General features: G+C 44.1%; 35 protein-coding genes (1 of these 35 only partly in view). 24 read left to right on the top strand and 11 right to left on the bottom strand.

Annotated elements, in window-relative coordinates:
* The 4 genes from ACHUFW_RS06235 to ACHUFW_RS06220 form a co-directional block, all read left to right on the top strand.
* The coding region (locus ACHUFW_RS06235) for a hypothetical protein (protein WP_394201496.1) at positions 1-1,077 on the top strand (1,077 nt) is incomplete at its 5' end.
* Positions 1,064-1,297, top strand: coding sequence for a flagellar biosynthetic protein FliQ (locus ACHUFW_RS06230; RefSeq protein ID WP_394201494.1), 234 nt, complete (start codon positions 1,064-1,066; stop codon positions 1,295-1,297). The genes ACHUFW_RS06235 and ACHUFW_RS06230, both read left to right, overlap by 14 nt.
* A gap of 116 nt (positions 1,298-1,413) precedes the next feature.
* Positions 1,414-1,788: a hypothetical protein gene (locus ACHUFW_RS06225; protein WP_394201493.1), complete on the top strand. Its 375-nt coding sequence runs from the start codon at positions 1,414-1,416 to the stop codon at positions 1,786-1,788.
* A gap of 227 nt (positions 1,789-2,015) precedes the next feature.
* A complete protein-coding gene (locus ACHUFW_RS06220; RefSeq protein WP_394201491.1) occupies positions 2,016-2,840 on the top strand; it encodes a hypothetical protein in 825 nt (274 codons plus the stop codon).
* A 420-nt stretch (positions 2,841-3,260) separates the two neighbouring features.
* Here the strand turns inward: ACHUFW_RS06220 and ACHUFW_RS06215 are convergent, their stop codons facing one another.
* Positions 3,261-3,479 carry a hypothetical protein gene (locus ACHUFW_RS06215; protein ID WP_394201490.1) on the bottom strand — a complete coding sequence of 73 codons (219 nt, stop codon included), beginning with the start codon at positions 3,477-3,479 and terminating at the stop codon, positions 3,261-3,263.
* 933 nt (positions 3,480-4,412) lie between these two features.
* Here ACHUFW_RS06215 and ACHUFW_RS06210 point away from each other — a divergent pair.
* From ACHUFW_RS06210 to ACHUFW_RS06190, 5 genes are all read left to right on the top strand, one after another.
* Entirely contained in the window at positions 4,413-4,886 is a 474-nt protein-coding gene (locus ACHUFW_RS06210; protein ID WP_394201488.1) for a hypothetical protein, read from the top strand.
* 209 nt (positions 4,887-5,095) lie between these two features.
* The gene (locus ACHUFW_RS06205) at positions 5,096-5,869 is read left to right on the top strand and encodes a hypothetical protein (protein WP_394201487.1); all 774 of its coding nucleotides are present in this window, start codon (positions 5,096-5,098) and stop codon (positions 5,867-5,869) included.
* A gap of 204 nt (positions 5,870-6,073) precedes the next feature.
* Positions 6,074-6,826, top strand: a complete 753-nt coding sequence (locus tag ACHUFW_RS06200) for a lipase family protein (RefSeq protein WP_394201485.1) — start codon at positions 6,074-6,076, stop codon at positions 6,824-6,826.
* A 737-nt stretch (positions 6,827-7,563) separates the two neighbouring features.
* The gene (locus ACHUFW_RS06195; protein WP_394201484.1) at positions 7,564-10,536 is read left to right on the top strand and encodes a TonB-dependent receptor; all 2,973 of its coding nucleotides are present in this window, start codon (positions 7,564-7,566) and stop codon (positions 10,534-10,536) included.
* Positions 10,537-10,633: 97 nt separating this feature from the next.
* Positions 10,634-14,965 carry an alpha-1,6-glucosidase domain-containing protein gene (locus tag ACHUFW_RS06190; RefSeq protein WP_394201482.1) on the top strand — a complete coding sequence of 1,444 codons (4,332 nt, stop codon included), beginning with the start codon at positions 10,634-10,636 and terminating at the stop codon, positions 14,963-14,965.
* Between the two features lie 114 nt (positions 14,966-15,079).
* On the opposite strand, the gene ACHUFW_RS06185 is transcribed toward ACHUFW_RS06190, so the two are convergent.
* The gene (locus ACHUFW_RS06185; protein WP_394201480.1) at positions 15,080-15,538 is read right to left on the bottom strand and encodes a hypothetical protein; all 459 of its coding nucleotides are present in this window, start codon (positions 15,536-15,538) and stop codon (positions 15,080-15,082) included.
* Between the two features lie 496 nt (positions 15,539-16,034).
* On the opposite strand from ACHUFW_RS06185, the gene ACHUFW_RS06180 reads away from it, so the two are divergent.
* From ACHUFW_RS06180 to ACHUFW_RS06155, 6 genes are all read left to right on the top strand, one after another.
* Entirely contained in the window at positions 16,035-18,866 is a 2,832-nt protein-coding gene (locus ACHUFW_RS06180; RefSeq protein ID WP_394201479.1) for a hypothetical protein, read from the top strand.
* An 85-nt stretch (positions 18,867-18,951) separates the two neighbouring features.
* On the top strand, positions 18,952-21,624 hold the full coding sequence (locus tag ACHUFW_RS06175) for a TonB-dependent receptor domain-containing protein (protein ID WP_394201478.1): 2,673 nt from the start codon (positions 18,952-18,954) through the stop codon (positions 21,622-21,624).
* A gap of 333 nt (positions 21,625-21,957) precedes the next feature.
* Positions 21,958-22,095: a hypothetical protein gene (locus ACHUFW_RS06170; protein WP_394201477.1), complete on the top strand. Its 138-nt coding sequence runs from the start codon at positions 21,958-21,960 to the stop codon at positions 22,093-22,095.
* Complete coding sequence (locus tag ACHUFW_RS06165; protein ID WP_394201475.1) at positions 22,085-24,403, top strand: M4 family metallopeptidase; 2,319 nt, start codon at positions 22,085-22,087, stop codon at positions 24,401-24,403. The genes ACHUFW_RS06170 and ACHUFW_RS06165 overlap by 11 nt, the downstream gene beginning before the upstream one ends.
* 365 nt (positions 24,404-24,768) lie before the next feature.
* Positions 24,769-25,695, top strand: coding sequence for a penicillin-insensitive murein endopeptidase (gene mepA / locus ACHUFW_RS06160; RefSeq protein ID WP_394201473.1), 927 nt, complete (start codon positions 24,769-24,771; stop codon positions 25,693-25,695).
* A gap of 109 nt (positions 25,696-25,804) precedes the next feature.
* The gene (locus tag ACHUFW_RS06155) at positions 25,805-26,719 is read left to right on the top strand and encodes an aspartyl protease family protein (protein ID WP_394201471.1); all 915 of its coding nucleotides are present in this window, start codon (positions 25,805-25,807) and stop codon (positions 26,717-26,719) included.
* A 127-nt stretch (positions 26,720-26,846) separates the two neighbouring features.
* Here the strand turns inward: ACHUFW_RS06155 and ACHUFW_RS06150 are convergent, their stop codons facing one another.
* The 4 genes from ACHUFW_RS06150 to ACHUFW_RS06135 form a co-directional block, all read right to left on the bottom strand.
* The gene (locus tag ACHUFW_RS06150; RefSeq protein WP_394201470.1) at positions 26,847-29,417 is read right to left on the bottom strand and encodes a family 20 glycosylhydrolase; all 2,571 of its coding nucleotides are present in this window, start codon (positions 29,415-29,417) and stop codon (positions 26,847-26,849) included.
* 43 nt (positions 29,418-29,460) lie between these two features.
* A complete protein-coding gene (locus tag ACHUFW_RS06145; protein ID WP_394201468.1) occupies positions 29,461-30,339 on the bottom strand; it encodes an ROK family protein in 879 nt (292 codons plus the stop codon).
* A gap of 36 nt (positions 30,340-30,375) precedes the next feature.
* A complete protein-coding gene (locus ACHUFW_RS06140) occupies positions 30,376-31,638 on the bottom strand; it encodes an MFS transporter (protein WP_394201467.1) in 1,263 nt (420 codons plus the stop codon).
* Between the two features lie 334 nt (positions 31,639-31,972).
* Positions 31,973-33,247: a carbohydrate-binding protein gene (locus ACHUFW_RS06135; protein WP_394201465.1), complete on the bottom strand. Its 1,275-nt coding sequence runs from the start codon at positions 33,245-33,247 to the stop codon at positions 31,973-31,975.
* A 491-nt stretch (positions 33,248-33,738) separates the two neighbouring features.
* Between ACHUFW_RS06135 and ACHUFW_RS06130 the strand changes: the two genes are divergently transcribed.
* Complete coding sequence (locus ACHUFW_RS06130) at positions 33,739-34,611, top strand: AraC family transcriptional regulator (protein ID WP_394201463.1); 873 nt, start codon at positions 33,739-33,741, stop codon at positions 34,609-34,611.
* A gap of 21 nt (positions 34,612-34,632) precedes the next feature.
* On the opposite strand, the gene ACHUFW_RS06125 is transcribed toward ACHUFW_RS06130, so the two are convergent.
* Complete coding sequence (locus tag ACHUFW_RS06125) at positions 34,633-36,906, bottom strand: aminotransferase class V-fold PLP-dependent enzyme (RefSeq protein WP_394201461.1); 2,274 nt, start codon at positions 36,904-36,906, stop codon at positions 34,633-34,635.
* A gap of 344 nt (positions 36,907-37,250) precedes the next feature.
* Between ACHUFW_RS06125 and ACHUFW_RS06120 the strand changes: the two genes are divergently transcribed.
* The 5 genes from ACHUFW_RS06120 (at position 37,251) to ACHUFW_RS06100 (ending at position 41,686) form a co-directional block, all read left to right on the top strand.
* The gene (locus tag ACHUFW_RS06120) at positions 37,251-38,096 is read left to right on the top strand and encodes a DUF4437 domain-containing protein (protein ID WP_394201460.1); all 846 of its coding nucleotides are present in this window, start codon (positions 37,251-37,253) and stop codon (positions 38,094-38,096) included.
* A gap of 258 nt (positions 38,097-38,354) precedes the next feature.
* Positions 38,355-39,413: a patatin-like phospholipase family protein gene (locus tag ACHUFW_RS06115; RefSeq protein WP_394201459.1), complete on the top strand. Its 1,059-nt coding sequence runs from the start codon at positions 38,355-38,357 to the stop codon at positions 39,411-39,413.
* A gap of 172 nt (positions 39,414-39,585) precedes the next feature.
* Positions 39,586-40,161 (top strand): LON peptidase substrate-binding domain-containing protein, encoded by a 576-nt coding sequence (locus ACHUFW_RS06110; protein ID WP_394201718.1) that lies wholly within the window; start codon positions 39,586-39,588, stop codon positions 40,159-40,161.
* A 62-nt stretch (positions 40,162-40,223) separates the two neighbouring features.
* Positions 40,224-41,147: a pseudouridine synthase gene (locus ACHUFW_RS06105; protein ID WP_394201457.1), complete on the top strand. Its 924-nt coding sequence runs from the start codon at positions 40,224-40,226 to the stop codon at positions 41,145-41,147.
* 104 nt (positions 41,148-41,251) lie between these two features.
* On the top strand, positions 41,252-41,686 hold the full coding sequence (locus ACHUFW_RS06100; protein WP_394201456.1) for a hypothetical protein: 435 nt from the start codon (positions 41,252-41,254) through the stop codon (positions 41,684-41,686).
* 71 nt (positions 41,687-41,757) lie between these two features.
* On the opposite strand, the gene ACHUFW_RS06095 is transcribed toward ACHUFW_RS06100, so the two are convergent.
* The 3 genes from ACHUFW_RS06095 to ACHUFW_RS06085 all read right to left on the bottom strand — a co-directional run bounded on the left by ACHUFW_RS06095 (position 41,758) and on the right by ACHUFW_RS06085 (position 44,850).
* Positions 41,758-43,662 (bottom strand): alkaline phosphatase D family protein, encoded by a 1,905-nt coding sequence (locus tag ACHUFW_RS06095; protein WP_394201454.1) that lies wholly within the window; start codon positions 43,660-43,662, stop codon positions 41,758-41,760.
* A gap of 128 nt (positions 43,663-43,790) precedes the next feature.
* The gene (locus ACHUFW_RS06090) at positions 43,791-44,420 is read right to left on the bottom strand and encodes an HAD family hydrolase (RefSeq protein WP_394201453.1); all 630 of its coding nucleotides are present in this window, start codon (positions 44,418-44,420) and stop codon (positions 43,791-43,793) included.
* Positions 44,410-44,850, bottom strand: a complete 441-nt coding sequence (locus ACHUFW_RS06085) for an Lrp/AsnC family transcriptional regulator (protein WP_394201451.1) — start codon at positions 44,848-44,850, stop codon at positions 44,410-44,412. The genes ACHUFW_RS06090 and ACHUFW_RS06085 overlap by 11 nt, the downstream gene beginning before the upstream one ends.
* Positions 44,851-44,960: 110 nt before the next feature.
* On the opposite strand from ACHUFW_RS06085, the gene ACHUFW_RS06080 reads away from it, so the two are divergent.
* Positions 44,961-45,545, top strand: coding sequence for a LysE family translocator (locus ACHUFW_RS06080; protein WP_394201449.1), 585 nt, complete (start codon positions 44,961-44,963; stop codon positions 45,543-45,545).
* A 47-nt stretch (positions 45,546-45,592) separates the two neighbouring features.
* On the opposite strand, the gene ACHUFW_RS06075 is transcribed toward ACHUFW_RS06080, so the two are convergent.
* Positions 45,593-47,590 carry a methyl-accepting chemotaxis protein gene (locus ACHUFW_RS06075; RefSeq protein ID WP_394201448.1) on the bottom strand — a complete coding sequence of 666 codons (1,998 nt, stop codon included), beginning with the start codon at positions 47,588-47,590 and terminating at the stop codon, positions 45,593-45,595.
* 364 nt (positions 47,591-47,954) lie between these two features.
* On the opposite strand from ACHUFW_RS06075, the gene ACHUFW_RS06070 reads away from it, so the two are divergent.
* Positions 47,955-48,887 carry a dTDP-4-dehydrorhamnose reductase family protein gene (locus ACHUFW_RS06070; RefSeq protein WP_394201447.1) on the top strand — a complete coding sequence of 311 codons (933 nt, stop codon included), beginning with the start codon at positions 47,955-47,957 and terminating at the stop codon, positions 48,885-48,887.
* Between the two features lie 4 nt (positions 48,888-48,891).
* Positions 48,892-49,058: the beginning of an ATP-binding protein gene (locus tag ACHUFW_RS06065; RefSeq protein WP_394201446.1), read on the top strand. Its footprint extends 1,078 nt past the window's final position; 167 of the gene's 1,245 nt are visible here — the first part of the coding sequence; the start codon lies at positions 48,892-48,894; its stop codon lies beyond the right edge, outside the window.

Below are 49,058 nucleotides of genomic sequence, written 5' to 3'. Positions count from 1 at the left end.
AATACTGCTTTTGTTGCTCTAGATAAAGATAAGGATTTTAGCGCTAAGGTGGCTAATGGTCCTGTCAATTCTCATTCAGAGTTACCTTCTAGTCATCACTCTTCCGCTCGCTTCGATAAAGATAACGGCTTACCCCGTGGCGAAATTAAGCAACAGGTAACGGTTAAAGCTGATTCGGCAGGTGCTAATACTGCTTTTGTTGCTCTAGATAAAGATAAGGATTTTAGCGCTAAGGTGGCTAATGGTCCTGTCAATTCTCATTCGGAGTTACCTTCTAGTCATCACTCTTCTGCTCGCTTCGATAAAGATAACGGCTTAACCCGTGGCGAAATTAAGCAACAGGTAACGGTTAAAGCTGATTCGGCAGGTGCTAATACTGCTTTTGTTGCTCTAGATAAAGATAAGGATTTTAGCGCTAAGGTGGCTAATGGTCCTGTCAATTCTCATTCAGAGTTACCTTCTAGTCATCACTCTTCGGCTCGCTTCGATAAAGATAACGGCTTAACCCGTGGCGAAATTAAGCAACAGGTGACACTTAATGCAGGCTTAGTTAGTCATAGCGCTAATGGTCACCTTGGCAAAGAGGAGCTGAACGTCAAAGTGACTAAAGGGGCTGTTAAGTTTCATTCAGAATCGTCTATTGGTAATAGCGCATCGTTTCATCTCGGTCAGTATGGTGACTTGCATAAAGAATTGGTGAAGGAGCAGCCGAAATCAAACATTAATTCAGCTATTGGAGGTGAACCTCTAAACTATCTTTCTCATCAAATATGTACTTCTAATGTTAATGCATTTGAAAAAACTGAAAATGGTTTTAACTATTTAAGTCAATCTACAGATGTAAGTATTACTACTAATAGAGAACCAGAGTTGCAAGCAGTTACTCAAGCCAGCCTAGGGATTAATCATATTTCAGATATTTCTAATCGTACATCAACTTGTTATCTATTAGGCAATTATATCCATGTCAATACTTATCGTGTGTATTTTCGAGACAAGTGTTATACGTTTGAATTTCGGTACAGCGGCCGCAATGAATTAATTCGATTTGTTGAGAGGAAATATGACGGTTATTGATTTGGCAGCTGAATGCTTATCTATATTGAACGAGGCGATTATCATATTCTCCTTATCCTTTGTATTTACGGGGGTGATTATTGGTTTGCTGCAAACAGTATTCAGTGTGCAGGACCCTGGGCTTCCTATGGCAGCGAAGCTGCTAGTCTTTATCGTGTTGCTCACGCAAATAGGGCCGGGAATTTATGAACAGTTTCACCTCTTGTTTTATCAGTTGTGATTTACAAGGATATTAAGTATAAAATTATTAAAATGTCATGTTATTACTGGTGTTAGTAGTTAGTGACTATTATTTTTCTTGGTAATGTCTATATGAAGATATGAGGAATATATTGTATGAAACAATTAAGAGAGCTTATTTATAAGACTCTGGTGGATAAGTTTGATATAGCACCTAGCTTAATGTCTAGAATAGAAGGGAATGATCCGTTAGTTATTCAGCTGAAAGGTGGTGTGGAAATCTATGTTAATTTACAGGAAGGTGTTGTTCAGCTACTCGTTGAAATTCCAGTGTTAGACAGACGGATTGTGAGGAATAAAGCCGCTCAAATATTTGATAGCCTAATTGCTGATGAGGGGATTTTTCTAAATATTCAAAAGGATAAATTGTTTTTGGTTTGTGAATTCTCTGTAGAATCTTGCGATGCTGAGAGGGTATTGGCAGATAAGTTATTGACTTTAAATAGTGTTGTAACAGCTGCTAGAAGTTGATTGTAGTTTACCGCTATTTATTGGGAGTTTTTTTAGTCGTATCCTCTTTGTAAATAGGTAGGTGATAGAATTATTATTTAACAAGTCAAAGTATTCCTGATTATTTAAATATTATTAACGCGCGGGGTTCGCTAGAGATTTTATCAATGTGAATCACAACCAGTAACTGGTGATGTAGCTTGGTATGGATCTTTCAGTGATGAAATTGTTGGGGGGGGAGTAAATGTATGATAAACAATGAAGAGCTACTAAAAAAATTTAATAAAGTAACTATCATAGGTAATGGGCCTGGTGATATTATTTTGCCTAATCAAGGGACAGTAATTACATTCAATGAGACACGTATAAGTTCAAAAGATGTAGGTGGCAGAGATATAATAAATATTTCAAACGGAGAGGTTGCCTGTTCCAATGAGCCTTTTACAGTTTCTGGAAAATTCATTGACACTCAAGATTTGGAAGTTTTCACTAAGGCTCTGGTTGAAACAGCGAACCTATTGAAACAACAATTATCTTGTTGGCCGTCAACAGGATTGGTTACACTATTTACGTTAGAGAAAATATCAAAAGATATTGGCGTAAAGCGAATGACGTTATTACCAAGCTTAAAGAGAAGGCCTCAAATGCGGTCAAGCGAGTATTTACCTTGTATGGTGCACAATTGGTTAGGTGAGCGTCGCTTGGCGATGACATTGAAAGATAAAGTGTCCTGGCCTGAGTTTGTTATCCCTGAGAACAATTTTTTTACGCTAGAAGCAGAAAAGTGGAATTTTGGGTGTCCGTTTACGATGCTTATTAAGTTTAATGAAGTTTATTTAGATAAGTCAATGAAGGCGATAGGTGTGATGAGATGGTTGGCATTCTGCCCAGTTTTACACTGGTTGAAGCATGTTACTCAAAGTAAGCTTTTATCTTGTGAAAAGTTGTTTTTTAATGAGGAACCAGATAAAGATTCTTTTTGGTACCTGATTGATAATGAAGCTTCAACATATTTGGATCCCATTAGAGCACACTTAGCATATTGCCAGTATGTTAAGAGTGAAAATCAATAAATATTGCGTGATAATAGCTGGTTAGCTTAAAAGTCAATTAAATCCGTGGGCAGGAAAAGATTTAAATTCCTCCCCTTAAAACAATTAAGAAGCGTATAATAGGTTAAGTATCACTTTGTAGAGTTCATACCTATCAACGCTTCTATTGCTCACTTGCTTGAGGAGCCTTTTGAACTGTCTAGATGTTAGTCCATTTATCGGCTCTGTGGCATTAACTGTATACGTCACCCATGTGCATTTTGTTTTTCTATCGTAATATAATGCGGTTACTTTTTCGTTGTCCTTCATTTGATTCTTAATCATTAAATTAACCTTAACCAATAAATTAATTAGGCAGCGAGTTAAATTGACATTCTTCCTCATAAGTCATCGTTGTTTTTCTAAATGATGATGTTCATTTGAAATCATTTTCGTATCTTATTACTTGATGGCCAACAGAGGACAAGAGTTGTAGTTATTGAGTTGATATTTACACCGCTTGGCATTTTGTTCTGCTTTCAAGAGATCATATTTAGTGTTGATCACATCAACACTGTCATATGGCTGATTTTCCGATAAGTTATTAAAGTGTTTCCTATGTTTAGAGGCTATCGGGCAAAAACTGTAAATATATTCCTGATCTAATGTTACTTCTGCCATGGTTAAAATGTCCTTGTTTAATAATTTATGAGAAAATTAAAATTAGGTGTTAATAATTGTTCAAATTTTGCTTTTTGTTAAGTGAAAAATAAGGATTAATTCAACTGTTCTATGGTGAATGGTTTTCTTTATGTGTGCGGTAAGGGATTTAAGGCTAGCGTTTTGCTGGGGAATTGTTACTGCGACTGATTTTATGTGGTCTTCCGTTTGTTCGCTTTGGCACCTTGACGCTTTTTTGTTTGTGATCAGTTTATTGTTTGAATCTACTAATTGCCTGATTTATTATAGGTTGTAGTAAGGGGAGGGGATTAGTTCAGCTTGGCTATAGATATAATCATGGCTGTGTTTTAGTGCGCAAGTATAATCTGGTTTTATATTTTTTCTTCTTTATCTATTTTTCACCTAGTTCTTTTTGTTGTTAATATACTTCGTTTTCAATCTTTTTCTTTCTCTTTCCAGTTTTGACACTCCGTAGGTGCTTCCATTCTACATTGCTCTGTCCCACCGCTATCTTATGGTCTCCTAGTTGGAATTGTTTTTCATAAATATTCAGTTTTTTAGTGTGTTATTTAAGGCCTTCAACATATAGTGTCTCATTTATTGTTTTATTATTGATGGTTGATTGAAATGTATGTTTTGGATGGATTGCGCTTTGTTATTGTTGCTATTTTATTTGCTTGTTCTTTATCTTTTGTCGCAATTTTTTTTGTTGATTGTTTTGTGAATTTTTTTTGGGGTTAAGTCTAGACTGAGTTTAATTGATCTTTGAGCCTCAAAGTGTCGTGTGGTTATGTTTATTTTGTATCGTTGATGAAAAGTGGTGATAGCATAAGATATAAGGTAGTTGTTTTTGTGGGGATGTAAGTTAGATGTTTTTAATTTTATATTGTTTAATTTGGTGTTTTTGTTTTATATTTTTTGTGGGAGAAATATATGATAACAGTCAGTGATATATCAACTATTAGCTCAGAAGTGATTTCTATATCGGCAAAGGCTAAGGAGTATTTAGAAGGGGCTCCATTCATCTTGGATATTTGTAATCTTGATGTTGATTATGTATCTATAGATTCCTATGTTTTGGATGATATAAGTAAAGCAGAAAAATCAATACTTCCAGATGTGTTTATTAAAAAGGGTGATACACAACAAGCTATATTTAAAACAAATTTGATACAGACGTCCAATGTGGATTTTTTATTTGAAGTCACCAAAAATGGTATATATAAGGTTCTGCTTGGATATCAGTGGAAGAAGGCTGGCGAAGCTAGCGTTCTTGTATCTATTGAGCATAAGGGCAAAACAAAGTCAGTGTCTGGAAATTTATTTAAGAAGATTAAGGTGTCACATGAGGACTTGAACGTAACTGTGATGTGTAACGGACCGAGAATGCAAATAGTATTTAATTAATGTCGTAAAGGTCGTCGTTGAATAAAAGCGTTTCGAACTATTGCACCTATTTTGAAACCGGAGGAGTGTGTCATTCTGATATATACGTAGAAGCTATTGATATCGAAGACAGAACATTCCTGAAGCTAAGGCGTAAATTAAATTTTAATGGAAAATGTGTTTAATGAACAATGCCGTCGTAAAGTAGCAACAATTAGAGTGAGGAAGATATGGGAAAGTCAAAGTCTATCGCGCAAATGGAGTCTAGAGAGGACGAATATAGAGCCTACTTAGCCAAACTAGAAAAGCAATTAGAGGACAAAACAGAACAAGTACAACATATGTTGCAACAAAGCATGCATGATTATTATGAGAGTAATAACTATTCCTATTCAGAGTTTCTTTCAGGTAAGAACGCAGATTTTATGCAGGAAAGCGAATGGTCATTAAGTAATCTTAAGAGAATTATTGATGCAATATCCAAAGCTATTTTTGGTGAGTCAAATTTGCCTAGTGGCGTCACAATCGCAAAATCTGAAGAAGTAGGAAAAGCGATATCTGAAATGGAAAACATGGAAGTCTACATCGCTGGGAAGTGTTTTGAGGTGTTAAGTGGAATTGTTGAGAGCTTTGGATCAAGTAGTAGCGTGTCTTATACATCAAGCTTTAAACATGAACCGTTAGGTAATGGGTTACACCTTTTTGCGTCTGTTGCTTGCGATTCTTATAAATCTAAAAGTTTCTTTGATAACGAGAGTGTTTATCAATATCTATATGTATATAACGTTAGGTATTCAGTCGATGAAGCACAAAAGGAATCTCAGATAGCCTTGACAGAGCTGTATGAAGATCAGATTTCGACGTTTAAAGGTAAGGTCGAAGACCTACTGAAGCAATTGTCGGATGATAAGATAACTCCTGAACAGTATGAGTCTACATCACACATATATGACTTGTTGATTAGTGAGTCGGAAAAGAAACTGGAAGAGCTTAAAAACAAGTAGTATTTACGCTGAAGAGCTCTATGCTGAGCTCTTTAGTTTATTCTTAACATTTATTATGTTCCAAGAGGCTATAGGGAATATTGGTAAAGGCTAATCTAGAGCTAACATTAATTAGTTTCATAAAGAATTAATCGGGTCTCAGTAATGCTTTTTTGCCCGTTGTGTTTAGGTCGCAGGATAACTTCATTGCAAGGAGGTTTGCAAATGCAATTTTTCAACGGCTTTGATGTCAATAGAGCATTGACATTAGCTCAGTTGAGTAACGAGGCGTATATTCAATATGAAAATTATACAAAGGGTATTAAGTGGGCAGGCCCTAAAGGATATAAATTTGAAATCTCATGTCACGCAGCATATGAAGGCAATAATATTCCTATTGGGTTTATCGCATCTAAAGAAGATGATGTTTATATTAGCTGGCGTGGAACGTCAACCGCTAAGGAATGGATCGAGGACGGAAAGTTTGAACAAATAGTTTGTCCTTATTTACCAGACAATGTAAAAGTTCATTTGGGGTTTAATCAATTATATACAACAACGGCTTTAACGCAGTCTCCACGAGAAGTTGTTATTGATTATCTTAGCAAAAGGCAGATAAAGGGATCAATTTACGTTACAGGACACAGTTTAGGTGCAGCATTAGCTACTTTGAATGCTTTAGATATCCATACAAATACAAGTTGCAAAAACGTAAAGCTGTACAGTTTTGCCAGCCCACGAGTAGGTGAGCCGCGATTTGCATCTTTTTATAATCGGAGAGTTACAGATTCTTGGAGGGTTGTGAACGCAAATGATGAAGTTCCATGCTTACCTTTAAAGTCGGCGTTAGAAGAGCATTATATGCATGTTAATAGTGAAGTAGACATTAAGTTTGGCCGTAATTATATTTGGGATTGGGCTGGCGCTCATTCATTGGAAAATTATATAAATCAACTAAAAGTGTTAAAGTATTGTTAGTGTCGAGAGCGAGTACCGTTTTGTGGTGTGCTTTACGCTAAAACGAAGCAAGTAGTAAGATCATTCAGGCTTAAATCCACTTAGCTTTGAGTGGGGAAAGCAGAAATAGTGTTAACATACAGTCATCAGCTATTGATACTCAGTACTTTTTTTGGCAATGTCTGCCAATTCCTTGGAGTAATCAATTCGCACAGCGTTCACCAAGTGTCTCTAGCACGGCCTACACAGAAACAATACAACGAAGTTTTTAACGAAAAATATGTGGAGCTTAATAAGCTCTTACTTAAGCCCTTTAAGCTTTCTTTTTTTGACAGTTGCAGATCAATAAATAAAGCCACCACAGATTGAGCATTTGACAAGGAAATTTCGTGCATTTTCTAGCGCACTAAAGCTGCGATTCAAACTATCTGGTATCTCTTCTGAACTTCGTTGAATTGACGATGAAACATCTATTGTTATCAGCCTTCAGCGGTGTTTAGTATTGAAGTTTCACATTTTGCTTACACTTTTGTCAGATCATTAATTCAATCTAAAGTTAAATAAAAACATGTTCTTGAGTGAGAGGTATTTAAGGAGTCTGGTTGCAGTTATGTTATGAATACGTATGCATTAAGTTGTGCTTAAAAAACAACCTTGGCTAGTATGGCTGATAAATTATAAGCCTGATGTCATGTTAATTTGAGCCGTTTAAGTGCGCATTGGGTAATGCAAGTCGCAAGACCAAGGGGATTAAACCAATGTCACACTTTAAACCAAGTGTTCTCACATTAGCGCTAGCGGCGGCTGGGTTAGGCGGGGTGATTTACCCGATTAACCTTATGGCAGCTGAAACCACACCACAGGCGGTAGCGACCAGTGAACCCAAAGCGGCCACGGCAGACAATGCCAATGTTGATGGCAGCGAGAAAAACAATGCCAGTCAGCAAGCCGATGAACAGATAGGCGAAGAGGAGATTGAGCGGATTGCGGTCACGGGTTATAGCCGTAGCTTAATAGACTCACTGAATCAAAAACGTTACGGCGATACCGTATCTGAGCAACTGAGTGCCGATGATTTAGGGGCATTGCCGGATGTGTCGATGGCCGATGCACTGACACGTTTGCCGGGTATTTCAGCGGTGCGAACCGGTGGACAAGCCGCTGAAATTAATATTCGTGGTATGTCAGGTGGCTTTGTTTTTTCTACCTTAAATGGCCGTGAGCAGGTTTCTACCAGTGGTAGTCGTAGCATTGAGTTTGATCAGTATCCTTCTGAGTTGATCACCTCTGCAGCTGTGTATAAGTCGCCCAAAGCATCGTTAATTGAGGGCGGGGTGGCCGGTACGGTAGAGCTGGCAACAGCGAGCCCGTTAGCGATTGATAAACAGCACAGTTTTATTGCCAATGCCCGCGGTATGTATAACGACCGTGCCGATGAAGTGTATGGCGCCCAAGACTACGGCCATCGTTTAAGCTTTTCTTATCAAGGTAAATATCTAGATGACACTTTAGGGGTGGCGTTGGGTTATGCGCGCCTTGAGCAACCGAGTGTTGCCACCCAATTTATTGGTTTGGCCTATAACGGCAATAAAGATGTTGATGGCTTAGCGAATGATACCAACGGCCCAGAAGATAATCCGGCAAATGAGTACATCAGCGAAGGGTTTGAGATCCAACATTTAGGCGGTGTGGAAACCCGTAATGGTTATATGGGCGCGTTGGAATGGGCACCATCAGACACCTTTACTTTAAAAGCCGACGCGTTTATTTCACGATTTGACAGTGAAGCATTTGCTCGTGGTTACCGAGTAAAATTAGGCGGGCCGTCGGCGGCAGTGGCCAATCCAGTGCTTGATGGTAATGCTGTAATTGGCGGTAACTTTAATCGCACCTCGCAAAGCTTTACACGAGTTGAGATTGTTAATGATGACAACCAAGACTTTGATGAAGTCAACAGCTTTGGTGTCAATGCTACTTGGCAAGCAACAGAGCGCTTGAGTGTGTCTGCCGATATCTCCTACTCGTCAGCTAAAAGTGATTTCCGCAATGGTTTATTGTGGGCCAATGTTGCTGAAGATGCCTCTGCAGCAACGCCTGTGTTTGATAAAAATGTTGCGATTAACTATCAACTTAACGGGTTAGATTTACCTAACGTAGGCTTTAATCAGGCGGCAGCATTTTCAGACATCGACAAAGTCATGGTCAGTAAATACGGTATCTATCCGTTTGTGAACGAAGATGAAGTCAATGCCTATCGCTTAGATTTTAAATACGACTTAGACAATGACTATATTGCGTCGATTGAGGTGGGGGCGCGCTATTCTGATCGCACTTATTCTAACGACCGCTCTGTATTTGAATACGGTAATGATGGCGATTTTTCGACAACTGAGCCACCACTGCGCCTAACCGACGATATGACAACTGTGGTGGGCTGGGAAGGCGACTTTAACTATTTCCCGGACTACCTCGCTATTGATTTGGATAAAGCGTTGGCGGCTTGGTTCCCTGAAGGTGTGCCACAACCGGTGCAAACTTGGGGTAATGCTGATGGTGTTAGTGATCCAAAAGGCTACACCAGCAATTACTCTTGGTCGGTACTGCAAAGTGGTGAGGTGTACGAAAAGGTATTAGCCGCTTACGTGATGGTGAATATCGATGCGGAGATCGGCAGAATTCCGGTCACAGGTAACTTTGGTATTCGCGCCGTTGAAACCGATCAGTCTGCGACTTTGCTTGAGAATGTGGGCGGCGACCCAGAACTGGGTTCGCAAAATATCATTGATGAAGTGGGCATTATTAATAACTTGTATGCGCTGACAGTTAAAGGCGTGAAATACACTGATTATTTGCCATCGCTTAACTTAAACTTCTTAGTTTCTGACCAATCTCAGGTGCGTTTTGCCGCGGCTAAAGTGATGTCGCGTCCACCGATTAACCGATTGGCGGGTGACGCCAGTGCATCGGTTAATGATGATGGTGAAATTAATGGTTCAAGTACTAACAACCCGTTTTTACGTCCGTTTTACGCTAATCAATATGATATCTCTTACGAGTATTACTTAGATGATGGCGCCATCGTTGCGGCGCTATTTTACAAAGACATTGATTCTTTCATCGATACCGTAGCACTGGAGAACTTTGACTTTAAAGGCAATGGCTTTAACGTACCTGATTACATCATCGATCCAGTAAGTGGTGAGCAGATCGAAACCACCAACGGCACCTACACCACCGCAGTGAATAACTCCGAAGGTGGCTATATTCGTGGTCTCGAACTGGCTTATACCCAAGTGTTTACTAGCCTACCAGAACTATGGTCAGGTCTTGGCTTGAACCTCAGTTATTCCTATACCGAAAGTGAGGTGGAGTCGAAGACCGATCTGGGTGGTGAGACGGTGACTCAGTCGCTACCGGGTCTGTCAAATAACGTTGCTAGCGCCACACTATTTTACTCCTACGAAGGCTTCGAAACCCGGGTAAGTGCCCGTTATCGCGACGAGTTTGTCTCTGAGCAAGTGGCGATTAACGAGCAGGTGGTTAACTTTGCTGCTGAAACCGTGATTGATTATCAAGCCTCTTATCAAATCACCGATGCGCTGGGCGTGTTGTTCCAAGTTAATAACCTCACTGATGAGCCCACTAGAAGTTACTTCGGCACCGAAAGTAAGACCGGTACTTTGCAGTACTTTGGGCGTGAATTCTATCTGGGTATGACACTGGCATTGTGATCAACAAGCTATCAGCGTCTGGCGGACACAGCACTGCATATAAGTACAAAGCTGCGTTCGCCGTTGAACTAAATTAATCAATTAGGAGACATCACTCATGATGAGGATCTCTAACTCGCTTTCTTTATTGGCACTGGCGGTCAGTGCTGCAACCTTAAGCGGTTGCGGCGGTGATTCGTCAGAGCCCGGTGAAGTGCTATTAACCTGTAATGTACCTATGGTGCCTAATGCGGCAGGCACAAGCTGTGTCGCCCCAGAGCCTATTAGCTGTCCAGCTCCCACGGTACCTGATGAAAATAATGAGCAATGTATTGTTGGTGCCGACCCCACGTTACCTGATCCGGTGTTTACTCCCGGAGATAACCAAGCGGTGCTGTATTACAACCGTCCTAAAGATGCGACCAATAGCCCCAATGATCCGGTCTACGATGGTTATAAGCTACATACTTGGAACAATGATGAATGTGATGCTTATGCGGCCCCATTTGATGCCACAGACTGGGCCAATGGCCATCAGTTTGATGGTATCGATCCTAACTATGGTGCTTATTGGATTGTTGAGCTAAAAGACGGTTATAACGAATGCGCTAACTTCATCGTACATATCGGTACTGAAGGGTCAGGCAAAGCCATGGGCGATGTCGACTTGAAAATGCCATTGATGCAAGACGATGAAACTTTTGTGCGAATGAACTTTACTTTGCATGGTGAGCCGTCAGTGTTTGAGTACCCTATTTTAAGTCTAGGGGTGCAACCTTTATCCATTAGTGGCATGAGTGCCCACTGGTTAGATGCTGACACATTACTTTGGAATCAAGATGATAGCGAACTTGGCATGGTTAAGCTGCACTATAGCCAAGAAGGCAATTTGGCCGTTGAAGCTGAGCCTGATCGCATTGTTAATAGTCAAACTGTGGATCTGAGCCCGGTAGAGTTAAGTGATGCGCAAAAAGCGCGGGTACCTCATCTAGCTGACTGGCCAGCATATAGCACTAATTTAACTGATGATGAAGCCAAGGCCATTGCCAAAGCGCAATTAGTGGTTGCCGGATACAACGGTGAAGATATTCCTGTTGCCGCCACCTATGTGCAGCATGCCAAAGTGCTCGATGCGTTATACACCCAAGGTGATAATGATGCTGATGAAGCTGTGCTTGGGGTTGTCTATCAAGACGACGGGGTTAGCGTCTCGACCTGGGCGCCTACCGCCAAATCAGTAATGCTTAATATCTACAACAGTGATAAGAGCTTAAATCGCGCTGAAGCCATGAGCTTCGATAGTGCTACCGGCATTTGGTCTTATCGCGGCGATATGAGCCTCGACAGACTGTTCTATCGCTTTGAAGTCAGTGTTTATCATCCTGTTAGCAAGCAGATAGAAACCATTGAATCAACCGATCCTTACTCACTCAATGTGTCCACTAATGGCCGCTACAGCCAGTTTGTTAACCTTGCTGATGCCGACTTAAAGCCAGAGGATTGGGACGGTCATGAAGTCGCGACCATCGCTAACCCTGAAGATGCGGTGATATACGAAGGCCATGTGCGCGATTTTAGTGTTCGTGATCAAAGCACTTCGGCGGCAAACCGAGGTAAGTATTTAGCGTTTACCGAGACAGATTCTGCGCCGGTTATGCACCTTCAACGTCTAGCCGACAATGGCTTAACCCATTTCCATGTGTTGCCTGTGACCGATATCGCCACCATCAATGAAGATCCGAGTGAGCGGATTGAGATGACCGATACCTTAGGGATGTTGTGTGACAAAATTGAAGATAGTGCAGATGCCTGTGCGACCCAAGATAAGTCCGCCACCATTGAAAGTATTCTAGCCGATGCGCTACCAGGCTCGGCTGATGCACAAGCCATTGTGGAAGCAATGCGTGGTTATGACGGCTTTAACTGGGGTTATGATCCGCATCATTTTATTGCACCAGAAGGCAGTTATGCTAGCACGGCTGAAGGTACCGCTCGGGTATTAGAGTTACGTGCAATGAATAAAGCGCTGCATGATATGGGACTAAGAGTGGTGCTTGATGTGGTGTATAACCATACCAGTTCGTCTGGACTGTGGGACAACTCAGTGCTGGATAAAATGGTGCCGGGTTACTATCACAGATACAACGAAGAAAGTGGCGATATTGAACGCTCTACCTGCTGTGAAAACACCGCTACTGAGCATCGCATGATGGATAAGTTTGTCAGTGACTCTATGGTGATACTCGCCAAAGAGTACGGCTTTGACGGCTTCCGTTTTGATGTCATGGGGCATATGCCAAAACAGAGCATCTTAAATGCGCGTGATGCGGTACAAGCGGTAGATCCTGACAACTACTTCTATGGTGAAGGTTGGAACTTCGGCGAAGTGGCTGACAACCGTTTATTTGAACAAGCCACTCAAGCCAATATGGCGGGCAGTGAAGTCGGTACCTTTAACGATAGAATTCGCGAAAGTGTCCGTAGCGGTAATATTTTCAAAACCGAGGCCAGCGATGAAGCATTGCGTGACCAAGATACTTTAAGGTTATCAATGGCGGGCAATGTGAAGAACTTTGTTTTAAAAGACTTTAACGGCAACTCTGCCAAAGGCAGTAGTTTCAGCTGGAATAGTCAGCCAACGGCTTATGCGGTCGATCCCGCTGATAGCATCAACTATGTGTCTAAGCACGACAATGAAACCCTATGGGACAACCTGCAATACAAAAATCCAGTAGGCATGAGTTTAGATGAGCGTGTAAGGGTACAAAACCTTGCTGCGACCATTCCGCTGCTTAGCCAAGGTATTCCATTTTTACAAATGGGCGGCGACCTACTGCGCTCTAAATCAATGGACCGCAACAGTTATGATTCAGGTGACTGGTTTAACTGGGTCGACTTTACTTTGCAGTCGAACAACTGGAATGTGGGTCTGCCTCGCGAGCAAGATAATGGTGAAAAGTGGCACACCATAGTCGGTATTTCTGCTAACCCTAATGCCGCGGCTTCGATGAGCGAAATTGAGATGGCATCAAGAGTATTCAATGAGTTCTTGAGTATTCGTCGTGATAGCCCACTGCTGCGCTTAACCAATGAGATGGATATTATCGAGCGAGTTGGTTTTCACAATGTGGGTAAGCGTCAAACTCAGGGCGTTATCGTGATGAGTATTGATGATGGTGAGCAGTTAGCTGACATTGATATGACCTTAGACGCCATGGTGGTGATGGTTAACGCCAGCGCTGAAACCGTCAGCCATACTGTGCCCACCGCGGCAGGGTTTGAGTTACATCCAACACTAAGCGCTTCGGTGGACGCCATTGTTTCAGGCGCCAGCTTTAGCGTAGGTGAAGATGAAGGCACCTTTATTGTGCCAGCCTACACCACGGCGGTATTTGTGAAGCCTCAAGGGGTTGAACGTGGTTATGGCTTGGATGCGAATGCCACTGTGGGTGCACCTGATGTGGTGCCATTTGGTAGCACTGAAGTGTTTGTTCGTGGTGGCATGAATGGCTGGGGTGAAACCGATATGCTGACCTATGTCGGTGATGGCGAGTACCGTATAGCCATTACCTTAGCGGCCGGTGACTATGAGTTTAAGATTGCCTCAAGTGATTGGAGCACCGTTGATTTTGGTGGCCTGTCAGCTGCAGAAGCTCAAGTAGAAGAGGGAGTGGCAGAGCCGCTATCACGATCGGGGGCTAACTTGCACTTCACCGCAGCATTCGACGCCACTTATGTGTTCTCATTTGATGCGTCAGATAAAGAAGCGCCGGTATTGACGGTATTTAATGAAGAGCCATTTGTCGGTACTGAGGTGTTCTTGCGCGGTGGCATGAATGGTTGGGGCACCGATGATATGCTGACCTATATGGGCGGTGGTATTTATCGTGCCGACATTAGCTTAAGTGCCGGCTCGCAGGAATTTAAGATTGCCTCAAGCGACTGGTCTACCGTCGATTATGGCTCAGGCGAAGCAGATGGTGTGGTGACATTGATGCAAGAGAAGTTACTTGCTGTTAGTGGTGCCAACATGACGTTTGAAGCGCCAACAGATGCTACTTACGCGTTTATCTTTGATGCCTCTAATCGCAATGAACCGATATTGACGATTTATGAAGCGGATATGTTTGCCGGGCAGACAGTGTATATTCGTGGCGGCATGAATGGTTGGGGCGAAGTGGATGCACTTAGCTATCAAGGGATGTCGGTTTACAGTGTTGATATTGAGCTCAGTGCTGGTGACAACCAGTTTAAAGTGGCAACAGGTGACTGGAGTACCGTCGACTTAGGTGCCGCCGCTGAGCAGGAAAATGTCAGTATAGGTGTGGCGCAAACCTTAGCGGTAAAAGGCGCAAATATGCACCTTGACGTGGCAGAAGCCGGTAGCTATCGCTTTACTGTAACCGGTCCAGATCCTAAAGCTCCGACGTTAACAGTTACTAAAAACTAAGCCATTAGCTTGTGTTTATAGGAGTTTATAAAACCCAGCTTCGGCTGGGTTTTATTCGTCTAGCCAGCTATTTTTTGCGTGTTGCTGAGGGAGGTTATTGTCATACTAGTGTCATTAATGACTGATCTTGATGACATTGTTGGCAAACAAACGTTTTTGCTGATCATCGGCATAGGAGCGGTAGCTAAATTGATATAGCGGCTGCTTACCATTGGCGATGTCGATGGTGAGTTTGGCATCTTTGCCCTTAAGGGTGATTTTACCTTTCATATTATTGCTGTCACATAGATCCAATTTAGGTGAGCGTACAGTAAACACTTCCTCCTGCTCTCCAAAAGTGGTGATTTCCACGGTGTAGCAATCGATCATGTGCAAGTTAAGCTGACCAAATTCACTGACAAAGCCATTGGGCTCATCAGAGCTAAAGCTATTGTGCAGTGTGCTTTGCTCATGCGCACTCACTGAAAATGCTGAAAGTAAATATTGCTCGCCAGGTGCGCACATCAAAGCTTGCGCTGTAGAGAGGGGCGATAATGTGGCAATGGCTGCCAGTAAAAGAGTCGGTTTATTCATTATATATCCTTATATTTAAAACGATTTTACTCAGGAGGCGAGATGGTAGCCTAGTGGTTACAGCTAAGGCCATTACTGACGCAACGATTCCTACTTTTGGCGGGCAAAAAAGCTGATAAATGCTGCTTTTAGGTAATCATTCAGGCTGTCACCTAGGTTGGGGCATATATAGCGCTTAATATGCTGGTTAGGCTTAAACGAGACAGCAAATCGTCCTCAACGAGCAGGGCACTGAATGGCTGATAACAGTCAAATTTAGCTGTTTTTATTGCGTTGATAGCTGATTTTTCTTGGACTGTTATGAAACTTTTGTTAATCAATTGCTGATTTTTTTACTTGCTGATCACCTTGCAATCCTTTGCTCAATAAGGGTTTATTATTTTTGACATGTTAATGAAATGTATCTGACATGTTTGCGCAGTCTTTTTGTCATTTTTGATCGTTAGGTTTTGCAGCCTAATTACTCAATCGCTTTAATCCGTCAGCGGAGATGACAATGGACCTGAAAAATATTTTTAAACTTGGTGCGCTTTCTACGGCATTGGCCTTAGCTGGGTGTGGTGGAGATATCAACATCAACACGGGCAATGAAGAAACCCAAACGCCTACCAATCCAACTAACCCAACTACACCGACTCAAAGTGACCAAGAAGCGGCTTACAGCGGATTTGCTGAGCGCAACACTAGCTTGTCTGTCGATGGCAAGGAAGTGTGGACATTGAAAGGTTCATTACTGCCGTCAAGCGCGGCATCAACTATGGGTAGCGGTGATACCGGTGGTCAAGATGCTGACAAGATTGTGTTGGGTAACGACGTAGTCTGGGAGCTAGAAGGTGCTGTTGTTGCTGGTGGCGACAAAGAAAACAGCGTTGAACTTGAAGTTCGTGCTGGTACTAAAATTATCGGTGGTAGCGACTCTTACTTAGTTATCAGCCGTGACTCTATGATTCATGCTGAAGGTTCGCAAACTCAACCTATCGTATTTACTTCAAAAGAAAGTGCGATTGGCCAAGCTGGTGAAGCGGGTCAATGGGGCGGATTAGTGTTGCTTGGTAACGCGCCGGTTAATACTTGTCCTGACTTATCAGCCTGTGATGCCGCATTTGAAGTGGGTAGCCACAACTATGGTGGTGATGACGCTGAAGATAGCTCAGGTGTGCTCAAATATGTGCGTGTTGAGTTTGGTGGCTTCAAGATTAACGATACCCAAGAAATGAACGGTATCTCATTTGGCGCTGTGGGTAGTGGTACTGTGGTTGACCATATTCAAGTGCATTTAAACAACGATGACGGCGTTGAGTTTTGGGGGGGGAATGTTTCCATTTCTAACGTTGTTCTCACCGAGAACTTTGATGATTCTCTCGATTGGACAAACGGCTGGCAAGGGACTGCCCAGCACGTTTATATTCGCCAAGCTGACAATGGCTCTAACCGTGGTATTGAAGCTGATAGTAACAGCGATGCCAATGCTTCACCTCAGTCTATGCCTGTTTTGGCTAACTTCACCATTGAAGTGGCTGACGGTGAAAATGCGGGTGGTGATGATGCCGAAGGTATCTTGTTCCGTAAGGGCACCGGCGCCCATGCCTACAACATGCTGGTTAAAGGTGGCGTAGATTCAGGAGAGTGTTTAGAAATCAACGACGATAACACGGTTATCAGTGCTCAAGATGCAGCGTTGACCATGAAAAACAGCTTGATTGATTGTGTTGAGCCTTTTAAAGATGCCAAGCCTGATGCGGAAGAAGGTCGTACTTTGGCATTGGATGTTGAAGCTTGGTTCTTAGGTCAAGATGGCAACCTAGCAGGTGCATCAGATCTTAACGGTTATATGCCAAATGCATCGTCAGTAGCACTAACCGGTGGTGCTGCAGATTTGAGCAACATGGACTCGCGTCTTGTTGATGCTCAGTACATCGGTGCTTTTGATGGTAGCAACGATTGGACAACGGGTTGGACGACGGCTATCCATAGCGATAGCACACCGCCTGTAACAAGCCTGCCAACACTGACCTCTTGCCCAGTTGGGACTAGTGCTGAAACTGTCGTGGCTGGTATCTATAAAAATGCAGATATCAATCTTGTATGTACCTTAGAAGGTAACGTGACATCAAATATCACACTGCTTGCTGGTGAGAACGTGATGTACAAAATCGATGGCGGCGCTGTGGTTGTTGGTGGTGATAACAGCGACTCTGCCACGTTAGGTATTCAAGCCGGTGCTCAGTTATTTGCAACAGACAATAGCTATATCGCAGTGAGCCGCGGTTCGAAAATCATGGCGGTAGGTAACGCGCAGCATCCGATTGTGATGACCTCTGAGCAAGATGTGATTATGGGCGCTGACGGTGAGCGTGGCCAGTGGGGTGGTTTAGTACTACTGGGTAACGGTTTAACCAACAAGTGTGACGATGCCAATAGCTGTGATGTGGCATTTGAAGTGGGTGATTTCCCTTATGGTGGTAACGACAACACTGACAGCAGCGGACAGCTAAGTTATGTGGTGGTGAAATATGCCGGCTTTAAGGTTAACGATACCCAAGAGATGAACGGTATCTCATTTGCCGCGGTAGGTAGTGGCACGCAAGTTGACCATATTCAAGTACACGCCAACGGCGATGATGGTGTCGAGTTCTGGGGTGGTGCAGTTAACCTTAAGTATGTTTACTTAACCGAGAACTTCGATGACAGCCTAGATTGGACTAACGGCTGGCAGGGTAAAGCACAGTTTGTGTATATCACCCATGAAGACGGCAGCGCTAACCGTGGTATTGAAGCGGATAGCCACAAAGGTACAGGCGATACGCCCGTATCTAAGCCAACGCTATCAAACGTGACGATTCTACCTGGTATGGATATCGAAAACGCCAGTGGTGATAAAGGTGAAGGTATCTTGCTGCGAGTTGCTACAGCAGGTTCATTACATAACGTGTTGGTACAAGGTCGTAAAGGTGCAACTTCTGACACCGAGTCTGGTGAGTGTTTAGAGTTAGATGGCACCTATGCTGACCTTGTTGATAACGTGAACAATGCTGAATTGGTGATGACTCATTCTATTATCGACTGTAATGAACCATTTAAGTACAGCTCTGACAATAGCGAAACTGCAGATGCCGTTAATGTTGAAACTTGGTTCCTTGGTCAATCAGGTAACAGCACGGCGGCGGTGAGCCTAACTGATGGTATGCCAGCTGGAACAGATACTGTGTTGTTAGGTACAGGTACAGACATGAGCACATCAGATAGCTTCTTTGAGTCAACTGATTACATCGGTGCATTCGATGGCCAGACAGACTGGCGTCAAGGTTGGGCTTACTACCCACAATAAGCAGTGATAATAAGGGGGAGCGCCCGCTCCTCCTTTCATTTGCTTAAAAGCCCCTTTGCTCGAACTCCAACAGGATAGTAATTCTATGAAAACTCAGCCGCGTTTTACTGCAAGTAAGCTAAGTCTAGCTGTAGCATCGGCGATTTCAGCGGCCACGCTATACACGGCTACGCCAGCTTTTGCACAAGATGAAAACAATATTGACCCCGGTGAAGATTTCCCAATTGAAGTGATTGAAGTCACTGGCCGCCTGCGTGCGCATGCTTCAGCAGCCATGGAAGAGCGTCGCGAACAAGTCGCGGTTGCCGACCTTATGGGTGCAGAACAGATTGCGCGTACTGGCGATAGCGATGCGGCCGCAGCCTTGCGACGTGTCACAGGCTTAACTTTAAAAGATGGTAAGTTCATTTATGTACGTGGTTTAGGTGAGCGCTACTCTAGCACTTCACTTAACGGTGCCACGGTGCCTTCGCCAGATCCAACCCGTAATGTCGTGCCGCTCGATATGTTCCCGGCATCTATTATCGAGTCGTTGTCGGTACAAAAGGGTAGCACCGCCGATATGCCAGCTGCGTTTGGCGGTGGGCATGTGGATATTCGCACTAAATCGATTCCAGCAGATACTTTCTTTAAAGTATCGGTGGGTGGACGCTATAACACCAACGATAGTCAAGATACCTACACCTATAATGGCGGCGGTGATGACTGGCAGGGAAAAGATGATGGTACCCGCGCTATGCCAGCGAGCATTACCCAAACGATTAATCAATATGGTGGTATTAGCCCGATTGATATTGTTACTGGTTCAAATGGTCAAATAGACTTTGCCACTGCACAGCAAATGAATCGCGATTTAGCCGCTGATATCTATCGTGATATGACGGTTAATACCGAATCGACCGACCCCGGTTTTCGCGGCAATGTTGCTGTGGGGAGCAATTGGGACATAGGTGAAGACGCAATCTTTGGTGTGATGGCAGCCGCGTCTTATAAAGAGCAGGCGGAAAATTACACTAAGCTTGATGTCGAGCTAGATGGTGATGATACTCAGGCGCAGGTTGAGAATGCCAAAGATGTGGTGGGTACTGATTCGATTGTACAGATGTCAGGTATGCTCAATTTAGGGTTTGAATTTACTGAAGATCATAAAATTGAAACCTTCACCACATACTTACGAGATACCTCAGATGATGTTTCGGTGGCTATTGAAGAAACTATCGATACTTTAGGTGAGCCTAATGCACTGCAGGTTTATCAAGTTGATTATGAAGAGCGTGAGCTACTGAGTAATCAAATTAAAGGTCAGCACTTCTTTGAGATGTTGTGGGATCTACAAGTTGAGTGGATGTATTCCGACGCTAGTTCTGAGCGTTACGCCCCTAACGAGCTGTCATATACCTACAACGTGATCATCGATGATGCGGGTAACTTTACCTCGCGTAACCTTAATACCCAAGATGCACCCAAGTATGTTTATAGCAAGCTTGAAGACGACACGGTTAACTATAACTGGAGTGCGGCATTGCCGATTGAGTTTGGTTACAACGTGGCAACAATCAAAGGCGGGTATGAGTATTTTGAGCGTACCCGAGAGAGCTATGCCACTCGCTTAGGTTTTGATGTTGGCTTAAGCCCTACCGATCCTAACGGTGACATTCTGGCTGGCGATTTTGATCAAATCTTTAGTGATGACAATATTGCCAATGACAGCTTAGATCTTGAGTTAAAAGATGCGTCAACCGATACCGAAGATTATGTGGCTGCCGAGAAGTTAGATGCTGCATTTGTCAGTGTGGATATCGATTTCGATGATGTTTGGCGTGTTTACGCCGGTGTGCGCTATGAAGATTTCCGCCGCGTCACTTTACCGATTGACCCACAAGGCGAGATCTCTGATGAAGGTGGACGTTATGAGCTTACCGACTATGCTATCGCGGAAGATGGTTGGTTCCCGTCGCTATCTGTAACTTGGAAAGATTCGGATACGACCCAATGGCGCTTAGGCTTAAGTAAAACCATTGTACGTCCCGATCTACGTGAAGTGTCACCCGTTCGTTTCCAAGATCCAGTGACCGGTTTTGACTTCTTCGGTAACCCAGAGCTAGAAAGCTCCGACATTTATAACTTTGATGTTCGTTGGGAATGGTACGCTGAGTCAGGCACTAACTTGAGTGTTGGTGGTTTCTATAAAGATATTGCGGCACCTATCGAACCTATCCAACGTATTTCAGAAGCTGGGCGTCAGCTTAAGTTTTATAATGCTGATTCAGGTTACATTTATGGTATTGAAACTGAATTCCTAAAAGATCTCAGCTTTATTGGCGGTGATGACAGTGTTTGGGAGAGCTTTTTCATTACCGGAAACTTAACCTTGAGTGACTCGCAGATTGATATCTCACCCAATGGCGAAATCGATCCGACCAATGAAACTCGGCGTATGACTGGCCACTCAGAATGGGTGACCAATTTGCAGATAAGCTTCGACTCACCAGATGAGTACCACAGTGCAACACTAGTGTATAACGTATTTGGTGAGCGTATCGCCTATGGTGGACGCGGTGGCCTAGATGATGTCTATGAAAAGCCATTTCATAGCTTGGACTTCACCTATAGCTTCTTCCCAACGGAAAGTATAGCGCTGAAGTTTAAGGCGAAAAATATCCTTGGTGAAGAAACCGAGTATGAGCAACAAGGCATTAAAGTGTACGGTAAAGATCCAGGTACCGAATATACCTTGCAGTTTAGTTATACTTACTAACGCAGTCGTTTAATCACGATATAAAGCCCATGTTAGCGATGACATGGGCTTTTCTATTTGCGGTCTATAACAGTGCTAAGCATAGGTTGAAAGTCATACTTTAGTTTTGCTCATGTTGTTAGGTAAACTTTGCCTGGAGTACTGAAACCCCTACCACAGCTATGTTAGCGAGATGTTAACTTATGCTATTACCCAAAAGTTTATATTTCGCGCTGAAAAAGCGCTTTAAGTTAGTTCCTTCTTCCAATTGTTTGCCATTTGTTAGCTCTATAGCATGAGTGAATCTCTAACATTTACGTCATTGAGAGAACTGGATGTGAGTGGGGGAATTTGATGGAATTTGTGTTTTACAGTCTGTTTTACGCGGTGTCTGTGGCATGGAAGTCATCGGAGATTAAGGACACAGAGCGGCGGCGTCGCTCTGCACTCTCTTGGTTATTCAAATTAATGGGTAAACAGCATGATGCTTAAAAACAAAACATCGTTGGTTTTTCTAGCGGTTACAGCGGCACTTAGCTCACAAGCTATGGCGGCTGACCGTACAGACGTAGCGTCTTTGAAAAATCTCTCTGCAAGCAACAATATCAATAATTCACTTCTGCTTGAGCGCGGTAGTGAGTTTAAAGTCGCCAAAGAAATTAAGCTGAAATCGGGTAGCAAACAGCGCCTACAACAGTATTTTCATGGTGTACCTGTATATGGTCATAGTATTAGCGCAGCTAAATCACAAATGGGCTTTTATAGCGACTTAAAAGGTCAGGTACTGAACAATATCGGTAAAGGCGAAGCATTTACTCAAGCTAAACTTTCTGCTGAAGATGCAATGCGTGCCTCAATTCGTGAGCGCAAAGGCGTTGCAAGTAAAGCACGTCACAATGAAAAAGCTGACTTGTTCGTCTATCAAGATGATGCTGGGCAAGCACGTTTAGTCTATATCACCTCTTACGTCGAATACGGTGATTCACCGTCGCGCCCATTTACTATCGTTGATGCCCATAGTGGTGAAGTGCTTAAGCGTTGGGACGGTTTAGCTCACGCAGAGATTGGTACAGGCCCTGGCGGTAACGAAAAAGTCGGTCAATATGAATATGGTACCGATTTTGGCTTTTTAGATGTCGAGCAAAATGTTGATACCTGTACCATGAACTCAGCTAACGTTAAAACCGTTAACTTAAACCATGGCACCAGTGGTTCAACTGCGTTCGAATACACTTGTCCTCGCAATACAGTGAAAGAGATTAATGGTGCTTACTCGCCATTAAATGATGCGCACTACTTTGGTAATGTGGTCTACAACATGTATAGCGAGTGGTACAACACTGCGCCACTAACCTTCCAGCTGACTATGCGCGTTCATTATGGTAACGATTATGAGAACGCGTTTTGGGATGGCTCAGCCATGACCTTTGGTGATGGTAAGGACTTTTTCTATCCATTAGTGAGCTTAGATGTTTCTGCTCACGAAGTTAGTCATGGTTTCACCGAGCAAAACTCAGGTCTTATTTATGCTAATCAATCGGGTGGTATGAACGAAGCATTCTCTGATATGGCAGGTGAAGCCGCTGAGTTCTATATGCACGGTACTAACGACTGGTTAGTGGGTGCAGACATCTTCAAGGGCCCTGGCGCATTGCGTTACATGGAAGACCCTACTTTAGATGGCGTGTCGATTGGTCATGCTGACGATTACTATGATGGACTTGATGTGCATTATAGCTCGGGTGTATTTAACAAAGCCTTCTATCTGTTAGCGACTACCCCTGATTGGGATACTCGTAAGGCGTTTGAAGTCATGGTTGTGGCTAACCAACTATATTGGACAGCAAACAGCGAGTTTTGGAATGGTGCTTGTGGTGTTGTCAGCGCAGCCAATGACTTAGGTTATCCAGCTGCTGATGTTGAAGCGGCCTTTATGGCGGTTGGTGTTGAGGCGTGTGTTGAGCCGGAGCCAGAGCCACTTCCTGAGCCTACAGTGCTTGAAAATGGTGTTGGTGTCATGTCATCAGGCGGTGCGGGTCAGAAATCATACTATACGCTTGCAGTGCCAGCGGGTGCGACTGACTTAAGCTTTGTTATGACTGGCGGTAGCGGTGATGCTGATATGTATGTGCGTTTTGGTGAAGCACCAACAGTATCTGAGTATGACTGTCGTCCATTTGCTGCGGGTAACGAAGAAACTTGCGCTATAGACCCTGCGCAAGCGGGAACTTACTGGGTGATGCTCAATGGTTGGTCTGCCTATGCTGACACAACATTAACCGGTAGCTATACCGGTGATGATGTACCAAACGAAGCGCCAGTAGCGGCATTTGATGCAACATTTGCCTTAGGTGAAGGTACATTTACTAGCACCAGTACTGACAGTGATGGTTCGATTGTGGACTATAGCTGGGACTTTGGTGATGGCAATGTAGGTAGTGGTGCGGTAGCAACACACCAATATGCGGCATCAGGTAACTACAGTGTCACCTTAACGGTTACAGATGATGATGGTGCAACTGATAGTGTAACCACTGCTTATGACGTTGATGTCCCTGCAATGACGTTAGATCTTGAAGTGACACGTGCTAACAAGTCTCGCCGCGGCTCTGTTCGTGTAAGCCTAGAGTGGACTGGCGCTTCAGGCGATGTAGTGGTTCTACGTGACGGGGTTCAAGTCGGAACGACGAGTGATTCACGTTATACCGACCGCTTCAGAGATGCAGAAGTGACTAGTGTGACATACCAAGTTTGTGAGCTTGAAGGTGCATGTTCAAGTGTACAGACTGTTAACTTCTAATTTGAGTTAACTGGGAATAAGGGCCATCATTGAGATGGCCCTTTTTTATGTCTGTGATTCATACTAATTAGGGCGTGTTGACCTTTCGAGCTGATTTTTGCAGCAGTTTGTGGGTTCTTTATACAAGGCAGAGGCTTTGATATGTAGTTGCACTACTTGATAAGCCAATAACGCAGTAGAAAGGAACCACAAACGCTGCCCGAAGGGTTCGGCTACAAGCGTTTTACTCTTTGTTGAGAGGTATTTTGCTTAGCATGCTAGGCGGCAAACCTCTCGCCGCGATAAAAACGCTTGTATCTCGAACAAAATTTAACCGCGAAAGGTCAACACGCCCTAGACCTTGGATAGGTAAGCAAATAAGAGCTATGCAACCCAAATCTATACAAAAAAGCGCTATGCAAACAAGCTTCATGCACATCAACGATAAGCAATCAATGAATGCTTGGATTGTTGCTGCGTGCTGGCTGGTGTGTTGGTTTGTATTCGCGATGTTTACCGCATTGCTTTCTTTACCTGCACATGGGACAAGCTGGGCTGACTTTACTCAGCCGTTAGCGGGCAAACCCGCTGCCATTGGCAGTTATGCCAATGGTTGTATTATTGGCGCGCAGCCATTAGCGCTTGCAGGTGAAGGCTATCAGGTGATTCGTAGTCAGCGTCAGCGTTACTATGGTCATCCCAATTTAGTGAATTTTATTGAGCAGCTAGCTAAAGCATTTAAGCAGCAAAATGGTAACGACTTGCTGATTGCTGATATGTCGATGCCCCGCGGCGGGCGCTTTCAATCAGGACATCGCAGCCATCAAAGTGGACTTGATGTGGATATCTGGTTTCGCCATGGACAAGGAGAGTTAACGGTCGCTGAACTTGAGTCTCCGCTAAAGCAAGATGTGGTGACTAAAGGCACGTTGTCGGTCAATCAGCAATGGCAAACTAGCCATGCAACTATGATAAGACTAGCAGCTGAGGCGCCTGAGGTTGCGAGAATTTTCGTTAATCCAGCGATAAAACAGCAGCTGTGTAATATGTCTTGGCAAGACGACACTTGGCTGCAAAAAGTCAGGCCGTGGTGGGGACATTCTCTGCATATGCATGTACGCTTGTGTTGCCCGGATAGTGATACTGAGTGTCAAAATCAATCCGTGATACCAGCGGGCACCGGGTGTGATGAATTAGCTTGGTGGCAACAGCAATTAACTGCGCCCAAGCAAGTTGAAAACTCGCCCAAGAAACCCGCTAAGCCTAAGATCAAAGTGCTTCATCCGCAGTGTGAGCAGATATTGCAGCGCTGATTTCTCTCATAGAAGCTGATGTGAGCGAGTTAATTAAAACCAGTATTTGCATATGACCTGCATGCTTGTTTAAGCTGTAGCCTGGATTTTGCTTGATTAGGGATGATCAATGTTATTTCGTTATGCTTACCGCCTTTTATTTGTTGTTTCTGTTAGTTTTCCTTGCGCTACGTTCGCCGTGACCAATTGGGTTGATTTTGAGCTTATCAATGGTCATATCAATCTCCCCGTATCAATTGCTGGCATTGAAGGGAAAGCCATCTTAGACAGTGGTGCACAAATCAATGCGATTAATACCAGTTTTATCAATCGACACAACTTAAGCTTTAAAAAGTCAGGTAAAGTCAATGTACAAGGGGTTTATGGTACCCAGCAGCATCAAATGTACAGTGATGTTATGGCGACCTTATTCGGTGCGGAAATAGAACTTGATAAACTCGCGTCAATGCGGATTGGCCATCATGAGACCCAGCTTATTTTAGGCGCCAGTTTAATGCAGCGATTTATTTTCCAAATTGATTATCCCAATAGTCGATTGCGTCTATTTGAGCGCGATAACCTTGATATGACTCAGTTTGAAAACATTGATATGCAAATTAACCGCAGTGACGGCCAACCCATTGTTAAAGTGGAGTTGAATGGTCAGAAGTCAGCATGGTTAGTGATGGATACAGGTAACAATGGCGGCCTGTTTTTAAAGCGAAGTATGGCCGATGGTTTAGGCTGGTTAGAGGACTATGCCACCATATCCGGTGAATCTCGTGGGGTAAACAAGTCGGGATTAGTTGAACATTTTCAATTACCGGAAGTAAAGTTTGGCCCTTATGTTGTCGAAAATGTGGCATCGACGGTTCCTGCAAAAGGTCAAAAAGAGTTGGTAAGTGGTCAAGATAGGCGAACACTGTCGCGTTTTAAAGGTAAGAATATTAAAGGCTTGCTTGGATATGATGTACTAAAACACTTTGTGTTAACCATAGATTATCAAGCAGGGCGTATGCATGTTGGGTTGCCGGAAGAAAGTTAGCATGAGCACAGCATGATAACTAACGTGTTAAAACAAAAAAGGGCGACTCAAATGAGTCGCCCTTTTTTATTTCTTGGCTGTTTTTTGGAGCTCAATTGGCTCAACGGCATTCAGCAACAGCTCGATATTACTTAGGTTGTAGCGCTAAGCTTCGACCTTTGCGTTGTCCGTCGTGGCTGGTGGCCCGCACTGCGTGGATTTGCTCAACACTGGGTTGCTGCTGATGCCAATTTCCTTGCTTATCTTGGTATTCAATCGGCAAAGCGGGCAGGCTGGTGCTGGTTTTTAGTTGCTTACCATCGATTTGAGTGCCAACCGTTGGAATGCGGTACTCGATGCCTTTGCGCTCTAACTTAGGCAACACTTTTAAGCTTAATGTCGTTGCGAACGCAAACCATTGTTGGTCTCTTTGATGCTGTGCAGCTTTATCAAAGTGGTTTGTTGCCTGGTTATACTGTTTACCTTCGTAATCGTATGGCAATGCCCATTTTGGAAGGTGCCAAGCGCGTTCAGCTAAGGCAAATAATCTTGGGTAGAGCATATATTGAGCACGCTCATCGGTGCGGATCATTTCTGTCCATAAGTGGCCTTGAATGCCTTTAAATTCATTGCCTTTTTTAAGCTGTGACTGGCGGTCATCGCTTTGGTATGGCTGCTCTTTGGTATCGCGCCATATTTCCGCATGGGCAGGTAAGTTATCTGGCATAAACTGGAACACTTTTTCAGTAGAAATGTGTCTCGCGGCCCAATGGTTTCCTGGCTCTTGTGGGTGGGCTTGATAAGGGAAGTCAAAGTAGGTGACATCGGGTGTTGAAATCACGGTTTGCCAACCACGGTTAGCTTGCTGATGGGTAGCTACATGGCCTTTATGATAGAGCTGCGACCAAGAGTTAGTTTGGACTTTGCTTGGCATGTTTTGAGTGCGGGTTTCGCCCATGCCGTCATTCCAGCCAGCCACTTGAATGCCTTTTTTATTTAACATGCTGGATATGCGTTCAATGAAATACCCGTTCAAGGTATTTAGGCCTGCGAGCTGGTCCCCTAGGCGCTTTTTTAATTGTTGGCATGAGGGGGAATCAACCCAGGCTCCAGCAGTTTCATCGGCACCAATATGATAAATATATAGTGGCATACCCGCTTGTTTGTGCATGGTTTGTACATCGCTAATCACGGTGTCGATAAAGCGATAAGTGGCATCAATACAGACATTTAATGTATTGTCCGTATAGTGCTGAATTGAGTAGTAATGGGTGGTATCTTCTGGCTCAATCAGCCGGTATTTAGTTGCAGCTTGTTGCTCGCCCTTAGCTAATAAGCGTTGGTATCTTGACTCCATTGCATGAATCGCAGCTCGGCTATGGCCGGGCATATCCAAAGATGGGATCACTTGGATGTGGCGTGCTTTGGCATAGGCCAAGATATCTAAGTAGTCTTGTTGGCTGTAGAATTGTTTTTTGGTGGTCTCAATGTCACTGCCTAACTGTGGCAACAAACAATTTTTTGGCGTCTCTTCAAAACAGCGACGGCTGCCCACTTCGGTTAACTCGGGTAACGAATCAATAGCCAAACGCCAACCTTCATCATCGGCTAAATGTAGGTGAAGTTTATTCATTTTATGGGCAGCCATTTGCTCTAGGGTTTGTAGAATAAATGCCTTGCTTAAGAAGTTTCTTGCCACATCTATGTGTAAACCTCTAAATGGGTAGTGTGGCGCATCGTCTATCTCCATGGCGGGTATGGTTAAATCATCGGTGGTAACTAGCCCTGCGAGTGATTGTAGGGCATAAAAGGCACCTTGTTCATCGTGGGCTCTAATCGTGATTTGCTCCGGCGTCACCCGCATCTGATAACCTTCGTCGGCGAGAGTATTGCTAGCGCTAATTTCGATATTCACCGCTAGGCCCTGGTTGGATTGCGGAACACCTAGATCAGATAAACGTGCGAGCACAGCAGTTAACTGGGAGTCGTTAATACCGGTTGTGGTTAGTGAGATGCCGTTACTTAAATCCGCAGCGGCAAGTTTGGGCAGCAGTTGCTGCGACTTGGGGGTAGGAATCAATCGGTGTTTAACGTCAATGGTGTCAGAAAATTGCGGTTGAGATTGATAAATGGCTTGGCTGTCAGCCCATTGGGTATTGTCATTACTTGCGAGTTTAAATTGTTTGTTTCTATCAACAAACGGGCGAAGGTATGGTTGCAGCTCTAAGCCTGTTTCTGGTTCAATCACTATCCTGGTACTGTCGATAATCTGTGCCTGTTGCCCTTTGCTGTGGACAAAAAAGTTAGGCATAAACTCACTGCGGGTGATCTGACTGCCGCCGCTGATAAAGTCGATAACGTAAGTCTGGTTAGCATCGAATCCGCTGAACGTTTTTTTAGGGGTTATTTTATGTAAATCACCGTTGATATGGGTGATGTTAAATTGTGCGGAGCTTGATTCAACAACCGGCATCAGATGACTAAAGTAAATTGCCCAGTCAGTACTAGATAACGCTACTGGCAAGGTTAAGTGTAATCGTGATTGATAACAGCTATCGAGCCCATGAAATTTTGATATGGCTTGCGGGCATTGGGCAAGATGACTATCGACCAATTGATAGTCAATATCAAGCTGCTCACTAATGACTGTTGACGCAGATTGACCATATAGGGGCAAACTCATGAGTGCTGCAAGTAGCGTGAGTCCTTGTTTTATCATGTTAACCTCATTTTTATTGTTGTTTTTTAACGATAAATTTTCGTTAGCTTGCTATTGATACTGGCGCTGGTTTTGATTGGCTATCTAAGTACAGTTGCGCCGCGCCTAGCAATGCGCTGTTGGGTTCTGTTGCGGTGACTATCTGCAAGTTTTTAATGACTTTTTGGTATGGAAAACTGGCTAGAGATTGCCAAACGCTATGGCTAAACAGATCAAAAGATTTCGCCACTGAGCCACCAAGCACAATCACTTGTGGGTCGAGGATTAAGAGTAACTGTGAAATGGCATAAGCAACATGTTGACCAAACTGCTCGAAGGCGGCTTGCGCCTCAGCATCACCTTGTCTAGCTTGTTCTGCTAAAGTTGCGCCTTTAGTGCCTATATAGCGGTCGAAAAACCGCCCTGAGGCATAATCATCAATAGTTGCATCCTTGTAGCTTACTTCACCAACTTCGCCGGCGCTGCAGTTGTGCCCTTCATGCAGGCGGTTATTAATGATAAAACCGGAACCTACGCCTGTACCAAGGCAGAGACCAATGATGTCCTGATAGGCTTTGCCGGCGCCATAACGGTGTTCGCCTGCGGTAAAGCAATTGACATCGTTGTTGATATATACGGGGCGCTGGTAATGCTGCTCTAACACCTGCTTTAAGCCAAATTCACGCCAAGCGGGGATATTGACGGCGTCATAGATGATGCCTTGTTCAGTGTTGACAATACAAGGCACTCCGATGGCAATGGCTTGGGTGTTTTCATCAAAAAACTTATCGATACAATTGATGATAAATTTGGTGATGGTTTCAAGCTCTGCATCTGCGGGAAACGCTAAGGTTTCGCTGGCAGTAATCATCTGCTGGTCGTAGTTACCAACCGTTAGGGTTGTGCCACCAATATCTAGCGTGACAATAGGGTGAGTTCGCATAAAAAACCTATAGTGATAGCGCTATACAGCAGACTGCTAGCTGACAGATGATGCTCGCTTATTGAAAATTTTAATGGTCTTATTGGCCACTAATGGTTTAGCCCAGAAACCAATGCTGCAGATATACACCAATAGGATGAAGACCACCAACATGCCGGACTTTAGGTTACCGGTTAGGTCAATGATAAGGCCGACTAATGGCGATGCTAAACCACCACCAATAATGCCTGTACATAAAATACCCGCAACGGATCCATGGTGTGCTTTCACTGAATTAAGCGCCAGTGAAAAGATGATTGACCACATAACGGAGAGAAAAAAGCCTGTCAAAGGGAAAGCGATCAAGGCCGTCTCTACCGAACCGAAGAGGGCGAAACACAGTGCAGCTATTGCTGCAGTAGAAAACATAATTAGTACCACACGGCTATCAAGTATTTTGACTAAGCCTAAACCTAATATGCAGCCAAGGGTCAGCATTAACCAAAATTGGCTCACTACCCCAGCGCCTTGTGTGAGAGGGTCGATGCCATGAGCTTGCTGTAGGTAAATTGACATAAAGTTAGCAATACCTTGCTCTGAGCCAACATAGGCTGCGATGGCAAAGAAAAACAAAATAACCTGTTTATTGCTAAGCAGGTGCTTGTAAATCGATAGCGTGCCTACAGACTCTTGTTGGTTACGGGTGACTTTAGGTAGATTAACTTTACTGACGAGCATAATCATGCAGATGGACATAATGGCGAATAACCAGTACATCGATAACCACGGCATATTGCTCGGAACAACGGATTGGGCAACGGCGGTAAAACCGCTAGCGGCAGGTGCATTAAGTTGGCTGACAAAATAACTGAATACCATGGGGCTTAGTGTACCAGCGATGCCAAATAGTAGCTGACCTGATACCGAGTAAAAGGCGAAGTTTTCTTCGCCTCCTGCCACTCTCAGTAATGGGTTTATGGCCACTTGTAGCATAGCCATGCCCATGCCGATTAGAAATAGCGACAACATGGCCATGGCAAAAGTGGGAAATAAAGCAAATAGTAATGAACCGCTAAACGCCATCAGGAAGGCAGCAATGATCACCCATTTTTCACCGTACTTATCAACTAAGATGCCAGCAGGAATCGACATGACACCATAGGCGGCAAAAAACGAGAAAGGTAGGAAACCAGCAAGCGCCAAACTGATGTCAAAATCACTCACCAGTGATGGAAAAATGGGCCCTAAAATATTGGTGATAAATGAAACAACAAAGAAAGTGATCAGCACTAGCGCGACGATAAACTTGTTTGTCTTCATGACGATTTCCCTATGGATTTATCAGTATTATCAGCTTGTAGTGCGATAATCATTATGTTGCCAAGTTGTTGGTTTTTATAGTTTGCACAGGAATGACAAGCTGGAGATATACTTAACTATCAAATACTAATATTTTTCTAATTTGTCGTTGGGTGGCATTGCTGGTATTTGGTTGTCATTAAAGTTTTATCAAGCGTATTTACTTTAAATGCGTTGGTGTTTATTTTTTTGATTAATTAAATTGAGGTTCTTGTATGATTTTTATTATTACCACTTTAAAAAAGGCTAAGAGTAGAAACTCTTAGCCTTTTATTTTACCGGATTCGTTTATTGATTAATTGACTACAAAAAGAGTGTCACTGGTTGCAGGTGTCCAATCTGCTTGAGATACGTGATCAGCAATAACTGTGTATTCTAATCCCATATAGGTGACAAGGTCGCCAGCTTGATAACTCACATTTTCTGACCATATTGCACTCGGTGTGCTTTTCACCCACAAATTAGAATTTGCAGTTGGTGCCCAGTTATCTTGAGCTGTATGAGCGATAACAGTTTTATACACTACATCTTGATAAGTGACATAGTCGCCAACTTGGTAGTTTGCATTGTTTTGCCATGCAGGGGCATAGTTATCCATAGTGTCAAACTTGTATCCTGCCGCTTTTGCCAGCTCAATGAATTCAGCGAGTTTTGGCAGGTTTAAGGTTGCACCTTGTCCGCGCTTGCCGTCTTCAAATAAGAAATCATGGGTAAGGATAATGACTTTATCTGCATGTAGGGAATCGCCGCAGGGGAAGTTTTGTGTTTTAGAGTTAACCGGGTTAATGGTTACTGGGGCACAAGCGTTAAGTGCCGCATCCACATAAGCTAGCATATCAGCTGCTTCTGTTAAGCTATTTGCTGGGTAGGCAATTCCCCAGTTTTCAGGTGCCCAATCTAGATCCCAGCCATGAATCAGGTAATTTTTGTCGGCCAAAATGTTTGATACTTCAATGGCTGCTGCTGAGCTATTTGATGGGTTGTCAGGATCGCACACATAGCCTGGCTCCCAAGGTTTAAAATCATCAGAGGTGGCGCAAAGGCCATCACCTTTTAGCTCGCCACTCGAGCGCCAGCCATTGGTATAAGGTAGGCGGGCAAGTGTTTCACCTTTGTAGTTTGGGTAGCTCTGGATATTGGGAATATAAGACTCTAATACTGTTAGGTTCTTATCAAACATTGACGCATCATAAACTGGATCTTGGTAAGAGTTAATCTGGTGGTTACCGGTTGCGTTACATTCTGCACCACTGGTTGGGCCAAACTCTTCTACACAGTTATGGATCATATGGTCATAGCTATGGTTACCAACTACATGGCCGCCTTTAAGCGTATCTAGCAGTGCCACTAATGCTAAGTCTTCATTCTCATCACCAATACCATCTAAGTGCCATGCATTGACATAAAAAGTGGCTTTGATACCGCCGGCGTTTAATGTATCAAGTAGCGCCGGGGTTGCGTTCATAGGGCCATCATCGAATGTCAGGTAGATGGTTTTATCGTTAGCCTGAGCTTGGCTCATTGTGGCTAAGCCAATAGAGAGTGCTGCTATTAGGGGTCTGATATTCACAGTAAATCGTCCTTTTGTTATTCAGGGTAATTATTAAATGCCATTTTGTTTTATTAGGTTGGCATTAAATAAGCTATCGACTTATGTGATGGTCAGTTATACGAATCAAATTTGTTGATATATTATTCTATCAAATTGATTTTTGTTCTCATTTTTATAACTCTGTGTTTTTTGTAGGCAATAATTGTTTTGTTACTTTCAAGTTTTTGTTTAGGTTTTATGATTTTTTCTACTGATTTTAAAAGATTTGTTTTTTGTTACTTTTGAATTTCTGTTTTTTATAATTATTTATAGTTAGATTTAAATTACTTTAAAGGTATATTTCTTTGTCTGGTCAGATGAGTTGGTGTGCGGAATCGGCTCTCAGTTAATATATATTAAGGTCTAATACTCATATGAGCTTAAAAATATTAGGCTATGCAGGTCACCATTCAAATGAGACCTCAGAGATACCTCGGCATAGGTAAGATTGAACTAAACGGATTTTTGTAATGAAACCAATGTGCGAAAAAGTCATACCATCTAGCAATAGCTCTTGGCGATATGTAAAGTATGATATGCCTCAAATAGACTTTAATTGGCATTACCACCCGGAATACGAAATTTGCCTTACGCTGAATAGTCAGGGGCTACGTTATGTTGGTGATAGTATTGCTGATTACGGGGATGCTGACTTAGTTTTAGTTGGACCCAATATGCCCCATACTTGGCACAGCAGTCCCAATGAAGATGGATCTTCTCAAGTTGTTCATGTAGCACAAATCCCTAAGGTATGGATAGAAAACCAAAGTGCTGACCACCCAGAAATGCAAGCTTTGGAGCTGATGCTGAAGCGCTCCGGTCGTGGGATCGTATTTTCAAAACAAACCGGCATTTATGCTAAAAGCTTGTTTGAGAGAATGGAGTCTGAGAATACGTTCCAGCGTTATATTCTGCTGATGGAATTGTTCAATACGATGCTGCAAGATAGTGATACGCAGCCATTATCCAGCAGTTTTTTCAGTTATGGTGATAAAACTGATGCTGGCATTGATAAGTTAGATAGAGTAATAGAGTTTATTTATAAAAACTTTGATACGCCACTTTATGCTGATGATATGGCGAAACTAGCCCATATGAGCACCAATCATTTTCATCGCTTTTTCAAACGTCGAACTGAGCGGACACTCACCGAGTTCATCAATCAACTGCGTATCGGAAAAGCTTGCAAATTACTGATCACATCTAACCATCCTATTGCGGTGATCAGCGATAAATGCGGCTTTAATAATATTTCTAATTTTAATCGTCAGTTTTTGTCGATTAAAAGCTGCACCCCAAGTCAATTTAGAAAACAAATCCGAGTAAAGCACTTACTGTCGTAAGTGCTTTACTCGTTAGTGGTGCTATGCACTCAGTGCATAGCCGCCTTTTAGATGAGCAACCTGATCAAATCCGAGTCGATGCATCGCTTGCGCGGCTATCAGTGAGCGACTGCCGCTGCGACATACCAATACCCATTGTTGCTGCTTCTTATCATTGTTTTGCTCGATAAATTGCACTAAGCGAGTTAGTGGAATGTTCAGCTCGCAGCTGTCGATATCGGCAAGTTCATGTTGAAGCGCGTATTCGTGGGGTTCGCGAATATCAACAATTTTTAAGTCGTGGGGCTGGGATAAAACTTGGCGCAAGCTTTGGCTGGTGTACTCGGTAATCGCCAGTTTTTGACAATCTTGGGTATAGGCGCCACACATGATGGTTTCACCCACCTCATCGGCCAAATGGGCATCAAGTTGCTGTTTACGAGCAACGAAATCGTCACAACTAATCGAGTGAGTTAGTACCGACATCAGTAAACTATTGCGCTGAATTTCTGCTTTAAAGCTAGTGGTAAATTCATTGTGATAATCGTGGCTTGCACAGAGTAAGGTGTCGTCACCAATTAATCCATGTAGATGCTGTAGGCTATGATACATAAGCTCTGCGCTGCTAGAGGCGAAATTGGTGCGTCCTAAGCTACCCATTAATACGGTATCACCACAAAATGCAAAGTGAATGTGCTGCTGAGCATTGATTAAAAGGTAGGTTACGCTATCTGCAGTGTGACCAGGTGTAGCAACTTTTATTAGTTGCAAACTGCCTAAGCTAATGGCGTCGAGCTCGCTGTTATTGAGTACCGCTTTGCCATGGTCTGTCGGCCAACCTAAGTGATCACTGTCTTGATGTTGTAGGTATAACTTAGCTAATTTACTGCGACCTGATTCATGATCAGCGTGTCCGTGAGTATCAACAATAGCGACTGGCTTTAGTTGCTGACATTGCAATAGCGTATCAATACGATCGACCAGCTCTGGTACTGCGTCAATAACCACAGCTTGTTGACTGTTTTGGTCCGCATAGATCCAGCAGCAATTTGCCCCAGATCGCAATTCTACTAGGCCTTCTAGTGGTGCTTTATCATTGATTGTCGTTTGGCTTTGTCGTAAGCAGCTATGGCCCAAAGCATTGGCAGCGATTTGAATGCGCTCACAGGCTTGGTCGACTTCATCTTGAGTCATCGCTGGGCCAAATGATAATCGAATGGCACTTTCACTTTGCCATGCTGGTAGCCCCATGGCATCAAGTACAAAACTGCGGGTCACTTTAGAGCTGCACGCAGAACCTGAGCTGACTCTGATGTGTGCTGCGTCAAATAAGTCCATGATTTCTTTGCTGCTAAAGCCTGGAATGGCAAAGTTGAGTGTAGTGGCAACACTGTTGTTGAAGTCATGGTTAAACACAATACTTGGGAAAGCTTGGGCTAAGCTTGTGGCGAGCTGCTGGCGGAAATCGTTGAGCTTTTCAAGCGAAGCAAAAGGGCTACCTTCAGGGTGCAACAACATGTCAAAAATGACATCGAGTGCGGCTAAGCCTGGTAGGTTTTCTGTGCCTGATCTTAGGCCGCCTTCTTGGCCGCCGCCTGCGATAAATGGGGTAAATGGAGCTTTATCACGGATGTAAACGAAGCCAATGCCTTTGGGGGCATAGAGTTTATGGCCACTAAATGGAGCGTAATCAATGCTCGTATCGGCGAGATTTAACGGTCTTTTTCCTAATGCTTGAACGCAATCTACCATCCAAAAAGTATTGGGATTATGTTGGCGGATACAGTTATCTAGTGCTTCAAGATCTTGATACACCCCCGTTTCATTATTGACCGCCATGGTACAAATCATTAAGGCTGACGGGGCATGCTGGGCAATAAAGTCATGATCAAGATTACCTCGGCTATCAACCGGAATCGCTTTAATGTCAGCATTGATTTGTAGCAGACTATTCCAATGTGCAAGTGAATTTGGCACGGCTTTATGTTCGGTTGCACCGTACAGCAAACAGTAGTTTTTATCAGTTTGCATGGTTTGTTTAGCGGCGACCAATGCCGACAAAATTGCCGTTTGAATACCTTCTGTCGCCCCACTGGTAAAAATCAGCTTACCCTCTCCACTGCCTAATAGTTGCTGGCCTTTTTGGCGAGTTTGCTCCATCAAGTGTTTGGCTTTTAATCCTGTGATATGGCTGCTACTTGGATTACCAAACAACTCTTGCATGGCGGCTACCACTGCGTTGGCGGCTTGGGGAAGTACTGGGGTAGTGGCATTGGCATCGAGGTAAATTTGGCTTTGGATATTCGCTTGGTTCATGACTGACTCTTATGATTATTTGGCTGTCGGTTATCAGGATTATTTATATTTCTTTTGGTGATAACTAATTCGATTTGGTTATATTAGCAGTTTATAGGTATTGATCAAGATCACATTTAGGGCTTGTTTGGCCGACATGCTTGAATATGTGTCAATGGCGCGAAGAAGCTAGGGCTATAAAGTTAGAGCGCGGAGCAACGCAGCTCCGTTTAGCAGCGAGTTTTCGTCTATTATCAATCATTGATTGAAACTGTTTACTGCCACAGTGTGTTTATTGATAAATATTAGACGAGTAAATTGTTGTTTTAAAAGATTATTTTTAGCTGAAGAAGCTGGAGGCGCCATTGCATACGCAAGTTAATTTAAGTTTGATCTTGTCGGCATTATTTTGGGTTACACCGGCCACAGTGAAGGCTGATACGGGCGCAGAGCAACAATCTTATTGGGTAAGTAGCGATAAGATTGAATGGGGATATCTCAACCCCTTACGGGGAGATAAAAGTCCTGCAGCGGCAAATTTATGGGGCGATCGCACCCAGAATAAAGCGACAGGTATGCTGGTGAAATTCAAGCAAGGGTTTGCGTCTCCGCCACATATCCACAATATCAGTTATCGCGGCATCGTAATTGATGGACTAATGCATAACGCTGCTCCTTCAGCTGCTATGACTTGGATGCCGCCTGGCTCTTTTTGGACTCAGCCAGCGGGTGCAGACCATATTACCGCGGCAAATAGCAAGGATAACCTTATTTATCTAGAAATTGATGCGGGCCCATACTTGGTTCAGCCATCTGCCGAGGAGTTTAACAATGGTGAACATGCATTAAATCTTCATCAAGCCAATATGGTGTGGCAATCGGCTAAGGATGTAAATTTCATTGCCAGTCCACAAGTGCAACTTACTCAGTTATGGGGTAGCCCATTGCCTGGTAAGCTCGGTGGCACATTGCTTCGCATTCCGGCAGGGCATCGTGGTCAGCTAATGGCCAATGCTGCTGAGTTTCGAGCTGTTGTGATTAAAGGGGCGATTGAGTATCAATCAAATGAAACTGGTGAAGCGGTTAGTTTAAATACCGGTAGTTATTTCTCGTCGGTAGGCGAATTTACTCATGATATCGCCCCATTGGATGATGCCAGCTTGCTATATATTCGAACTGATGGCGAATACAACATCGTGATGGATCAATAAAGGCAGCTGCATAAGCTATTGATACAGACCTTAGCGAGCAACTACACTGCAGCGCCATAGCTAGGCGCTTTCGATTTTAGCGATGACAAGCTGGTCTTGTGCTTGTCCTGCTCGCTGAAATACGAAATCGTTCATGCAATTATCAAGTGATTAAAAATCGTAGATTATTCCTCTCTGCCGTGTACACTGAGCTATTTGTTTGGCAAGCGCAAATGCCACTAATGCCTCAGCGTTTTGACGTCACCTTAGGGAGTTAATGTGGGCTGTTTACGATTTTTAGTGGGACCAACTGCTCGTAAAGTAATACAACAACAAGGGTTGAATCCTGGGATATTTAGTCGGTTGATGGCGGCGTCAGGCGGGCCTAAATGGATTGGTATCGCCGCGTTGGATCGCTATCTATTTTGTGAATTCTTAGCGCAGCGACAGCATGTGATTCACACTCTAGGCGCATCATCTGGCGCATGGCGGTTGAGCTGTTTCGCTCAACAAGATATTGCAGCGGCATACTCTCGGTTTGAGGCTTTGTATATAAACCAGCGCTATGATGTTAAACCTTCCCCTGAACAAATCAGCGCCAATGTCGGCAAAATTATTGATGGTATTCTCGGGGCTAATGCTGGTGAGGATATAGTAAGTAACCCTATGGTTAATAGTCACTTTATTGCGTGTCGAGCCAAACATCTCAATGCCAGTACTCATCGTAGTCAGCTTGCCGCTGGATTACTTGGCTCCGCGGCAACCAACCTATTCAGTCGCCGCAGTCTAGGTTGGCATTTTGAGCGCACCGTATTTGCCACACAACCAAGCAACTCGCCGTTTACCCAGTTAGTTGATTTACCGACAACGTCAGTGGCATTAAGCGGTGATAATGTAAAACAAGTCCTATTAGCAAGTGGTGCGATTCCATGGGTGATTGCTCCGGTTACCAATATTGCTGGTGCACCTCAAGGGGCGTATTTTGATGGTGGCATCACCGATTATCATTTTGATATTCCCCATAGCGATCGCGATGGATTAACGCTTTATCCGCACTTTTACCCTCATATGAAGCCAGGTTGGTTTGATAAAACCTTGCCATGGCGCAGTGCATCTGAAAACTACCACGATGCGTTAGTGTTAGCGCCGACTCAGGAGTTTATCGATAAGCTGCCCTATGCCAAGTTACCTGACCGTGACGACTTTAGTCGCTTGAGCAGCGATGAACGCATTCAGTATTGGCAAACAACCTTGAAGATGAGTCAGCAATTAGCCGACGAATTTGCTGAGGTGGTTGCTCGCGGGGTGGTTGCTGACCGTCTGCAAGATTTATACTAGGGCGTGTTGATTGAAATAAAATGGTGTCATTTCCTGTCTAATACAGTAACGGGCAAGCGGTAAACTGTGGCTTCAAAGCAGCTTTGAGTGGAACTGCTACACTTTAAGTTGGTTGAAGAACTTTATTGTCTGACTTTCCACTGTAGCCGACCCAGATGGGGAGGGGGTAGTGATGTTAACTCATGAAATGGCGTTAATTACACGCGATGCGTTACTGTTACCAGACGGGCGTATTGAGGTAAGAGTGGTTGATCCCGCGCAGCTTGAAGTGATTGCTCAGGTGCTAAAAGGGCAATATCGTCTCGCGTTTGCGATGGAACGAGCTGATAAAGCCATTCCTTGTTATCCCGCTGCTACAGAGTGCAGCATCATTGATTTTAATCTGCTTGATGACGATAGCTTAGGGTTGGTTTTAGAAGGCCAACAAAGAGTAAAAATCCTATCAGCTGCCCAACGCCGCGATGGTGTTTGGATAGCGAGAACCTTGGCTTCAAATAATTGGCAACATGAACCGATAGAGGGTGAGTTTGAACTTATCAGTCAGGCTTTGGCGCAGTTTTATGAGGTTAACCCTGATTTATTCGGTTTATACGCGAATTTACACCTTGATGACGCCACATGGGTAAGCCAACGTTGGTTAGAGGTACTGCCACTGTACAACAAAGATAAACAGTTGCTGTTGAGCCAGCCTGATTGTCACAAAACCATGGATTTTGTCTTAGAGTTGATAAAATCTCATGCCAGATAAGTCGGCGCAGATGATAGCGTAACCTGATACAATAGCTTGGTTTATTGTTATTTGAGCCCAATATGTCATCCCATCGTTCAGTTCGAGCTCAACAAGCTTCCCACATTGCCATTCCCGAGAACTTGCCAGCAGATCAAACGGTACTCGCTTTTTTATGCCAGCGTTTTCCCCATGTTGCAGAATCGCAGTGGCGCCAAAGAATTATTGCGGGACATGTTTACTGGCATGATGGTTTGGCACTCAGTACCGACAGCGTGATTCGACCACGCCAACGCTTATATTATTTTCGTGAAGTTGCCAAAGAGCAGATAGTGCCATTGCAACATGAAATTGTTTATCAAGATGAGCAAATCATCATTGCCTTTAAGCCACCATTTTTAGCTTTGCACCCCAGTGGTCAGGTGGTCAATGAGTGTTTGGTTAACCGCTTGCGGCAGCAAACTGGCTTAGCAACGATTGTGGCTGCGCACCGATTGGACAGGGCTACTGGTGGATTAGTGTTGTTGTGTAAGCACGCTCAGCATCGTGATGCTTATCATCAGTTATTTCGCGACGGTAACATTAACAAGGTTTACCAAGCTATCGCCCCGGTTACGGAGCAGCTAACTGAGCAGTTAGCTCAAGGTGAATTAAGTTTACCTATTGAATGGCAAGTGAAAAACAGAATTGTTAAAGGCAGCCCCAGTTTTACCAGGCAGGTGGTTTCAGGTGAGGCTAATAGTCATTCATTGATCACTTTGCAGCAGGTTAAGCAGGGTCTAGGTTTATTTAGCTTGTCACCAATTACAGGCCGCACTCATCAATTACGGGTGCATATGGCGAGTTTAGGGATGCCTATCGTCAATGATCGGTGTTACCCAGTTTTATCTCCGGCTCACGCTGATGATTATCAGCGACCATTGCAGCTATTGGCGCAACGACTCACCTTTGTTGATCCGGTTACGCAAGCCAAGGTGGATGTGCATTGTGAACCATTGAAGTTATAATTGTATAAAATATTCTATTGTTGTTTTTTAATGCAGTTCAGATTATGCTGATTTGATGCACAAGGCTTAATTACCCTGAGTTAGGCTGATAAGAGGACAATAATATGAATAAAACAGCACTTGCTTCGATCACTGTGGTCGCGGTGACATTAGCAGCGGTTACGTTATATAGCCAGCAACAGTCAATCCAGACTCCCCAAGTGTCGCAGCAACAGAATGACACCAAGCCGGCACCGACTGCGCAGTCGTCTGAGCTTGCGGTAGAGAAAAAGATCACTGCGCCAGTATCGCAGACCGCGCCCGTTGAGCAGCGGCCAAATCGTGTGGTTAATGAAGATGGCTTTGAGCAGCAAGTGGTTCAGCAGCGTCCGCAAAAGCAGCCGGTAGCGCGACCTGACTCTCCTCATGCTCCCCATGCTCATCGTGCACCCACACAGCCGCCACATAGCCCTGAAGACTATGCATATCATACCCATGAAGGCACGGAAAAAGTTGCCAGTGCACCTGTTAGCCGCCCAATGCCTAAACCTGAGCAATAAAAACTAGCAGCGATTGCAACCGCTAATATGTCTAAGAGCGATAGGCTTCAATTAGCCACTGACATAGCAGTTTAGCGTTTGCTACGCGGCGGTTCGAACTGGGTTGTACTCATATCTGCATGTAATACGCGAATATCTGTGGGTTCGCCATTTTCCGCGAAAAACACATGCCCAATACCACTTTTGTTTACCAATCTTTGGCTTCGGGCGCCATTGGGCATTCGGCCACGAATTGACATTCGTTTTCGCTTAGTAAAGAAATTCAGTGGTGAGAAATGACCATATAACCAGCCATTGAGCTTATCAAAGCAAGGTAGTAGCTTTTCAGGAAATTGATTGCGAATACCGCTGCTGGTGATTTGGTAGATTCGCGGGCCGCCCTTTCTAAATCGAATCCGAATATCGTAAGCGAAAGAGTAGTGCACATCGCCAGATAAAATCACAAACTGTTGTGGTGTTTTGCGATGTTGGAAGATACTCAACAGGGTATTGGCGGTGCCGGGGTGGGCCATCCAGTTCTCGGCATCCACAAGTAGCGAAGCGCCGACTGCCGTGCCGACTCTTTGCACGGTTTCTATCATTTTTACCCCGAAAATTGGCGCAGCTGAAACGATGATCACTTTGTCTTCACCCACAAGCTGTTGCTGGAAATCCATTAATGCTTCCCAGTCCATCAAGCCTGATGGTTTCGCCAGATTAGATTCGCTCCGCCAGCGATTGGTACGGGTGTCGAGGACCACTAATTTAGGGCTGGTATTGAGTTGGTAATGCCAGTGCTCAAACTTAAGTAAATCATCGATCAGGCTGTCATGGGTCGCTTCATCATAGTTGCTGAGAAATTGCGATAACTTAGGCATTATCTCGGTTTTAAATGCGTCAGGTGCATTGCCTAAGGCCTGAAACAAGGTGTAGCCAATCAGTGCATTACCAATGATGCGTTTGGAAAAGCGGTGTCTATAAGCGGCTTCTTCCCACTTCGCCGTTAAATTCCAGTCATCAGTAATGTCATGATCATCGAAAATCATATAGGTTGGCAGGTGGGCCAGCAGACGTCTGACTTGATGCAAGCCCGCTTTAAACTCTAGTAGGTGTTGCCACTCTTGCTGCCAACGCTGGGTAAGTTTGGGAGAAAGCCCTGCCACATCTTTAGGAATATCAATTAACTGCCACAGTTCAGGCGACCAGGTTAATAAGTACAACGCCATGATTTCTGACAAACTAACTAAGTGGTTCTCAGCTAAAGATGAGGTAAAAACCGGATGATTACGGTACCAACGCCCTAGTGCGGTGTTGGCCGGATACTCGGTGTGCGGCAGCAATTTTTTATGCCGCTGATACATGGCAGCTGGGTGGTAGCTTATCTGTTTGCTGTGACAGAGCAATTGAGCATCAAGCTCCTCGTCATTGAGCCCTAGCAGTTCAATGACTTTGCCAATGGCAAACAACATAGGTCCGGCGATATCATCAACATAGACTTGGTCACCGCTCATCATTAGCAGGCTAGGCCGTGCCGACAAACTTAAATCTTGGCTAAGCTGGGTATCGGCCGCAACCAAAGCATCACCACTGTGATGATGCGCATTGCGACATGAGCCATGCAGTAAGTGCTCAATAGTTGGCTTAATGAAAAAGTTTGGTCGGCTTTGCTCGTCGTAGTTTAAGCCTTCTAATTTCGCAAACAGTTCGCTGTTGTTGCTAAATACTTGATAATTTATCGACTCATGACTGGGGATGAGCGCTGGCTGGTGTACATGAATTAAGTACTGGTAAGCGTGTTGACCTAAAGGCGATATAGTAACTTGTTCAGGCGTTAGTGCTTGGGTAAAGAGTGAAGTGGGTTGCGGGGCTGCTTGTGTCAGCTCAAGCTGCAATTCAGGCAAAAGCTCACGGCTAACAAACCATAAGGTGAAATGATCATTGTCGCAGTGCCGTAACATCGGACCTGCAATAATTAAAGGTAAATTATTGGGCGTCATGCCGCATCCATTTCCAAGCAAAATAACGGTATTGGCTCAGATTATCGAACTGCAAGCGTTTTGCAAAACATTAATCGTCACAGAATATGAATATATCTGTTCGCAGCGGTACCGATTGAATGGCCAAGTTAACTAGCGGGTGAGTAGGGCTGGTTATTTAAGTAAGCCTCATCGGCCAGCGCTAACATGGCGAAGTCTTCTTCGGTGTCACCATAGGCATAAACTCGATGATAGTGTTCCAGCGAATAGGTATTTAAGATGCGCTCACTCTTGGCTTGTTTGCAACAGTCGCCTTTTACGTAGAACCCGCTGAGCTTGCCTTGATGGTGTTCGACCTCGCTGCAGATTAAATCAAGGCCATACTGCTGGCACCAAGGTAACAGATAAAGATCTAATGAAGCCGATACGACCACTACATGATGGTTTTGTGCTTGATGCCAGCGGATGCGCTGCAACATTTGTGGGCGAACAAAGTGATTAATCTTGTCATGGGTATAGCGATAACCTAGCGCGGCTAATTGGGCATGACTTCGGCCGCGCAGTGCCACAAAACTCACTAATCTTCGTAATGGGCTTGGCGGAATGATGCCGGCTTTATAGCCGAGATACAGCGGAAGCAATAGTGGCCCAAAATAGAGTAACCGCCATGGCTGTGCACTATAACGCATAAACTGGGTAAAGGAGTCAGCAAAGGTGATGGTGCCGTCAAAGTCGAAAAAAGCGATAGCGGGGGTATTTTTCGGCATGTTAACGTTCATCTTTAGGGGTGTCCATCACCACAAGCGTCGTTATGGCATTGACGTTGGGAATATCACCTAAAACCTCGGTGTGGAAGTGTTTGTAAGCGGTTAAATCTTGGGTTTCAACCCTTATCAGATATTCATTGGCACCAGTGACGTTATGACATTCAACCACTTCAGCGGCTTGCATGATGTCTTGCTCAAAGGCTTTTTGGGCAGCTTTACTGTGATTGGATAGACCAATAGTGACGTAAGCAATAAAACCTATCCCCATTTTCCCTGCATCTAACACCACACGGTAGCCTTTAATAATGCCACTTCGCTCTAATTCTTGTACACGTCTTAAGGTTGCGGAGGGTGATAAGCCAACCTGCTGAGCAAGATCGACATTGGAGAGTTTGCTGTTGATTTTTAGATTTTGCAATATTCTTTCGTCAAACTTATCCATAATGACCTTTTGTTGTGCATGCTAGGTATATTTGGTAGCAAATAGAAGTAAAATTTACTCTTTCACGCGATAAAATACAATACAGTTTAAAGCCGTTTTCGGGAGTCGTCGTGGAACTACAAACTCTTATTGCCCTATTGACGTTTGCTTTTGCGTCAACAGTATCACCTGGGCCGAATAACATCATGCTGATGACCTCTGGGGCAAATGTCGGCTTTATTCGCACCATCCCACACATGTTGGGCATCACGTTAGGGTTTAGTTTTATGGTGATTTTGGTTGGGGTAGGTTTGATGCAGGTCTTTGCTAAATGGCCGTTGTTGCAACAGATCTTGCAAGTGTTGTGCATCGCTTATCTTGTCTATTTAGCGTTAAAGATTGCCTTGAGTAAACCAAGCCGCCATAGCTGTGCCTATCGGCCAATGAGTTTTCTCGCTGCGGCTAATTTTCAATGGATCAACCCCAAGGCATGGTCAATGGCCCTGACAGCGGTGAGTGTTTACAACATTAATGGCACATGGCAGGGGGTGCTGGTGGTCTCATTGTGTTTTGCATTAGTCAATATCCCTTCAGTCAGTATATGGGCTTATGCTGGGCAGAAGTTGCAGCGCTGGCTTAGCTGTGACCGTCGCCTGCGTGGCTTTAATCTAGTCATGGCAGCGCTATTATTACTGTCGTTGCTGATGATGTTTTAGGGACAGCAGACCTTTTTCGGTGTTCGCAATAAGCGCTGTCCTTATCACTACACCTTGAACTGCCCAATTTGCTGCTGAAGTTGGCTTGCTTGTGATTCCGCATGGCCAATGGCTTGGGTTACTTGGTGTATTTGATTAACACTTTCGTCGGCTTTATCACTGATAGCGCAAATATTCTCACTAATCAGTTGTGCCGCTTCAGTTTGCTGAGTGATAGCACTGGCAATTTCATTGGTTTGTTGTTGGAATTGTCCAAGAGCATCCGTAATGGCATTAAAGGTACTGGCGATTTCGCCGCTGTGCTGCATACAGTGCTGAGTGTCGGTTTTGCTGGCATCCATGACGGCAACCGTGTCATTGGCACTGGTTTGCAATCGCACAATAATCTCCTGAATTCGTGAGGTAGAATCTTGGGTTTTTGATGCCAGAGAACGAACTTCATCGGCTACCACGGCAAAGCCTCGACCTTGCTCTCCGGCTCTTGCAGCTTCAATTGCTGCATTTAATGCCAGCAGGTTGGTTTGTTCAGCAATGGTTTTAATCACGTCTAAAACTTCTGAAATATTTTCCGTTTCGGCTTTTAATAAGCTAGCAACTTCAGAAGCTTGGGCAATTTGGGTGTTTAACTGCTCTATGTCTTTGACCGACTGACTGACGACTTTCAAACCGCTCTGTACCTGTTGATCGGTTTGCTGAGCGATATCATAGACGCTGACAGTTCGTGCTGAGACGTGTTCTGAAGTTTGTGCCATTTGTGTGGCGGCGGTAGCCACTGATTCTATCTGTTGTTTTTGGCTGGTGATGTGACGCTCAGATTGGGCGATGGAAGTTTGCGCGCCTTCAGTTTGTGTCTTTACATGGGTTGCAGAATCACGGGTACCTTGAACTAAGCTTTGCAACTGTTCAACAAATTGATTGAACGCTTGCGCCAATGCGCCTAGTTCATCTTGACGGTTAAGGTTGATACGTTGTGACAAATCGGCATCGCCCCTTGCGATGGTTTGCAGCCCTGTGAGTAATTGTTTAATCGGCTTTAATTGCCAGCGACTATAAAGTGCGATGGCGATTGTCATAATGACTAGGATGATGACAATCCTTACTAGTTCAGCAATCTGTGCTTGTTTAACCGGTAAGGCAATTGCGCTTTCTGGCACCATAACAGCAACCTGCCAACTGAGCTTGGGGGCTTGAAGATTTATCGGCTGGCTATAGACGCGGTATGCTTGGTCTTGCCATATCACTGGATAGTCATTGACTGGGCCGGCTAACATGGCGCGTTGCAATGCAGTGAATCCGGTAGCGTGGGAGTATTGCTGGTCTACATCGCCTATGCGTAGCTTCTTGCCTGTAAAGGATTCAATATCTGGAAAAGCAACAGCTGTGCCTTTATCAGTCATTAAGAATGCTTCACCGACGCCATTAACTTTAGCCATGGCCATTAGCTCTTGGGTAAATCCGGTCATTTCTACATCTAAGCCAACACTACCAAGCAGCAAGTTGTCGCGGTATAGCGGTTGTCGCATCGCGACAGCCAGTCTTCCTGAGAGATCACGCTGGGGGTCTTCGATATAAAGCTGGTTTACTTGTAGCAGTTCTTGCCACCAAGGGCGGGTGGATACGTTGTAGTCATTGTCTAAGTAACGGCCATAAATATCATAGTATTCATGGGTGACGGCGGATGAAAAATAAGGCGTGACGATAAGGGGATCGCTGGCTGCAATCTGATTAATGAATGCTAATAAGTCAGTGACTTTTTGGTTATTGTCGTAACTGGCACCGCGTTTAGTCAAACTGGCTATCGCATCCATTGTTGTGGGGTTCAGGAATAAGGCGTCAGACTGTAATTTCTTGGTATGCAGGATGTTGGTCAGTTCAGTGGTGACTCGATTTAATGACTGTTTTACCGCTTGTTGATAAAAGGTTTCAGTCTGATCGGTAACGCGTTGAAGGTTGATTGCACCATTGATGACGGTAATGCTAAATAGTGCGATACACAGACCGACAGTCAGTTGAGCGACTAAAGAAGACTTAATTTTATTTAACATAGTAATAGTTATTATTTTTGTATTTTAAATATTGTATACACCAAAATCTTTGACGAGTCATCCTTACAGTTGAATAAAAAATGTTCAGCTTTGAATGCGAATAGTGCCAGTGTTTTTCACTAGGGTGTGGCTCTTTTACGGTTAAATTTTTTCGGGAGGCTGAGTCAAAAGCGATCGATTAAATGTGCTGTTTTTACGATGCGTTGAACGACTCGCTGTGTTCATATTGCAGCTTTTCAACTGCTAATCCCGACCAAAGTAATACCGAGATTGGTATAAATCAAATCGAGAAGAAAGCCTTGACTACCCATAGTGACTGAAACCCCATACACTAGCAGCACAAGTTGAAATTGGGGGCGGATTGATGAGTAAAGTGCTGGTAACCGGGGCGAGTGGTTTGTTAGGGCGTGCAGTATATGCTGAGTTGTCGCAGCAGCCACAGTTTGAGGTGGTTGGATCGGCATACCGTCGCACTCGCCCACCATTACAATCTATTGATTTAACCAGTGCAGAAGCGATTGATGAGGCCTTTTCGACCATAGCTCCAGATATTATTGTCCATTGCGCCGCGGAGCGTCGACCAGATGTGTCGGAGCAAGACCCTCAAGCTGCACTGGCGCTCAATGTTGAAGCAACCCGCGCTTTAGCATTGGCCGCTAAACGTCATAATACCTGGCTTATTTATATTTCAACCGATTATGTGTTTGATGGCACGGCGAGCAATTACACTGAGCTTGATAAGCCTAATCCGGTGAACTTTTATGGTGAATCCAAATGGCGCGGTGAACAGGTGGTTCAGGCAGTCAGTGATGACTTTGTGATTTTGCGTTTGCCGATTTTGTACGGCCAGGTTGAACGAATTGATGAGTCAGCGGTGTTGGTTTTACTACAGCACCTAAATGCCGAGCAGACACAAAGCATAGATAACTGGGCGGTTCGCTCACCGACAAGCACTGCAGATATTGCCCAGACTTTAGTGAAGTTGATACAGCGTAAAAAAGTCACAGGTGATGTACATGGCATCTACCATTTCAGCGCATCGGAGCGGATGAGTAAATACGATATGTTGCTCAAGCTTGCTAAGTTAGTGGGCAAAAGTGCTGAGCACCTTGAGGCGGCAGATTTACCGACAGATACCGCTAAGCGGCCTCAAGATTGTAGTCTTTTGTGCCAACGTTTAGATGAGTTAGGCATCAAATCTGAGTTGAGTTTTTTAGAAGGCGCTTACCAAGCTTTGGCTGATTCCCCCCAAGCCTTAAACCTGGTTGGTATGCAACTGCATCAGCAGGAGAAATAATACCATGCAGTTGAACAATGCCTACCGCGCAGGCGAACAACTCGCTTTGTTGTGGACAATGGGGTTGGTATTAAAGTTATGCCTAACCTTTATTTTTGCCGATACTTTTGGCCTGTCGCTACACAGCCCGTTGCTCAATTTAACCTTACTGGTTGAAGCGATTTATTTAGC

This window comes from Shewanella waksmanii (genome assembly GCF_043643685.1).
Lineage (GTDB): Bacteria > Pseudomonadota > Gammaproteobacteria > Enterobacterales > Shewanellaceae > Shewanella > Shewanella waksmanii_A.
The sequence above is the reverse complement of the archived record's forward strand: the minus strand, read 5'-3'. Positions and strand labels throughout refer to the sequence as shown.

Excerpts from the sequence above, each read along its gene's own strand:
- ACHUFW_RS06215 (WP_394201490.1), bottom strand. The coding sequence starts at position 3,479 with ATGGCAGAAGTAACATTAGATCAGGAATATATTTACAGTTTTTGCCCG.
- ACHUFW_RS06165 (WP_394201475.1), top strand. The coding sequence starts at position 22,085 with ATGATGCTTAAAAACAAAACATCGTTGGTTTTTCTAGCGGTTACAGCG.
- ACHUFW_RS06170 (WP_394201477.1), top strand. The coding sequence starts at position 21,958 with ATGGAATTTGTGTTTTACAGTCTGTTTTACGCGGTGTCTGTGGCATGG.
- ACHUFW_RS06070 (WP_394201447.1), top strand. The coding sequence starts at position 47,955 with ATGAGTAAAGTGCTGGTAACCGGGGCGAGTGGTTTGTTAGGGCGTGCA.
- ACHUFW_RS06200 (WP_394201485.1), top strand. The coding sequence starts at position 6,074 with ATGCAATTTTTCAACGGCTTTGATGTCAATAGAGCATTGACATTAGCT.
- mepA (WP_394201473.1), top strand. The coding sequence starts at position 24,769 with ATGCAACCCAAATCTATACAAAAAAGCGCTATGCAAACAAGCTTCATG.
- ACHUFW_RS06155 (WP_394201471.1), top strand. The coding sequence starts at position 25,805 with ATGTTATTTCGTTATGCTTACCGCCTTTTATTTGTTGTTTCTGTTAGT.
- ACHUFW_RS06105 (WP_394201457.1), top strand. The coding sequence starts at position 40,224 with ATGTCATCCCATCGTTCAGTTCGAGCTCAACAAGCTTCCCACATTGCC.
- ACHUFW_RS06230 (WP_394201494.1), top strand. The coding sequence starts at position 1,064 with ATGACGGTTATTGATTTGGCAGCTGAATGCTTATCTATATTGAACGAG.
- ACHUFW_RS06125 (WP_394201461.1), bottom strand. The coding sequence starts at position 36,906 with ATGAACCAAGCGAATATCCAAAGCCAAATTTACCTCGATGCCAATGCC.
- ACHUFW_RS06085 (WP_394201451.1), bottom strand. The coding sequence starts at position 44,850 with ATGGATAAGTTTGACGAAAGAATATTGCAAAATCTAAAAATCAACAGC.
- ACHUFW_RS06140 (WP_394201467.1), bottom strand. The coding sequence starts at position 31,638 with ATGAAGACAAACAAGTTTATCGTCGCGCTAGTGCTGATCACTTTCTTT.
- ACHUFW_RS06075 (WP_394201448.1), bottom strand. The coding sequence starts at position 47,590 with ATGTTAAATAAAATTAAGTCTTCTTTAGTCGCTCAACTGACTGTCGGT.
- ACHUFW_RS06095 (WP_394201454.1), bottom strand. The coding sequence starts at position 43,662 with ATGACGCCCAATAATTTACCTTTAATTATTGCAGGTCCGATGTTACGG.
- ACHUFW_RS06090 (WP_394201453.1), bottom strand. The coding sequence starts at position 44,420 with ATGAACGTTAACATGCCGAAAAATACCCCCGCTATCGCTTTTTTCGAC.
- ACHUFW_RS06150 (WP_394201470.1), bottom strand. The coding sequence starts at position 29,417 with ATGATAAAACAAGGACTCACGCTACTTGCAGCACTCATGAGTTTGCCC.
- ACHUFW_RS06220 (WP_394201491.1), top strand. The coding sequence starts at position 2,016 with ATGATAAACAATGAAGAGCTACTAAAAAAATTTAATAAAGTAACTATC.
- ACHUFW_RS06130 (WP_394201463.1), top strand. The coding sequence starts at position 33,739 with ATGAAACCAATGTGCGAAAAAGTCATACCATCTAGCAATAGCTCTTGG.
- ACHUFW_RS06110 (WP_394201718.1), top strand. The coding sequence starts at position 39,586 with ATGTTAACTCATGAAATGGCGTTAATTACACGCGATGCGTTACTGTTA.
- ACHUFW_RS06100 (WP_394201456.1), top strand. The coding sequence starts at position 41,252 with ATGAATAAAACAGCACTTGCTTCGATCACTGTGGTCGCGGTGACATTA.
- ACHUFW_RS06185 (WP_394201480.1), bottom strand. The coding sequence starts at position 15,538 with ATGAATAAACCGACTCTTTTACTGGCAGCCATTGCCACATTATCGCCC.
- ACHUFW_RS06145 (WP_394201468.1), bottom strand. The coding sequence starts at position 30,339 with ATGCGAACTCACCCTATTGTCACGCTAGATATTGGTGGCACAACCCTA.
- ACHUFW_RS06205 (WP_394201487.1), top strand. The coding sequence starts at position 5,096 with ATGGGAAAGTCAAAGTCTATCGCGCAAATGGAGTCTAGAGAGGACGAA.
- ACHUFW_RS06225 (WP_394201493.1), top strand. The coding sequence starts at position 1,414 with ATGAAACAATTAAGAGAGCTTATTTATAAGACTCTGGTGGATAAGTTT.
- ACHUFW_RS06180 (WP_394201479.1), top strand. The coding sequence starts at position 16,035 with ATGGACCTGAAAAATATTTTTAAACTTGGTGCGCTTTCTACGGCATTG.
- ACHUFW_RS06210 (WP_394201488.1), top strand. The coding sequence starts at position 4,413 with ATGATAACAGTCAGTGATATATCAACTATTAGCTCAGAAGTGATTTCT.
- ACHUFW_RS06195 (WP_394201484.1), top strand. The coding sequence starts at position 7,564 with ATGTCACACTTTAAACCAAGTGTTCTCACATTAGCGCTAGCGGCGGCT.
- ACHUFW_RS06175 (WP_394201478.1), top strand. The coding sequence starts at position 18,952 with ATGAAAACTCAGCCGCGTTTTACTGCAAGTAAGCTAAGTCTAGCTGTA.
- ACHUFW_RS06190 (WP_394201482.1), top strand. The coding sequence starts at position 10,634 with ATGATGAGGATCTCTAACTCGCTTTCTTTATTGGCACTGGCGGTCAGT.